This window comes from Propionivibrio pelophilus DSM 12018, assembly GCF_059569095.1.
The window spans coordinates 7371-64538 of sequence record NZ_JCANUT010000002.1 but is presented as its reverse complement, the minus strand read 5'-3'; the positions used below and the strand labels follow the sequence as shown (position 1 = coordinate 64538).

The 57168-nt window shown below is 58.0% G+C and carries 53 protein-coding genes and 1 tRNA gene (1 of these 54 cut by a window edge); 31 read left to right on the top strand and 23 right to left on the bottom strand.

Annotated elements, in window-relative coordinates; all coding sequences use genetic code 11:
* The 3 genes from BO74_RS01665 to BO74_RS01655 all read left to right on the top strand — a co-directional run.
* Positions 1 to 439, top strand: the 3' portion of a protein-coding gene (locus BO74_RS01665; protein WP_496439548.1) for a hypothetical protein. 131 nt of this gene lie to the left of the window's left edge; 439 of the gene's 570 nt are visible here — the last part of the coding sequence; its start codon lies beyond the left edge, outside the window; it ends in the stop codon at positions 437 to 439.
* Positions 440 to 572: 133 nt separating this feature from the next.
* Positions 573 to 1583: a Bug family tripartite tricarboxylate transporter substrate binding protein gene (locus BO74_RS01660; RefSeq protein ID WP_496439547.1), complete on the top strand. Its 1011-nt coding sequence runs from the start codon at positions 573 to 575 to the stop codon at positions 1581 to 1583.
* An 80-nt stretch (positions 1584 to 1663) separates the two neighbouring features.
* A complete protein-coding gene (locus BO74_RS01655) occupies positions 1664 to 3055 on the top strand; it encodes an exonuclease domain-containing protein (RefSeq protein WP_496439545.1) in 1392 nt (463 codons plus the stop codon).
* Between the two features lie 29 nt (positions 3056 to 3084).
* On the opposite strand, the gene BO74_RS01650 is transcribed toward BO74_RS01655, so the two are convergent.
* From BO74_RS01650 to mltG, 6 genes are read right to left on the bottom strand one after another with little or no spacing between them, the layout of a single operon-like run.
* On the bottom strand, positions 3085 to 3747 hold the full coding sequence (locus tag BO74_RS01650) for an ankyrin repeat domain-containing protein (RefSeq protein ID WP_496439544.1): 663 nt from the start codon (positions 3745 to 3747) through the stop codon (positions 3085 to 3087).
* Positions 3748 to 3749: 2 nt separating this feature from the next.
* A complete protein-coding gene (locus tag BO74_RS01645; protein ID WP_496439542.1) occupies positions 3750 to 4526 on the bottom strand; it encodes a TatD family hydrolase in 777 nt (258 codons plus the stop codon).
* A 13-nt stretch (positions 4527 to 4539) separates the two neighbouring features.
* Positions 4540 to 4911 carry a PilZ domain-containing protein gene (locus BO74_RS01640; protein WP_496439541.1) on the bottom strand — a complete coding sequence of 124 codons (372 nt, stop codon included), beginning with the start codon at positions 4909 to 4911 and terminating at the stop codon, positions 4540 to 4542.
* Positions 4911 to 5960 (bottom strand): DNA polymerase III subunit delta', encoded by a 1050-nt coding sequence (holB, locus tag BO74_RS01635; RefSeq protein WP_496439539.1) that lies wholly within the window; start codon positions 5958 to 5960, stop codon positions 4911 to 4913. The genes BO74_RS01640 and holB overlap by 1 nt, the downstream gene beginning before the upstream one ends.
* Positions 5957 to 6580: a dTMP kinase gene (gene tmk, locus BO74_RS01630; protein WP_496439752.1), complete on the bottom strand. Its 624-nt coding sequence runs from the start codon at positions 6578 to 6580 to the stop codon at positions 5957 to 5959. The genes holB and tmk overlap by 4 nt, the downstream gene beginning before the upstream one ends.
* Before the next feature lie 23 nt (positions 6581 to 6603).
* A complete protein-coding gene (gene mltG / locus BO74_RS01625; RefSeq protein WP_496439538.1) occupies positions 6604 to 7602 on the bottom strand; it encodes an endolytic transglycosylase MltG in 999 nt (332 codons plus the stop codon).
* 172 nt (positions 7603 to 7774) lie between these two features.
* On the opposite strand from mltG, the gene ygfZ reads away from it, so the two are divergent.
* Positions 7775 to 8812: a CAF17-like 4Fe-4S cluster assembly/insertion protein YgfZ gene (gene ygfZ, locus BO74_RS01620; protein ID WP_496439536.1), complete on the top strand. Its 1038-nt coding sequence runs from the start codon at positions 7775 to 7777 to the stop codon at positions 8810 to 8812.
* 9 nt (positions 8813 to 8821) lie between these two features.
* Here the strand turns inward: ygfZ and BO74_RS01615 are convergent, their stop codons facing one another.
* The 8 genes from BO74_RS01615 to BO74_RS01580 form a co-directional block, all read right to left on the bottom strand.
* Positions 8822 to 9298: a L,D-transpeptidase family protein gene (locus tag BO74_RS01615; RefSeq protein WP_496439535.1), complete on the bottom strand. Its 477-nt coding sequence runs from the start codon at positions 9296 to 9298 to the stop codon at positions 8822 to 8824.
* Entirely contained in the window at positions 9295 to 9762 is a 468-nt protein-coding gene (tadA, locus tag BO74_RS01610) for a tRNA adenosine(34) deaminase TadA (protein WP_305075549.1), read from the bottom strand. The genes BO74_RS01615 and tadA overlap by 4 nt, the downstream gene beginning before the upstream one ends.
* A gap of 68 nt (positions 9763 to 9830) precedes the next feature.
* On the bottom strand, positions 9831 to 10736 hold the full coding sequence (gene truB, locus BO74_RS01605) for a tRNA pseudouridine(55) synthase TruB (RefSeq protein ID WP_496439750.1): 906 nt from the start codon (positions 10734 to 10736) through the stop codon (positions 9831 to 9833).
* Positions 10737 to 10740: 4 nt separating this feature from the next.
* Positions 10741 to 11136 (bottom strand): 30S ribosome-binding factor RbfA, encoded by a 396-nt coding sequence (gene rbfA, locus BO74_RS01600; RefSeq protein WP_496439534.1) that lies wholly within the window; start codon positions 11134 to 11136, stop codon positions 10741 to 10743.
* An 11-nt stretch (positions 11137 to 11147) separates the two neighbouring features.
* On the bottom strand, positions 11148 to 14054 hold the full coding sequence (gene infB, locus BO74_RS01595; RefSeq protein ID WP_496439532.1) for a translation initiation factor IF-2: 2907 nt from the start codon (positions 14052 to 14054) through the stop codon (positions 11148 to 11150).
* Positions 14055 to 14087: 33 nt separating this feature from the next.
* Entirely contained in the window at positions 14088 to 15560 is a 1473-nt protein-coding gene (gene nusA, locus BO74_RS01590) for a transcription termination factor NusA (protein WP_496439530.1), read from the bottom strand.
* 33 nt (positions 15561 to 15593) lie between these two features.
* Complete coding sequence (gene rimP / locus BO74_RS01585) at positions 15594 to 16034, bottom strand: ribosome maturation factor RimP (RefSeq protein ID WP_496439749.1); 441 nt, start codon at positions 16032 to 16034, stop codon at positions 15594 to 15596.
* A gap of 195 nt (positions 16035 to 16229) precedes the next feature.
* Positions 16230 to 17000: a class II glutamine amidotransferase gene (locus BO74_RS01580; protein ID WP_496439528.1), complete on the bottom strand. Its 771-nt coding sequence runs from the start codon at positions 16998 to 17000 to the stop codon at positions 16230 to 16232.
* A 153-nt stretch (positions 17001 to 17153) separates the two neighbouring features.
* On the opposite strand from BO74_RS01580, the gene BO74_RS01575 reads away from it, so the two are divergent.
* The gene (locus tag BO74_RS01575) at positions 17154 to 17546 is read left to right on the top strand and encodes a response regulator (protein WP_496439526.1); all 393 of its coding nucleotides are present in this window, start codon (positions 17154 to 17156) and stop codon (positions 17544 to 17546) included.
* 5 nt (positions 17547 to 17551) lie between these two features.
* On the opposite strand, the gene gloB is transcribed toward BO74_RS01575, so the two are convergent.
* On the bottom strand, positions 17552 to 18313 hold the full coding sequence (gloB, locus tag BO74_RS01570; RefSeq protein ID WP_496439524.1) for a hydroxyacylglutathione hydrolase: 762 nt from the start codon (positions 18311 to 18313) through the stop codon (positions 17552 to 17554).
* A gap of 27 nt (positions 18314 to 18340) precedes the next feature.
* Between gloB and BO74_RS01565 the strand changes: the two genes are divergently transcribed.
* The 6 genes from BO74_RS01565 (at position 18341) to BO74_RS01540 (ending at position 21940) form a co-directional block, all read left to right on the top strand.
* Positions 18341 to 19066 (top strand): class I SAM-dependent methyltransferase, encoded by a 726-nt coding sequence (locus tag BO74_RS01565; protein ID WP_496439523.1) that lies wholly within the window; start codon positions 18341 to 18343, stop codon positions 19064 to 19066.
* Entirely contained in the window at positions 19056 to 19517 is a 462-nt protein-coding gene (gene rnhA / locus BO74_RS01560; RefSeq protein WP_496439521.1) for a ribonuclease HI, read from the top strand. The genes BO74_RS01565 and rnhA overlap by 11 nt, the downstream gene beginning before the upstream one ends.
* Before the next feature lie 125 nt (positions 19518 to 19642).
* Positions 19643 to 20380, top strand: a complete 738-nt coding sequence (dnaQ, locus tag BO74_RS01555; RefSeq protein WP_496439519.1) for a DNA polymerase III subunit epsilon — start codon at positions 19643 to 19645, stop codon at positions 20378 to 20380.
* A 321-nt stretch (positions 20381 to 20701) separates the two neighbouring features.
* Positions 20702 to 20788: transfer RNA gene (locus tag BO74_RS01550), tRNA-Leu, on the top strand.
* A gap of 37 nt (positions 20789 to 20825) precedes the next feature.
* Positions 20826 to 21716 (top strand): HDOD domain-containing protein, encoded by an 891-nt coding sequence (locus tag BO74_RS01545; RefSeq protein ID WP_496439517.1) that lies wholly within the window; start codon positions 20826 to 20828, stop codon positions 21714 to 21716.
* Positions 21713 to 21940, top strand: a complete 228-nt coding sequence (locus tag BO74_RS01540; protein ID WP_496439515.1) for a hypothetical protein — start codon at positions 21713 to 21715, stop codon at positions 21938 to 21940. Before BO74_RS01545 ends, BO74_RS01540 begins: the two co-directional genes overlap by 4 nt.
* On the opposite strand, the gene BO74_RS01535 is transcribed toward BO74_RS01540, so the two are convergent.
* Complete coding sequence (locus BO74_RS01535) at positions 21941 to 23569, bottom strand: electron transfer flavoprotein-ubiquinone oxidoreductase (RefSeq protein ID WP_496439514.1); 1629 nt, start codon at positions 23567 to 23569, stop codon at positions 21941 to 21943.
* A gap of 185 nt (positions 23570 to 23754) precedes the next feature.
* Here BO74_RS01535 and BO74_RS01530 point away from each other — a divergent pair, with 185 nt between their 5' ends.
* Positions 23755 to 24654, top strand: coding sequence for a recombination-associated protein RdgC (locus BO74_RS01530; protein WP_496439513.1), 900 nt, complete (start codon positions 23755 to 23757; stop codon positions 24652 to 24654).
* A 160-nt stretch (positions 24655 to 24814) separates the two neighbouring features.
* The gene (locus BO74_RS01525; protein WP_496439512.1) at positions 24815 to 25822 is read left to right on the top strand and encodes an NAD-dependent epimerase; all 1008 of its coding nucleotides are present in this window, start codon (positions 24815 to 24817) and stop codon (positions 25820 to 25822) included.
* A 103-nt stretch (positions 25823 to 25925) separates the two neighbouring features.
* On the opposite strand, the gene BO74_RS01520 is transcribed toward BO74_RS01525, so the two are convergent.
* The 4 genes from BO74_RS01520 to BO74_RS01505 form a co-directional block, all read right to left on the bottom strand.
* Complete coding sequence (locus tag BO74_RS01520) at positions 25926 to 26144, bottom strand: hypothetical protein (RefSeq protein WP_496439510.1); 219 nt, start codon at positions 26142 to 26144, stop codon at positions 25926 to 25928.
* Between the two features lie 179 nt (positions 26145 to 26323).
* Positions 26324 to 27307 (bottom strand): hydrolase 1, exosortase A system-associated, encoded by a 984-nt coding sequence (locus BO74_RS01515; protein WP_496439509.1) that lies wholly within the window; start codon positions 27305 to 27307, stop codon positions 26324 to 26326.
* On the bottom strand, positions 27304 to 28119 hold the full coding sequence (locus tag BO74_RS01510) for a hydrolase 2, exosortase A system-associated (protein ID WP_496439507.1): 816 nt from the start codon (positions 28117 to 28119) through the stop codon (positions 27304 to 27306). The genes BO74_RS01515 and BO74_RS01510 overlap by 4 nt, the downstream gene beginning before the upstream one ends.
* An 11-nt stretch (positions 28120 to 28130) precedes the next feature.
* Complete coding sequence (locus BO74_RS01505) at positions 28131 to 28382, bottom strand: acyl carrier protein (protein ID WP_496439505.1); 252 nt, start codon at positions 28380 to 28382, stop codon at positions 28131 to 28133.
* A 637-nt stretch (positions 28383 to 29019) separates the two neighbouring features.
* Between BO74_RS01505 and BO74_RS01500 the strand changes: the two genes are divergently transcribed.
* The 18 genes from BO74_RS01500 (at position 29020) to BO74_RS01415 (ending at position 53518) form a co-directional block, all read left to right on the top strand.
* Entirely contained in the window at positions 29020 to 30558 is a 1539-nt protein-coding gene (locus BO74_RS01500; RefSeq protein ID WP_496439503.1) for a Fic family protein, read from the top strand.
* 157 nt (positions 30559 to 30715) lie between these two features.
* Positions 30716 to 32311 (top strand): acyl-CoA ligase (AMP-forming), exosortase A system-associated, encoded by a 1596-nt coding sequence (locus BO74_RS01495; protein ID WP_496439501.1) that lies wholly within the window; start codon positions 30716 to 30718, stop codon positions 32309 to 32311.
* A 321-nt stretch (positions 32312 to 32632) separates the two neighbouring features.
* The gene (locus BO74_RS01490; RefSeq protein WP_496439500.1) at positions 32633 to 32812 is read left to right on the top strand and encodes a hypothetical protein; all 180 of its coding nucleotides are present in this window, start codon (positions 32633 to 32635) and stop codon (positions 32810 to 32812) included.
* Between the two features lie 145 nt (positions 32813 to 32957).
* Complete coding sequence (locus BO74_RS01485) at positions 32958 to 33239, top strand: type II toxin-antitoxin system TacA family antitoxin (protein ID WP_496439499.1); 282 nt, start codon at positions 32958 to 32960, stop codon at positions 33237 to 33239.
* Positions 33236 to 33760, top strand: a complete 525-nt coding sequence (locus BO74_RS01480; protein ID WP_496439498.1) for a GNAT family N-acetyltransferase — start codon at positions 33236 to 33238, stop codon at positions 33758 to 33760. The genes BO74_RS01485 and BO74_RS01480 overlap by 4 nt, the downstream gene beginning before the upstream one ends.
* A 35-nt stretch (positions 33761 to 33795) precedes the next feature.
* Complete coding sequence (locus BO74_RS01475; protein WP_496439497.1) at positions 33796 to 35031, top strand: pyridoxal-dependent decarboxylase, exosortase A system-associated; 1236 nt, start codon at positions 33796 to 33798, stop codon at positions 35029 to 35031.
* Positions 35032 to 35309: 278 nt separating this feature from the next.
* Positions 35310 to 36686 carry a DegT/DnrJ/EryC1/StrS family aminotransferase gene (locus BO74_RS01470; RefSeq protein ID WP_496439496.1) on the top strand — a complete coding sequence of 459 codons (1377 nt, stop codon included), beginning with the start codon at positions 35310 to 35312 and terminating at the stop codon, positions 36684 to 36686.
* A complete protein-coding gene (locus tag BO74_RS01465; RefSeq protein WP_496439495.1) occupies positions 36686 to 38872 on the top strand; it encodes a GNAT family N-acetyltransferase in 2187 nt (728 codons plus the stop codon). The genes BO74_RS01470 and BO74_RS01465 overlap by 1 nt, the downstream gene beginning before the upstream one ends.
* A gap of 7 nt (positions 38873 to 38879) precedes the next feature.
* Positions 38880 to 40697, top strand: a complete 1818-nt coding sequence (locus BO74_RS01460; RefSeq protein WP_496439493.1) for a hypothetical protein — start codon at positions 38880 to 38882, stop codon at positions 40695 to 40697.
* Positions 40698 to 40707: 10 nt separating this feature from the next.
* Complete coding sequence (locus BO74_RS01455) at positions 40708 to 44028, top strand: VanZ family protein (protein WP_496439491.1); 3321 nt, start codon at positions 40708 to 40710, stop codon at positions 44026 to 44028.
* A 25-nt stretch (positions 44029 to 44053) separates the two neighbouring features.
* Complete coding sequence (locus BO74_RS01450; RefSeq protein ID WP_496439489.1) at positions 44054 to 44749, top strand: tetratricopeptide repeat protein; 696 nt, start codon at positions 44054 to 44056, stop codon at positions 44747 to 44749.
* Positions 44750 to 44799: 50 nt separating this feature from the next.
* Complete coding sequence (locus BO74_RS01445; RefSeq protein WP_496439488.1) at positions 44800 to 45726, top strand: glycosyltransferase; 927 nt, start codon at positions 44800 to 44802, stop codon at positions 45724 to 45726.
* A 48-nt stretch (positions 45727 to 45774) separates the two neighbouring features.
* Positions 45775 to 47283 carry a lipopolysaccharide biosynthesis protein gene (locus BO74_RS01440; RefSeq protein ID WP_496439487.1) on the top strand — a complete coding sequence of 503 codons (1509 nt, stop codon included), beginning with the start codon at positions 45775 to 45777 and terminating at the stop codon, positions 47281 to 47283.
* 153 nt (positions 47284 to 47436) lie between these two features.
* On the top strand, positions 47437 to 48336 hold the full coding sequence (locus BO74_RS01435) for a polysaccharide pyruvyl transferase family protein (RefSeq protein ID WP_496439485.1): 900 nt from the start codon (positions 47437 to 47439) through the stop codon (positions 48334 to 48336).
* Between the two features lie 16 nt (positions 48337 to 48352).
* Positions 48353 to 49534, top strand: coding sequence for a glycosyltransferase family 4 protein (locus tag BO74_RS01430; protein ID WP_496439484.1), 1182 nt, complete (start codon positions 48353 to 48355; stop codon positions 49532 to 49534).
* A gap of 208 nt (positions 49535 to 49742) precedes the next feature.
* On the top strand, positions 49743 to 51452 hold the full coding sequence (locus BO74_RS01425) for an asparagine synthetase B family protein (RefSeq protein WP_496439748.1): 1710 nt from the start codon (positions 49743 to 49745) through the stop codon (positions 51450 to 51452).
* A 198-nt stretch (positions 51453 to 51650) separates the two neighbouring features.
* On the top strand, positions 51651 to 52466 hold the full coding sequence (locus tag BO74_RS01420) for a class I SAM-dependent methyltransferase (RefSeq protein WP_496439482.1): 816 nt from the start codon (positions 51651 to 51653) through the stop codon (positions 52464 to 52466).
* A 38-nt stretch (positions 52467 to 52504) separates the two neighbouring features.
* Positions 52505 to 53518, top strand: coding sequence for an acyltransferase family protein (locus BO74_RS01415; RefSeq protein ID WP_496439480.1), 1014 nt, complete (start codon positions 52505 to 52507; stop codon positions 53516 to 53518).
* 16 nt (positions 53519 to 53534) lie between these two features.
* On the opposite strand, the gene BO74_RS01410 is transcribed toward BO74_RS01415, so the two are convergent.
* The 3 genes from BO74_RS01410 to BO74_RS01400 are packed head-to-tail and all read right to left on the bottom strand — an operon-like array spanning position 53535 to position 56978.
* Positions 53535 to 54530 (bottom strand): polysaccharide deacetylase family protein, encoded by a 996-nt coding sequence (locus tag BO74_RS01410; protein WP_496439478.1) that lies wholly within the window; start codon positions 54528 to 54530, stop codon positions 53535 to 53537.
* Positions 54527 to 55804, bottom strand: coding sequence for a putative O-glycosylation ligase, exosortase A system-associated (locus BO74_RS01405; RefSeq protein WP_496439476.1), 1278 nt, complete (start codon positions 55802 to 55804; stop codon positions 54527 to 54529). The genes BO74_RS01410 and BO74_RS01405 overlap by 4 nt, the downstream gene beginning before the upstream one ends.
* Positions 55797 to 56978, bottom strand: a complete 1182-nt coding sequence (locus BO74_RS01400) for a glycosyltransferase family 4 protein (protein WP_496439475.1) — start codon at positions 56976 to 56978, stop codon at positions 55797 to 55799. Before BO74_RS01400 ends, BO74_RS01405 begins: the two co-directional genes overlap by 8 nt.
* Positions 56979 to 57168: the final 190 nt, after the last annotated feature.

Genomic DNA, 57168 nt, shown 5'->3' with positions numbered 1-57168 from the left:
GAACATGAGCATGCGTTTCCGGCTCTATTCCACCCAGCCGTGGCGTCGTATCCACAGCCGCGCGATGATCGCCTTCGGTGACCTGGCGGAAGCCGAATACGAGGCTGCCAGGAAGGAGAACCGCGAGTACGACATCCGCGTCCCCTGCACCGGACTCGCCAAGCACCTTTTTGGCGAAGGAAGCTCCGAGATTTCAGCCTTGCTGCTGGATGACAACCGGAAAACGTACTACAAAGAACTGGTCAGAGAGGTTCCAGAGGTGTTCCTGAACGGCGTCGCCGAAGCGCGGCAGGATATCGTTCTGGGAGGAATCGACCAGGATATCGACGCCAGCAAGCTCGGACCGGATATCCTGATTGCCAGGGCGATCGAACAGAAGCACTCACGCGCGGAAGCGGCCCGGTACCTGCATGCGCTGATGCTCGGCAAAGTACGATAAAAAGGACAAAAGACGCATTGCCCCAATACAGCAATTCTTCACACCAAGACGATCGGATCGTCGGTGATTGATGATGGCGGCACCCAATCATTGAAATTTTCGTTGATTGGTTTTTTCAACAAAGGAGAGACGCATGAAAATCATCAAGTGGTCAAAACTGGTAATTGCAGCGGGACTCATGGCAGCCGGCGTCGCCGGCGCGGCGGACTATCCTGACCGCCCGATCAACGGCTATATCGCCTGGGGCGCAGGCGGCGGCACCGACACGGTAACCCGCCTGCTTACACCGATCGCCGAAAAGATTCTCAAGCAATCGGTGATTCTGGCCAACCGCACCGGCGCAACCGGCGCCATCTGCGCGCAAGCGGTCGCCACGGCGCCAGCGGATGGCTACACGGTGATGTACCACGCGGAAAATCCGCAGCTGTACCAGGTTCTCGGTCTTTCCAAGTTGAGCTACGACGACTTCGACCCGGTCATTCTCTCGGTTCAGGGCTCGACCGTCATCGTCGTGCCGAAGGACTCGCCGATCAAGAGCTACGAGGACCTGATCAAGGCCGCCAAGGCCGAGCCGGGCAAGCTGTCGATCGGTACCAGTGGTGTCGGCGGACAACCGTGGGTTACCTCGATGCTGCTGAAGAAGGTCGAAGGCGTCTCCTTCAACCCGGTCGCCTTCCAGGGCGACGGCCCGCTGGTCACCGCCCTGCTCGGCAAGCAGCTTGACGTCAGCGGTCTGGCCGTCGGTGCGGCCGTCCAGTACGTCAAGAATGGCGACGTGCGTGCGCTGGCCGTGATGAGCAGCAAGCCGAACCCGGCCATTCCGGAAGTTCCGTACATCACCAAGCTGAACCCGGCGTTCACCGAGTCGATGAAAGCTTCCGGCTTCTTCTACGGCGTGTTCGTGAAGAAGGGAACGCCGCAGCCGATCATCAACAAGCTGACCGAAGCCTACAAGTTCGCGCTCAACGACACCAAGTTCGTCAATTACGCGATCAACAACGGCCTCGATGTCATCGGCCTGACCGGCAAGGAAGCACGCGACTTCATGAACAACTGGCGTGCCCAGATGTCCTGGCTGATCTACGATGCCGGCGCTGGCAAGGAATCGCCGGAGAAATTCGGCATCCCGAAGCCCAAGATGTAATCGCGTAGAATTACGCAATTCCCAATCCGGACGACGGGCGGTGAAAACCGCCCGTCGTTCTTTATAAAGCAACCGAATGCATGCCTGACGTCCCCATCCACGAACCGCTGGTTTTTGTCGATCTGGAAACCACGGGAGCCAACTTTGCCAACGACCGGATCATCGAAGTCGGCCTGATTCAGGTCGATCAGGAAGGCGTGCGTGAGTGGAGCACCCTCGTCGATCCGGGACGGCCTGTCTCCCCGTTCATCACGGGGCTGACCGGCATCGACACGGCGATGGTCGAAGGCGCGCCAACCTTCGAGCAGTTGGCACCCGAGTTGCTGGAGAAGCTGCGCGGTCGACTCTTCATCGCCCACAATGCCCGTTTCGACTACGGCTTCCTCAAACACGAATTCCGGCGCCTCGGCATCGCGTTTCGCGCGACGAGCCTGTGCACGGTCAAACTCTCGCGCAAACTCTTCCCGGGACATCACCGGCACAGCCTGGACACGCTGGTCGAGCGTTACGGCATTGCCACCGGCGACCGCCATCGCGCCCTCGCCGACGCCCGCGTGCTCTGGGACCTCTGGCAGCACTGGCACGCGTTGTTGCCCGCGGAAACGATCCGGAACGCCGTCGAACTGATCACAGGCCGTCCCGAGCTCCCGCCACAGCTCGATCCGGCGCTGCTCGACGACCTCCCCGAGGCGCCCGGCGCCTACGCCCTGTTTGGCAAGGATGGCGAACTGCTGCTCGCCAAACGTGCCGCGAACATCCGCCAGCAGGTCTTTGTGCACTTCGCTCCGGCCAAGCGCGATACGGCGCTCGTGCGCGACACCTGGCGTATCGAATGGCGCGAAGCCGCCGGAGAATTCGGGGCTAGGCTGAAGGAACTTGCGTTGACCTCCGAACGGCGGGATCAAACCGAGCTCTGCTCCTGGCGGCTGATCGATCATGGCGAGCAAGGATTCCACCCCGAACTGGTTTTTGCACGTGACCTTGATTTTGCCCATGCAGACAGCCTTTTCGGTCTTTACCACTCACGTCGAGAAGCCGTGCACGCGCTACGCAAACTTGCCGAGGCGCATCGCCTGTGCCACACGCAATTGGGGCTCGGCAACGGCAAGCAGGGCGAAGCCTGCGTTGCCTACAAGCAGAAGGCCTGTCGAGGTGCCTGCATCGGCAAGGAACCGCTCTCCCTGCACAGTGGCCGCCTGATGGCTGCATTGGCGAAACACCGCGTGCATCCCTGGCCCTATTCCGGCCCGATATCGCTGATCGAGCGCGACGAATTCGGGATGCGCGAAGATCATCACATCATCGACGCCTGGTGCCACCTCGGCACGGCTCAAGATGAGATGACCCTTCGGGCAATTCTCGAAAACCGTGAGGGCTCGAGCACACTGTTCGATCCGGATGTCTACCGGATCGTACGCAAGGCGCTGCTTGAGGGAAAACTCCGGACCCAGCTTCTTCTGGAAGGGACTTAAGCGCCCCTATCGCCCCCTATCGCCAATACCTACTTCGACAACTCGATCGTCACCGACTTGCCCGAACGCCCACCGGCCTGACGAAGAACAGCCTCGATATCGGTATTCCCGCCCTTCAATGCCCAGTCGACAGCTGTTTCGTCGTGCTCGTTGATGATCGTCGGATCTGCGCCCTGTTTGAGCAGCGCCTTGACGGTATCGGCATGGCCGAAACGCGCGGCGAAAAACAGGGCTGTCGAACCGTTCTCTGTTCTTCCGTCCACTTCCGCGCCGCGGCTGATCAAATAGTCCACAATCTTCGTGTGCCCGTTGTACGCGGCATAGGACAGCGGCGGCCAGCCAAAGAAATTGATCTCCGCCCCGGCCTCCACCAACCGCCGGACGAATTGCTCAAGCCCGTGATACGCCGCGATGCTCAACGCTGTTTCCCCGTTGCTGTTTCGCGTATTGAGCCGCGCCCGATGCTGCAAAAGGAAATCGAACAGTTGAGGCATATCCCGCTTGACGGCCTGGATCAGCAGCGTGTCACCCTGCTTGTCCACGGTGTTTACGTCGATTCCCCGTTTGATCAGATTGATGGCCGCATCCGGATCATGGCGAATCATCGCTTCTTCCAGATCGTTGAGTGCCCCGGCAGCAACGGCGAACGGAAGCAGGATGGCAAACAGGCCGGTAAAAATTCGCTTTTTCATGGTCACTTCAGTGGTTGAGCCGCCTGGAACAGGCGAAAGAAATTGTCCGTCGTCGCCTTGGCGATCGTCTCGTAGGAGACCTCGCGCAACGTGGCGATCTCTTCAGCGACCTTTCTGACATAGGCAGGCTGATTGACTTTTCCGCGGTAGGGAACAGGCGCCAGGTAAGGCGCGTCGGTCTCGACGAGCAGTCGGTCGAGCGGAACACGGCGCGCGACATCTTTGACCAGCTGCGCATTCTTGAACGTCACGATGCCCGATATCGAGATATAGAAACCGAGACCCAGGGCCGCTTGCGCGACGTCCCAGGTTTCTGTGAAGCAGTGCAGAACGCCACCTGCATCGTCCGCTTTTTCCTCGGTCAGCACGCGCAGCGTATCCGCGGTCGCTTCGCGATTATGGACGACCAGCGGTTTGCCGGCGGCACGCGCCGCGCGGATATGCGTCCGGAACCGCTCGCGCTGCCACTCGGGCGCATCCTTGTGCCAGTAGTAGTCGAGACCGGTCTCGCCGATGCCGATCACCCTCGGATGCTCGGCAAGCTTCACCAGGTCGTCAACCGAAGGCTCTTGCACCCCCGTATTTTCGGGATGCACGCCCACGGTGGCGAAAACCTGCGGACAGGCTTCGGCCATCGAAAGAATCCGCGGGAAGTCCTCCAGCGTCACACCGATGCAGACCGCGCAGCCGACATCGGCCTGCTGCATCGAATCGAGGATCTGGTTCAGATTTCCCGCCAGTTCGGGCAAATCAACGTGGCAGTGAGAGTCAACAAGCATTGATCGTATCTGGCTACATGGTATGAGTCGGCCGACTCGACTGCATCACGCCGCCCAGAAGACCTTCGATCTTGCGCTTGGCCTCGATACCGCTCTCGTCGTTCTTGAAGTGCACACCGATCCCCTGCGCCTTGCTGTTCTGTGCCCCCGGCGGAGTCATCCAGACAACGGTTCCCGCGATGGGCAGCTTCGTCGGATCATCCATCAAGGCAAGCAGCATGAAGACCTCGTCGCCGACGTTATAGCAGCGGGTCGTCGGAATGAAGATGCCGCCGTTGCGCAAAAACGGCATATAGGCGGCGTAAAGCGCCGATTTCGAGTTGATGTTCAGCGACAGGACGCTCGGGCGTGGCGCAACGGGTCTGGATTCTGGGGCTTCGGCCATTAATTGCTGTCTCGGTCAGGACGGAACAACGCCGCGTAATTCAGAAAAAAATCCTCGAAAAACAGTCGGCTATTCACGGGTTGCTCGCAATGCTGGCGGTATTGTAGCGCTTTACGACTGAATGCCAACAAGCCGGGCAGCGTGGCAAAGCGGCTTGATTCGCGCAAGGCGGATGCTTGTGCCGTGAAATAGCGCGGTACGCCCCCGGCCTTGATGACAAGCAAATCGGCGAGCCACTTCTGGAGCCATTCGACCGCCCGCCTCAACGGCACGGGCCGCTTTTCCGCCTTGATCACCTTGTCGATGGCTGCAGCGGTACTCATGGGATCGAGGTTGCGACCTTTTGCCAGTTCGGCAACGAGCGCATCGACCAGGACGCGCTCCTCCCCGCCACCGAGTTCGACCGCCAACAGCGGCGCCCCGCCGGCCAGGGCCAGCCACCGCTCCGGATCGTCGACTCCGGCATCCGCAACCCATTCCATGGCACGCGCGTGCTCCGGCACCGTAACAGGGACGTGCTGACAACGGCTGCGGATGGTCGGCAACAGACGTTGTTCATCATCGGAAACAAGTAAAAACAAAGTACTTGGCGACGGTTCTTCAAGCGACTTGAGAAGTGAGTTCGCTGTCGAGCGATTCATCGCCTCCGCCGGGCAGATAAGGACGACACGGACCCCGTGACGATGGGTGCCGACGTGCAGGAATTCGTCGAGTCCGCGAATCTGATCAATGGTGATCTGCTGACTCGGCTTTTTCTTCGCAGTCGCCCCTGTACTGGAAGCCGTCTCCTCGCCGTCATCCATTGCTTCGGGCTGAACCAGCCGGAAATCCGGGTGATTACCCTGCTTCAGCCAGCCACAGGCCAGGCAGGAACCGCACGCAGCCAGGGTGGGAGACGGGTTCTCGCAAAGCAGTGATTCCGCGAAGGTGCGGGCCAGGGCAGACTTGCCAATTCCACGTGACCCGGTGAGCAAAAGCGCGTGCGGCAAATGAGCCCGCCGCGCCCCGAGTTGCTTCCAGACGCTTTCATGAAGATAAATTATGTTCATAAACAGCGATCTACGACGTAATATTCAACTTCTTTCTTGATTGATTCTATCGGCTGTCCGGCATTGATTACGACGATCCGCGAAGGCGCCGACGCCGCCCGCTCCAGATACGCCTGGCGGACGCGCACATGGAAATCGACGAGTTCCTTTTCAAACTTGTCGAGATCGCGCCCATCCTTGGCAAGACGTTCGCTCGCGACATCGGGAGGAAGATCGAACAAGAACGTGAGTTCGGGTTGCAAATGGCCATGCACCCATTGCTCGAGCGCTAGAAACTTGGTCTTGTCCAGGCCCCTGCCGCCACCCTGATACGCGTAGGTCGCATCGCTGAAGCGGTCACATACGACCCACGCCCCGCGCGCCAGTGCCGGCTCGATCACCTGCGCGAGGTGTTCGCGCCGTGCAGCGAACATCAACAGCGCCTCGGTTTCAAGATGCATCGGTTCGTGCAGCAACAGTTCGCGCAATTTTTCTCCAAGAGAGGTGCCACCCGGTTCACGCGTCGCCACAACCTCAAACCCTTTTTGCCGCAACAGTTCAACGACCGTAGCAATATGCGTGCTCTTCCCGGCGCCGTCTATGCCCTCGAAGGTGATGAATTTTCCGCGCGAGCTCGTCATGTTTTGAGGCAAGTAATCTCTCCTTATCGCGATTTGCGCTGAAAGCGGTTCACGGCGTTGTTGTGTTCGTCGAGCGTTTTCGAAAAATGACTGCTGCCGTCGCCGCGCGCCACGAAATAAAGTGCCGAACTTTCGGCAGGATGCAGTACGGCCTTGATGGAAGCCAATCCCGGCATGGCAATCGGTGTCGGTGGAAGGCCGGCGCGGGTATAGGTGTTGTAAGGGGTGTCGGCGAGCAGATCCCGCTTGCGCAGGTTGCCATCGAAGCCCTGGCCGAGGCCGTAGATGACGCTCGGATCCGTTTGCAGCAGCATGCCGCGCTTCAGGCGGTTGATGAAGACTGCCGCCACCGTGGAGCGATCCTGCTCACGACCGGTCTCCTTCTCCACGATCGATGCAAGAATCAGTGCTTGATAAGGATTGGCGAGAGGAAGTCCTGGCGCCCTTCCCTCCCATTCCTGCGTTATGTGCCGCTGCATCGCGCGATAGGCCCGGGCCAGCACTTCGATATCCCGGGATTTCTTTGCAAACAGATACGTGTCCGGGAAAAACCATCCTTCCGGCGCTACACCGTCCGCGCCGATCCGACGCATGATCTCCATGTCGGTCAGGCCAGTCGAGTCATGCAGCATGTCAGGATGCGCGTCCAGACGCTCGCGCATCTGGCGGAAGGTCCATCCCTCCAGCAAAACGATCTCGGACAACGTCACATCACCGCGCGTCAGTTTCTTCAACAGATCCAGCAGCGATTCGCCCTTGGCGATCTCGTAGCTCCCTGCCTTGATCGACGCATCCACGCGCAACAGCCGCCCCAAGGCGACCAGCACCAGAGGTTCGAACGGAACCCCGGCAGCGGTGATATCCCGTGCCACGGCGCGCATACCGCTTCCCGGCGTAACGCTGAACTCGATTCGCTCGCCACCGAGCGCCAACGGCTTGGTAACCAGCCAATAGAACCCGCCGGCTGCGCAAACCGAAAGCAGCACTACGCCAAGCAACAGGGTTCTGAGCAGTCGAAGCATCGTTGAGAGGAAACCAATGGGGAAACAAGGGAGGGGCAATTCAGCGAGGCGATATAATAGCCGAAGAGCACAGGACTGAACCGACAGCCCCTTTTCCGGGTCGTAATCGCCAGTCCATGAGCAACTTTCATCTCCGGCTCGACGGCATAACACAAAGCACAAAGGAAAAGACATGACTCCCGACTGGCAGGAATACCTCGCTGCAAACGGCGCGCGTTTCGACAACGGGCAGATCGTTGATTTCGGTGACCCGGCCCGGGAACTGTCGGCCGCACGCGAGGCGACGGTACTCTGCCCGCTGACGCATCTCGCCGCTTTCGAGTGCACGGGAAATGATGCCCGGACCTTCCTGCACAACCAACTGACGAGCGACGTCAATCACCTCGGTGCAGACGTCGCCCAGTATGCGGCATGGTGTTCGCCGAAAGGCCGGATGCTGGTCAGTTTCATCCTCAGCCGGAATGCCAACGGTTTTCTCGGCCTGCTTTCCGCGGATCTTCTGGCGTTCACCCTGAAGCGTCTGCAAATGTATGTCCTGCGTTCCAAGGTCAATGTCCTTGATCGTTCGCCGGATTTCCAATGTCTCGGCCTCTCCGGCCCGCACGCCGAAGCCGCCTTGCAACGCGCCGGATTGCCCCTGCCAGCGGGCCCGATGAGCACTGCATCGAGCGCAGAAACTACGGTGATTCGCCTTGACGAGCGGCGCTTCATCATCATCGCCGACAGTGCAACAGCCGCCACTGTTTGGGAGTCGCTGTCAAAAAATGCCGTCCCGGCGGGTGCACCGGCATGGTGCTGGCTCGATATCCAGGCAGGCATCCCCATCATTGCCGAAGCCACGAAAGAAGCCTTCGTGCCGCAGATGGTCAACTTCGACAAGATTGGCGGCGTCAGCTTTCACAAAGGCTGCTATCCCGGGCAGGAAGTCGTCGCCCGTACCCAGTACCTCGGCAAGGTCAAGCGGCATCTCTACCGCTTTCACGCCGAATGCGGCGTTGCCGCCGGTGGGTCGGTTTACCCCGTCGCCGGTTCGACGGAGCAACAGCCTTGCGGAATCATCGCCGGCGTCGCCCCCTCGCCTGACGGCGGTTACGATGGCCTGGCAGTCATTCTGGAAGGAACCATCGAAAATGGCGAGTTGACTACCGACGACCGGAACGGCGGGCGCTGCACGCTCGCCAACGTAGCACTCGTCGAAACGGCTGACTGACTTACCAGATCAATCGATTTCCACCGGGGTGAGAGGCGGGACAAGATCGAACAGTTCGACGATGTCCCGGTTACGCATGCGAACGCAGCCGTGTGACTGCGGCGTCCCGATCGGCTCGCTGTCCGGACAGCCGTGAATGTAGATATACCGCCGCATCGTATCGACTTCGCCGAGCCGGTTCCTGCCGACCTCGCACCCAGATAGCCAGAGAATCCGCGTCAGTATCCAGTCCCGGTCAGGATGCTCTGCCGCAAGATCCCGGCTGTAGATTTCACCCGTCGGGCGGCGCGCCTTGAATACGGTGTTTTCGGGAAATCCGGCACCGATCCTGGCGCGAACCAGATGTTTTCCGCGCGGGGTGCAGAAACTCCCCCGTGCCTCCCCCGCCCCGCGTGCCGCCGTCGATACCGGATAACTCCGCAGTTTTTTTCCTGCTGCATCGAACAGCGTCAAGGTCTGCTCGGCAAGAGAAATCCGGATATTCACCCTTGCCCCGCCTTCTTGGCTCGCCGCGCGGCAAAAAACCCCGACAGGAGTTGCCCGCACTCGTCCGCAAGCACCCCGCCGACAACTTCAGTGTGATGATTCAGACGCTCGACGGCAAACAAGTCGACGACGCTGCCATGTACGCCGGTTTTGGGGTCACGTGCGCCATAAACGACACGGGAAATGCGGGAATGCAGGATGGCGCCTGCGCACATGGCACACGGCTCAAGAGTCACGAAAAGCTCGCAGCCCGGCAGTCGATAGTTTTCCAGTGTCCTTGCTGCATCACGGAGGGCGGCGATTTCCGCGTGTGCCGTCGGGTCGGATTCGCCGATCGGCGCATTGAAACCGCGCCCGACAATCTTGCCATCGAGGACAACGACGGCCCCCACGGGCACCTCGCCGAGGCATTCCGCCGCCCGGGCCAGCGACAGCGCTTCACGCATGAAGAATTCATCAGTCATCGGAAAATTCTACATCACGATATGGCGCCGACACGCGCGAAATGACGCGGTCGACGTTTACGCGGAAGTCAGGCGGACGAAACCAGACGGCTCGGTTGCAGCCGCCCGGCACCATCGGATACAGCGACGCCAAGCAATTGCCCGAGGTGATAGACGCGGCATTTCCCGGCGGGCAAGCCCGGCATGTCGACTGGATTGCCATGAGCGAAACGTGCGGCAGCCGCACTCTCCAGATTCGCTACCGGCAAGCTCTGCAACAGCGAATCCGGCGGCAGCAGATAGCGAGCACGTTCTTCTTCTGGAAGGGTATTCAAGGTTTCCAGCGACACCGCGCAGGCCACGGTCAGATCACCCACGACCACCCGGCGTAACGCGGTCAGATGCGCACCGCAGCGCAACGCCGTGCCGATGTCCTCGGCCAGGGTCCGAATATAGGTTCCCTTGCTGCAAGTCACCCGCAGGCGACAGTAATCCGCCCCACTATCGAGCACCAGGAGTTCGCTGATCGTAACTTCGCGTGCCTCGCGTTCGACCTCGACTCCCTGGCGGGCCAATCGGTAAAGCGGCTGGCCGTCCCGCTTGAGTGCCGAGTACATCGGCGGAACCTGACGGATCTTGCCGCGAAACTGTGGCAGGACGGAATCCAGCTGGTGCCGTTCGATCTGCGCCGGGCAGCGCTCCAGTACCTGACCGTCGGCGTCGCCCGTGTCCGTGGTAATCCCGAAGCAGACGTCGGCTTCATACGTCTTGTCCGCTTCCAGGAGGTCGGCGGAGAACTTGGTCGCCTCGCCGAAACAGAGCGGCAACAACCCGGTGGCCATCGGATCGAGCGTCCCAGTATGTCCGGCCTTAGCCGCCGAAAAAAGCCGACGGGCCATCTGCAAGGCCGTATTCGAAGTCACCCCTTTGGGTTTGTCGAGCAAAAGGACGCCGTCAACGCGGCGCCAGACACGCTTTGGCCGGTCGTTCTGAATCAAGTCAGTTTTCTATGGAATCAGTTGAAGCGTCGGAGGCCTTGGATACGGCAACGGCCTCCTCGATCAGTCGGGAGAGATCAGCGCCTCGCTCAAGAGACTCGTCGAAGACGAAATGCAGTTGCGGCGTCGAATGAATGGTGATGCGCCGTCCAAGTTCACGCCGCAGGAAACCGGCGGCCTTCTGCAGCCCGGTGAGCACGGACGGAAGGTGCTCCCGTCCTGCCATGCTGCTGAAGAAGATCTTGGCGTGGGCATAGTCCGCGGACACCTCGACTCCGGTGATGCTGACCATGCCTACACGTGGATCCTTCAATTCGGTGCGAATCAACTCGGCAAGTTCACGCCGGATCTGCTCGGAAACCCGGTCGCGGCGTGAAAAACCTTTGTTTGCCGTCACGATGCGATTCCTTAGAGTGAACGCGCGACTTCAGTCAGGTCATAGACTTCGAGTTGATCGCCTTCCTCATAGTTGTTGTAGTTCTTCAACGACAGACCGCATTCGAAGCCGGAACGCACTTCCTTGACGTCGTCCTTGAAGCGCTTGAGCGATTCGAGTTCGCCTTCCCAGATGACGACGTTGTCGCGCAGCAGACGCGCACGCGACGAACGCTTGATGACACCTTCGAGCACGTAGCAGCCGGCGATCGTGCCGATCTTCGACGCGCGGAAAACCTGGCGGATCTCGACGAGGCCGGTGATCTCCTCTTTCTTCTCCGGAGCCAGCATGCCGGACAGCGCCGCCTTCACCTCATCGACGGCATCGTAGATGATGTTGTAGTAGCGAATGTCGACACCGAGGTTCTCGGCGGCCTTGCGGGCGCCGGCATCGGCACGGGTATTGAAGCCGATGATGACGGCCTTCGATGCCTGCCCCAGATTGACGTCGGATTCGCTGATTGCGCCAACCGCCGCGTGGATGACATTGACCTTGACCTCGTCGGTCGAGAGCTTCTGCAACGACTGAACGAGTGCTTCCTGCGAGCCCTGGACGTCGGCCTTGATGATCAGGGCCAGTGTCTTGACTTCAGACTCGCCCATCTGGTCGAGGATGTTCTCCAGGTTCGCCGCCTGCTTGGTGGCGAGTTTCACGTCGCGGAACTTGCCTTGACGGAACAAGGCGATTTCACGCGCCTTGCGCTCGTCGGCCAGAACCATGGCGTCCTGTCCCGCCGCGGGTACATCCGAAAGACCGAGGATTTCGACCGGGATCGACGGCCCGGCTTCCTTGATCGTTTTTCCGTTCTCGTCAAGCATCGCACGGATGCGCCCGAACACCTGACCGGTGAGCAGCACATCGCCTTGGCGCAGGGTGCCGGACTGAACCAGCATGGTCGCCACCGGCCCGCGTCCCTTGTCGAGGCGAGCTTCGATGATCAACCCCTTCGCCGGTGTCTCGACCGGCGATTTCAGTTCAAGAACTTCCGCCTGTAACAGCACGTTCTCGAGCAACTCGTCGATGCCGGCCCCGGTTTTGGCCGAGACGCTGATGAACGGCGAATCGCCGCCATACTCCTCTGGAACAACGGATTCCGCGACCAGTTCCTGCTTGACGCGGTCCGGGTTGGCTTCGGGCTTGTCGATCTTGTTGACTGCCACGACGATCGGGACCCCGGCAGCCTTGGCGTGGTGAATCGCTTCACGCGTCTGCGGCATCACGCCGTCGTCCGCTGCAACGACGAGAATGACGATATCGGTGGCTTTCGCACCACGCGCACGCATCGCCGTAAACGCTTCGTGACCCGGAGTATCAAGGAAGGTGACCATACCGCGTGCTGTTTCCACGTGGTACGCACCGATGTGCTGGGTTATGCCGCCGGCCTCGCCCGACGCAACGCGGGTGCGGCGGATGTAGTCGAGTAGCGAAGTCTTGCCGTGGTCGACGTGGCCCATGACGGTAACAACGGGCGCGCGCGGCAGTTGCGGCGCGTCCTTGTGTTCGTTGTCATCCAGGAAGGCATCCGGATCGTCGAGTTTGGCTGCAAAGGCCCGATGCCCCATCTCCTCGACGACGATCATCGCCGTTTCCTGATCGAGCACCTGGTTGATGGTGACCATCGAGCCCATCTTCATCAGCGTCTTGATAACTTCGATTCCCTTCACGGCCATCTTGTGGGCCAGATCGCTGACCGAGATCGTTTCGGGCACCTGAACATCATGAATGACAGCTTCGGTCGGTGCCTGGAAGGCGTGAGCCTGATCCGCGTCGGCATTGCGGTTGTTGCGCTTGCCGTGCTTGCCGTCGCGCCATTCACTGCCCGACGTAGCTCCGCGCGTCTTGAGACCACGCTTGCCGCCTTCCTCGCTCTTCCACGTCCCCTTCTTGTCGCCGCCTTTTTTCTCCGCGGCACCCGGCTTGGCATCGGTCTTGCGAGCGCCCCGATCAGCCTTTTCGCCTTTCTCCTCGGGTTTTCCGCTGGCGGTTTTCGCCGCCGCTACTTTTGCAGCTTCAGCGGCACGCGCAACAACCGCCTTTTCTTCGGCTTCTTTCTTCAGTCGGACAAGTTCCGCCGCGCGCTGCTGCTTCTCAAGGAACTCGGCCTCCTGGCGTGCACGCAACTCAGCGAAACGTTTCTCTTCTTCCGCGCGGAGACGTTGCTGCTCCTCGCCGATGATCGAGGCCCGCGTGATTACTTTCTTCGGCTGTGCCTTGGCAGCAGCCGGCTGCTCGGATTGTGCCTTGCCGGCCTTCTCCTTGCTCTTCGGAGCATGTTTTACCCTGGCTTCGACAGGTGCAACGGGCTCAGGTGCCGGTGTCGTGGCGGGAGGCGCTTCAACCGGTTGTGCAACCGCTTCAGCCACGATCGGTTCCTCTGCAGGCTCCACCTTCTCAGGCTCGGCAACGGCTTCGGCGACCGGCTCCGCAACTGGTTCGACAGCAGCCTCGAGCTGCGGCGCCGCCTCGACCTTCTCCTCGACGACAGGCGCCTCCACCTTCTCTTCGATAACAGGAGACGGTTCTGAAGGCGCCGGAGCGGCGGCTTTCGCTGCCGCCAGCATCTCGGCGCGAAGCTCGGCCGGGTCGCGTTTGACCAGCACGCGCTTCTTGCGTACTTCAACCTGTACGGTACGTGACTTGCCGTGCGAATCCTGTGCGCGGATCTCGGAGGTTTCCCGGCGCGTCAGGGTTATCTTGGTTTTCGACTCGGCTTCACCGTGGGAGCGACGCAGATATTCGAGCAACTTGGCTTTGTCCTGCTCGGTCAGCAGGTCATCCACCTTGTTTTTGGCCACGCCGGCCATCTGGAGCTGCTCAAGCAGCGCCGCAGCCGGCATTTTGAGATCGGTAGCGAATTGGGCAACGCTTGTTTGCGCCATGTGGATTCCTCTTTTCTGCGTACTCTTTACGGCTTATTCGAACCAGTGCGCGCGCGCCGTGGTAATCAATTGTTTGGCACGATCGGCGTCGACACCGGTCATTTCGATCAACTCGTCGATCGCCAGGTCCGCCAAATCATCGCGCGTCTTTACGCCATGGGTGGCAAGTTTTCCCGCCAGCGGCTTGTCCATGCCCTCGAGATTGAGCATATCCTCCGACACATCGCCGATCTGCTCCTCGGCAACGATCGCTTCGGTCAACAGTACGTTGCGGGCACGTTCGCGCAATTCCTGGACCATTGCCTCGTCGAATGCCTCGATCTCGAGCATTTCATGCAACGGGACATAGGCAACTTCTTCCAGAGTCGAGAAACCTTCGTTGATCAGCACGTTCGCCACGTCTTCGTCCAAGTCGAGCTTTTCCATGAACAACACTCGGATGGCGGCGGATTCGGCTTCAAGCCGGGTTTGTGATTCCTCTTCAGTCATGAGATTGATGGTCCAGCCGGTCAGTTCCGACGCCAGGCGCACGTTCTGACCACCACGACCGATCGCCACGGCCAGGTTGGCCTCGTCGACCACGACATCCATGCTGTGCCTGTCCTCGTCAACCACGACCGAAAGCACTTCGGCCGGCGCCAGTGCACCAACCACGAACTGAGCCGGATCGGCAGACCAGAGCACGATATCCACGCGCTCGCCGGCGAGTTCATTGGTTACGGCGGTAACACGCATCCCTCGCATGCCGACGCAGGTACCGATCGGATCGATCCGCGGGTCATTGGACTTGACCGCAATCTTTGCACGCATGCCGGCGTCGCGCGCAGCCGCCTTGATCTCGAGAAGTCCGTCATCGACTTCCGGCACTTCCATCTCGAACAGCTTGATGATGAATTCAGGCGCGGTGCGCGACAGAATCAACTGCGGCCCGCGGGCCTGGCGATCCACGCGGAGCAGGAAGGCCTTGACGCGATCACCGATTCGCAGGTTTTCGCGAGGGATCATCTGGTCACGCGGCAGCACGGCTTCAACCTTGCCGGCCTCGATAATGGCGTTGCCCCGCTCCATGCGCTTGATGGCGCCCGTAACCAGATGCTCCTTGCGCTCCAGGAAGTCATTGAGGATCTGGTCGCGCTCGGCGTCGCGGATCTTCTGCAGGATCACCTGCTTGGCTGCCTGCGCGCCAATCCGCCCAAAATCGATCGGCTCCAGCGTTTCCTCGAGGAAATCTCCAACCTCCACTTCCGCGTCCTGTTTGCACGCATCGGAGAGCGCAACATGCTGGGCTTCATGAATGAACTCTTCGTCCGGAACGACTTCCCAGCGGCGGAAACTCTCGAAATCACCGGTCTCACGATCAACCACCACGCGCACATCCGCATCATCGTGAATACGCTTCTTGGTCGCCGACGCAAGCGCCAGCTCCAATGCGCCGAAGACGATCTCCTTGGAGACGTTTTTCTCGCGGGCCAGCACGTCGACCAGCAGCAAAATTTCGCGACTCATTGTCTTACAACCCCCTAATCCAGCCTCTAATCGTCAGTCGAACTTTGGAACCAGCCGTGCCTTGTCGATGTTGCCGAACTCGAGCTCAACCTCTCCGGTATCGATCGTCAAATGCACCTTGCCATCCCGCATGCCGTGCAGGATGCCATTGAAATTCCGCCGCCCGCTCATCGGCAGTCGCAGCCGCAGATTGATCTCCGAACCGGCAAACCGCTCGAAATCGGCCTGCTTTTTCAGCACCCGATCGAGTCCCGGCGACGAAATCTCGAGACGGTCGTAATCAACCTCCTCGACCGCCAGCACCCGCGAGAGCTGATTGCTCACCAAGGCGCAGTCATCGACATCGATGCCACCTGCCTTTTCCGGCTTGTCGATAAAGACACGCAGCACAAGTCCGCGCGGACTCTGCTCGACATCGACCACCTCGTAGCCGAGCCCGACAACCGTTTTTTCGATGATCTCGATCAAATCCATAGCCACAAAAGAAAAATGGGCGAAAAGCCCATCCCTGTAATTTGCCCCCGAAGGAGCGAGCGGAAAACCGTTGGATTATAACGATAATCCGGCCCGCCGTAAATGGCGAAGGTAATATTCTGATGGTATTGCCCCCCCTGAACCGCGGTTCAGGCAAGGCAGGACGGCATCCTTCCGGATCGAAATGATTTCTTGCTACTCCCGCTGGCACTCCCCGTTGAAGAACATGGACACCCGACCGACTGGCAGCGGAGTCCAGATCTCGTTGTCGGTCAGCGGCACCGTCGCAATCAGGGCGACCCGATCGTCGGGGGTCGTCACTTCGTTAAAATCCAAGGACAAATCTTCGTCCTTGAGGTGCGCAACCGGAAACGGTGCCTGCCGGATGATGTAATGCAGATCAGTGGCCCGATGGGCAAACAGACAATCGCCATTGGACAGCAGGAAATTGAACGGGCCGTAACCCCTGACTTTTTCTGCGAACCGATCCAGCGCATCGCACAAGACCTCCCGGTCGGGCATCCCGCCTGGAAAAGTACGGCGAAGCGTTTGCAACAAGTGGCAAAAGGCACGCTCACTATCGGTTTGACCGACCGGCAGGAAGCTGCCATCCAATTCCGGGGCGTAATCAAGCAGGTTGCCGTTGTGCGCGAAGATCCAGTACCGCCCCCACAGTTCGCGCATGAACGGATGGGTGTTCTCGAGCCCCGTCGGACCCTGGGTCGCCTTGCGGATATGGGCGATGACGTTGAGCGAGCGGATCGGATAGTGACGCACCAATTCCGCCACCGGGGACCCCCACGAAGGCTGCGGATCGAGAAAGAGCCTCACCCCGGCCCCCTCGAAGAAGGCAATCCCCCAGCCATCGCGATGAATATCGGTGCCGCCGCCCCGCGCCTGAAAGCCGGTAAACGAGAAGCAAATGTCCGTGGGAACATTGCAATTCATACCCAGAAGCTGGCACATGGAAGCCTCGATCAGTCGATACGGAAAGCCATAGTGTAATCACTCACGCCGCATCGCGAATCGCTTTGCGTTATCGCCCGCCGGCCGCTGTCCAGAAGGTTTACAATGCGCGGCATTTCCGCAGAGCACTCCAGTAAGTAAATCCGACAGTCCATGGCTACCCACTCCCCCAAAGTGCTGATCGTCGACGACAACGACCTGATGCGCACCCTGCTTCGCGGCATTCTGCGCAGCGAAAGCTGCCAGGTTGTCGGTGAGGCCAAAAACGGAACGATCGCCCTGGAACTGGTCGACAGGACCTATCCTGACGTGGTGTTTCTCGATGTCATGATGCCGGAAATGGACGGCCTCGAAGTACTCCAGTACATCAAGGAACGCCACGCGCACATCAAGGTCATCATGATTACCGGCAACCCCAGCGTCGAGAACGTGCAGGAATCGATCCAGGGCGGCGCCTCCGGATTCATCGTCAAGCCGTTCAACATGGCACGCGTGCTCGACACGCTGCACAAGGCGCTGCAAGGCACCGAAAAGTCCGCTCAGTAAGGACGCTAAAAGCTGTTTTTCCACGCCCGGAGGGCCGCAAAAACCTCGACGGGCTCATCCGACAACGCCCCCTGTCTTATCGCCGCCGCGCGCACCGCAGGTTCAACGCAACGCAGGAACGGATTGGTTTCCTTTTCGAGCGCAAGCATCGACGGGACTGTCGCTTGCCCACCAGCGCGGCGCATGGAAACGTCAGCGACACGTTCACGCAAGCGCTGATTCTCCGGTTCGACGGCCAACGCGAAACGCAGGTTGGATTCCGTGTATTCATGGGCACAAAAAATCAGCGTTTCGTCCGGCAATGCCGCCAGCCGGGATAGCGAGTCGAACATCTGTACCGGCGTTCCTTCGAAAACACGTCCGCAGCCGCCCGTGAACAAGGTGTCGCCGCAAAAGAGGTGATTCGCTGCCAGATAAGCCAGGTGTCCCGACGTGTGTCCGGGCACCGGAATCACCTCGAAAGCAGTCCCCAACGAGGGGAATTGCACCCGCTCGCCCCCGCTCAAGGGACGGGAAAGGCCTGTGATAGACTCCCCCGCCGGACCGAACACGTCGACACGGGAGTAATCCAGCAGGGCGGCAATTCCGCCTTGATGATCCTGATGATGATGCGTCACGAGGATGGCCTCCAGCGCCAGCTCCTCACGCTCGAGCACTTCCAGGACGGGGCCGGCATCACCGGGGTCGACAACCACCGCCGCTCCACCTTTGCGCAGCAGCCAGATGTAGTTATCCTTGAACGCGGGGATTCGAACGACGTCAAACATGACCCGATTTTGAAAGAACAGCGAGAAATGTCAATAACCGGTATCGATGAGTGGCTTTCGACCCCGCAAGGTCGCTACGTCATCACCTGGGAACAGGACAAGATCGACGCCGTGGTTGACGACCTCTTCGGGTACAACGCCCTGCAGCTCGGCCTGCCCCAGATTCAATTGCTTGCCCACAACCGGATCCCCTTGCGCCAGATTGCCGGCGAGACCGGCAAGGTCGACGTACTGTGCGATTTGCGGGAATTGCCTTTCGCCGCCAACAGCATCGACCTGGTCGTCTTGCCGCATGTTCTCGAATTTCACGACGACCCGCACCAGATCCTGCGGGAGGTCGAACGCATCCTCATCCCCGACGGACAACTGGTCATCACCGGATTCAATCCGTTATCGCTTTGGGGACTGCGGCGCAAACTGCCCAAATGCCCGGACACATTCCCCATGAACGGCAACTACATCTCCGTCCTCCGACTGAAGGATTGGCTGCAGTTGCTCAATTTCGAAGTCGACCGTGGCAATTTCGGTTGCTATGCCCCTCCCTGCCAGAACGAAAAATGGCTCCATCGCTGGCATTTTCTCGAAGCGGCCGGTGATCGCTGGTGGAGCTTCGCAGGGGGCGTTTATATGCTGAGAGCCATCAAGCGCGTCCGCGGAATGCGCCTGATCATGCCCGACTGGAGCCAAAAAAAAGCGCCCGCCAAGGCGCTCACCCCCATCATTCACAAAGAAAGCGAAAAGCGTGGTTTCTGAAGCAAGCATCGACATCTTCACCGACGGCGGCTGCCGCGGCAACCCCGGCCCCGGCGGCTGGGGCGCAATACTCACCGCGGGCGCAGCGGAAAAGGAACTGTGGGGAGGCGAACCCGACACCACCAACAACCGCATGGAACTTACCGCGGTGATCCGCGCGCTCGAAGCCCTCAAGCGTCCAGTCGCAGCCCGGTTGCACACCGATTCGCAATACGTCCAGAAAGGCATCAGCCAATGGATTCATAACTGGAAACGTAATGGCTGGCGCACCGCCGACAAAAAGCCCGTGAAAAACGCCGATCTCTGGCAACAACTCGACAAACTGGTTGCACTGCACAAGATCGAATGGGTCTGGGTCAAGGGCCACGCCGGACACCCCGGCAACGAACGCGCCGACCAGCTCGCCAATCGCGGCATAGACGAACTGCTTTCCACGCAACGCTCCAACTGATACGCAGGAAAACACTGAAATAGTCGTCACCCCGGCGAAGGCCGGGGTCCAGTTCGTTGAATTTTCTGGATTCCGGCCTGCGCCGGAATGACAAATCGTCAAGAAATCATCCCCTAACTAAAGCCATGCGCCAGATTTTTCTCGATACAGAAACCACCGGTCTGGAACACAGGCTCGGACACCGAATCATCGAAGTTGGCTGCGTCGAAATGCGCAACCGACGCCTCACCCATCGACATTTCCATCGCTACACGAACCCGGATCGGGACATCGACGCCGGGGCGCTGGCAGTACACGGCATCAGCCTGGAGTTCCTGCAGGACAAGCCGCGCTTCGCGGAAATCGCCGAGGAATTTCTCGACTTCGTGCGTGGCGCCGAGTTGATCATCCACAACGCACCGTTCGATATCGGCTTCATCAACGCCGAACTGGCGCGGCTCGACATGGCGCCGATCGAAACCGTCTGCCGCGGCGTCATCGATTCCCTCCGCCTCGCCAAAGAACTCCATCCGGGCAAGAAGAACAACCTCGACGTACTGTGCGACCGCTACGGCATCGACAACTCGAAGCGAACGCTGCACGGCGCGCTGCTCGACGCGGAGATTCTCGCTGACGTCTACATCGGAATGACGCGTGGTCAGGAAAGCCTGATCATGGAGACCGACGAAGGTCCGTCGCAACAGCAGGACTTCGCGGGAGGCGAAGCGCAGATAACCGGTCTCGCGCCTGACATCCGCCGTGTATTTCACGTCCTGAAGGCAGACGAGACCGAACAAGCCGAGCACGCGCAACTGCTCGCGGCAATCCAGAAGGAAAGCAAGGGCAAGTGCCTGTGGCTCTCTGACGTTGACGGCGCCACCTGAACCGGATTGCAGAGACCTTTCTCTGCGATGGCACAGTGAACCCGAGCCCCCCCGCCACTTCACGCAAATAGCGCCGCTATTGATTAGGTCCGAAGGAGCATGAACTCGTCACCCCGGCGAAGGCCGGGGTCCAGTCGGCGGCAACTCTCCGATACTGGATACCGGCCTTCGCCGGTATGACGGGAACTTTCTATTTCATCGAGCCGGAGCAATAAGACACGCATCGGGACAGGAGCGCCATGAATCCCGTGTCGCGATTGAGGCATTTTCCCTTTTTTGCCCCCGTGGGGTGATCCGGCTCACGGTATAATCGCCGCCTCTGCCCGGATGGTGAAATTGGTAGACACAAGAGACTTAAAATCTCTCGGCCTTACGGCTGTACCGGTTCGATCCCGGTTCCGGGCACCATATAACTCCAGCATAATCGTCGCTGTATAGGCTTAGAATGCGGTGGCGTCCTTTTTTTGGCGGTAGGCGAGAGGGGAGTCCAGTGGTTGCGAGAGTCTCGTTAGCATTCCGTGAAGCGTTTGCGTCGGCGAAAGTCGGGGAACTTAACTTCCCGACCAGTCTGGATGCCAGTCGGCGTGTGTTAAAGGCTGTCGAAAATCCGGATATCGGATTGGCTACGCTGGCCAAGATTGTCGTCTCCGAGCCGCTGTTGTCGGCCAAGGTCATCCGGCTGGCCAATTCGGTAGCGCTCAATCCGTCCAACCAGATCATCCGCGACGTGCGTCTGGCCGTCGTGCGCGTCGGCATGGATCCGATCAAGGCGCTGGCCATGGTGCTGATCATGAATCAGTTGCGCCAGTCGCAGCGACATAGCGGCACGCGCAACCTGGCCAGCCGCCTTTGGGAACGCAGCATCAACGTTGCCGCGTTGGCGTACGTGATCGCCAAGAAAATGACGACGCTGAGTCCGGACGAGGCGATGTTCGCCGGCATCGTGCACGACCTCGGGCGTTTCTATCTTCTTTCGCAGGCAGTCGATTATCCCGAATTGCTGGAAAACCCCGAGGCGTTGGCCGAAGCGGTCAACGATCTCGCGGATCGCGCCACGCGTCTGGTGCTCGGCGAGTTGAACCTGCCCGCGTCGGTGGTCGAGGCAGTGCTGGCCTCGCGCCAGTATGGCAAGACGATGCCGCCATCGAAGCTGAGCGATGTGCTGTTCATCGCCCGGGCGCTGTCGCCGCGAATCGATCCGTTCAACGAACTCGATCCGCGTGTCCTCTCCGTCAATGCAGCAGAGGCCCTCGGGCTTGACCAGAGCACCGTGGAAGAGGTTATTGCCGCCTCGGGCGACGAGATTTACTCCATCGTCGTCGCCCTCGAATCATGAGCCTGCGCCTGATTGCAGTCGTGTGCGCAACTTTGGCGCTGGTCGGTTGCGGTGTCGAAACAGCCGGAACCGCGGCTGTTGTCGGGAAAATGCAGGCGGACCAGGCCAGCCAGGCAAAGCAGTCACTGGATTCGGTGAAAGCCAGCCTTGAGACCGCCGGGCAACAGTCCGAGGAGCGGCTTCGACAAGCCGAGAGCGCAACGAACGGCGACGCTGCGAAATAGTCAGGTGTCCGCGTAGTTCGGACCTTCGCCCCCCTGTGGTGGCACCCAGTCGATGTTCCGGGATGGATCCTTGATGTCGCAAGCCTTGCAGTGCAGGCAGTTGGCGGCGTTGATCTGCAACCGTGGCTGGCCGTCGGCGTCGGCCAGGATCTCGTAAACCCCCGCCGGGCAGTAGCGCTGCTCGGGCGCGTTGTAATCCGCCAGATTCACCTCGATCGGGATCGCTTCACTTTTGAGGCGAAGATGGCACGGCTGGTTTTCCTCGTGCGCGGTGTTCGACAGATAAACGGATGACGGGCGGTCGAAAGACAGGATGCCGTCGGGCGCCGGATAGTCGATCGGCTGGCTGTCAGCTGCCTTTTCCAGCGCCAGGCAGTCGGCCCGCGGGGGCGATGGCCCCCATGCGGCCTTGCCGCGAAACAGGTGCTGTTCGACAGCGAACAGGGCCCCACCAAGGACGATGCCTTTTTCCAACCACGATTTGAAATTGCGGGCGCGGAACAATTCGTCATACAGCGAGCTGTGACGGAAGGCGAGCGGGTAGGCGGTCAGTTCGTCATGGCCCCTCCCAGCACCCAGCGCAGCAACGCACGCTTCGGCCGCCAGTGTTGCTGAGATGATGGCGCCGTGCGAGCCTTTCGTCCGGGCCGCATTGAGAAAGCCGGCGTCATCACCGATCAGGGCGCCGCCCGGGAAAACGAGCCGCGGCAGCGCGTTCAGCCCGCCGGAGGTGATCGTACGGGCGCCATAGGCGAGCCGCTTTCCGCCCTCCAGATGGCCGCGCAGCGCGGGATGCGTCTTGAAACGCTGGAATTCCTCGAAGGGCGATAGGTACGGGTTGGCATAACCCAGGCCGGTGACGAAGCCGACCGAAACCTGACTATTGGCCTGGTGGTACAGAAAACCGCCGCCGTAGGTTCGTCCGTCGAGCGGCCAGCCCGCAGTGTGGATGACCTGCCCCGGACAATGGCGGTCGGCAGGAACCTCCCACACCTCCTTGACGCCGAGGCCGAACAGTTGTGCGGACGCCGAACTGCGCAGGCCGAAGCGATTTTCGAGCTGCTTGCCGAGGTGACCGCGCGAACCTTCAGCAAACAGGGTGTAGCGTGCATGCAACTCCATCCCCGGCTGGAAGGACGGTCCCGGATCGCCGTTTCGTAAACGCCCGAGGTCTCCGGTAGCAACGCCAGTCACCGCTCCGTCGTCCTTGTAGAGGATTTCGGCGCCGGCGAAGCCCGGATAGATCTCGACACCGAGCGCTTCTGCCGTCTGGCCGAGCCAGCGGCACAGGTTGGACAGGCTGAGGACGAAATTGCCGGTGTGGTGAAAACAGTCGGGCAGCAGCCATGCGGGAAGCTCGAATACGCCGTTCTTGCGGAGGAACAGGAAACGCTCCTCGCTCACCGGAAGTACGCCAGAGGCTTGTTCCCGCCAACCCGGCAGCAAGGTGTCGAGTGCCACCGGATCCATGATCGTTCCGGAAAGGACATGCCCGCCTATTTCCGCACTCTTCTCGATCAGGCAGACGCTGATATCGCTGGCGAGTTGCTTGATCCGTATCGCTGCGGCAAGCCCGGCCGGACCGCCACCAACGATCAGGACGTCGTAGCTCATCGATTCGCGGGACATGGAAGACGACAATTCCTGACGGAACACGAGAAGGGCGAAATCGTAGTGATTAATCGTGAATCGATCAAGAATTGACTGAATTGCACCCCGGCGTGCACTGGGCGATTGCCCAGCTGCGTGCATGGCTGGCCGGAAACTGAAAATCCAGTTGGCCTATAATCCAACCTTTTCTGGATGTAACGGCTATGTGGTTCAAGAACCTCCAGCTTTATCGCCTCCCCCGTAATTGGGAAATGACGGCTGAAGCACTCGAAGAACGGTTGTCAGAAAATCCTCTTCAGCCCTGTGACAGTGCAACACCCTTGAGCGCAGGCTGGATCCCCCCGCGCGCCAACGGGCCGCTGGTGCATTCAGTCAACCGGCAATGGCTGATTGCGCTGGGCGTCGAGCAAAAGCTGCTGCCCTCCTTCGTCGTCAAGCAGCATGTCGCCGAGCGCGCGCAGGAAATCGAGGAAAGCCAGGGGCGGCGCGTCGGGCGCCGGGAACTCCGCGAACTCGCCGAAGCTGTCACCCAGGAACTGCTCCCGCGCGCCTTCACCCGCAAGCGCCGGACGTTCTGCTGGATCGACCCGGTCAATGGCTGGCTGGTCATCGACGCCTCCGCTCCTGCCAAGGCCGACGAAATGATCGAGATCCTGCACAAATCGGTGAATTCCCTGCCGCTAAAGCCGCTCAAGGTTACTCAATCCCCTATGTCAGCGATGACCGGATGGATCGCCGACGGCAACGCCCCGGCAGGCTTCACCATCGACCAGGACATGGAGTTGCGCTCCGCAGAAAACGCGGTTGTCCGCTACGCCAAGCATGCGCTCGACGGCGAGGAAATCCCGGGCCATATCGCCGCGGGCAAGGTCGTCACCCGGCTGGCGATGACCTGGGCGGACAAGATTTCCTTCGTCCTCGACGACAAGCTGCAAGTCAAGCGACTGGCGTTTCTCGACATTCTCAAGGAAGCAACCGACGGGCAGGCCGAAAACGAAGACGAACAATTCGATCTCGATTTCGTGCTGATGACCGGCGAACTGGCACACCTGCTGACCGACCTGGTCGAGGCACTCGGCGGCGAAATGCCCGAGGCAGAATGACCCGTCATTTCCGTGTCCAAATCGTTATGGAAACACTGAAGTATCCGTCACCCCGGCGCAGGCCGGGGTCCAGTTCGTTGAATTTTCTGGATTCCGGCCTCCGCCGGAATGACGAACCCTCAATAAATCAGCACTCCCCTATACTTTTTGAGGTGAATTCATGCTGGTTCTGATTACAGGGGCTGCGGGCTTCATTGGCTCAGCCCTCGCGTTGCGCATTCTGCAACGCGGCGATCGCGTCATAGGCATTGACAACCATAATGACTACTATGACCCCGCGCTCAAGGAGGCCCGCGTCGCGCGCCACCTGAACCATCAAAACTACACCCACCGGCGAATCGATATCGCAGATCGCGACGCCATGCTCGAACTCTTCGAGCACTACAAGCCACAACGCGTCGTTAATCTTGCGGCCCAGGCAGGCGTGCGCTACTCCATCGAAAACCCTTTTGCTTACATAGACAGCAACCTTGTCGGCTTCGGCAACATTCTTGAAGGCTGCCGTCGTACAGGCGTGGAACATCTGGTTTATGCCAGCAGTTCTAGTGTGTACGGCGCGAACACGACGATGCCTTTCTCTGTGCATCACAACGTAGACCACCCCCTGTCGCTCTACGCCGCCACCAAGAAGGCCAACGAACTGATGGCGCATACCTACAGCCATCTCTACGCTCTTCCAACGACCGGCCTGCGATTTTTCACCGTGTATGGACCGTGGGGGCGGCCCGACATGGCTCTTTTCAAATTCACGAAAGCCATGCTGGCTGGTGAAAAAATCCCCGTCTTCAATTATGGCAAGCACCGGCGGGACTTTACCTACATCGACGACATCGTTGAAGGAATCATCCGGGTCCTCGACCACCCCGCCGAACCCAAGTCCGACTGGTCCGGAGCAGCCCCCGACCCCGGAAGCAGCACGGCCCCCTGGCGGGTCTACAACATCGGAAACAGCCAGCCGGTAGAACTGATGGACTATATCGCCGCCCTGGAAAAGGCGATCGGAACGAAAGCGGCTATTGAAATGCTCCCCATGCAACCGGGCGATGTTCCAGATACCTATGCCGACGTTTCGGATCTTGCCGAGCAGTTTGGATACAAGCCGAGTACGCCTGTCGAACAAGGAATTTCCAACTTCGTCGAATGGTATTGCAGCTATTTCAAGAAGTGATTTTTGTCTGGTAAAAAATCGAGCGTCGAATTTGCGCGTGAATAGTGGTTTGCAGTCACGCACGCGATCGGCGAAGAGATGTCCGAGGCGGAATAAAGCCTGATCAGTCGAACAACCCCGGCTGCAGCGGCGCCAGGTTCTCGCGCTTAATGGTGAACCGCACCGCTTTTCCGCTGCGGCCGATGGCCTCGACGACCATACGCCCCGCGCACGCTTCCGCCACCACGCGCACGTTGTAGCCTTTACGCATGCGGCTGGCTCGACCGACATAGGTCGCGAGGATGCCGATTTCAGGAAGCCAGATGCGATTCTTTTTGGCCATGAGTTGGAAACTGTTGGTAACTCCGCGGGATGATAGCGATACGCCAATGGCACGACAAGAAAATCGTGGGTGAAGCGCAACGGAAACACTGAAATAGCGTCACCCCGGCGCAGGCCGGGGTCCAGTTCGTTGAACTTTCTGGATTCCGGCCTGCGCCGGAATGACGAATCTTCAATAAATCAGTAGGCCCCTAACCCAGTACGAAGCCGTTCTAGCCACGCCAAGGTTTCGTTCTCGACGATCGCACGCAATGCTGCTGACGAAAACGTGTGATCGGCGCCGGCAATGTCGCACCGGGTTACGTTCGGCGAAGCCAGCAGCCCTTCCCACGCCTTGTCGGCGCACGCGTAGTCGATGAACTCGCGGGCGGTGTAGTCCTGCCCGCTCAGGATCAACAGCGTCTGCCCGGAATACTGCCGCAGGCCTGTCGCCATCCTGTTCTGAAAAGAGACAGCATTGTCACTGCCTGCTTCCTGACCACCACGCGCTTTGGCAGCGTTACGCAGAAACTCCCGCAAAGAAGAACAGATACCGAGTTTGCCGCTAAGCAACTTCCGCCAGAACTCCGGCTGCATCAGGCGCTGCCCGTAATAGTGCTTGATATGCGTTTGCGCCAGGCTTGCCTCGGAACGCACCCAGGGATTGAGCAACACCGTGCCAGCAACCCGTTCGTCAGGGAAGCGTTGATTAATAGAAGGTTCGTCATTCCGGCGAAGGCCGGAATCCAGAAAATCCGAGGAACTGGACCCCGGCCTCCGCCGGGGTGACGAAGCGATCAGCGTTTCCTTTAGCGTATTCTGCAACGCCAGCAGAATCGCCGACGCCGCATCGCAGAGTCCCCAGAGCACGACCCGCTTGACCTGAGGATAGGCGCACACGAACGCATCGATGGCTCCCTGGATATCGTCGGACACACTCTCGAAATTGCGCATTTGCCCGGTGCTGTCGCCCATACCCCGGTAATCGAAGCGAAACACGGGATAGCCCGCCTCCGCAAGCCGGCGAGACAGCAACAGAAACTGGCGGTGGCTTCCAACGCGATACTGCGGCCCGCCGACAACCACCACGACGCCGCAGTCAAAAGCCTTCTCCGGTAGCGCGGCGATCCCGACCAGCGGCTCGCCGGCGACGGAAAACAGCAATGGCGTCTCGGAATAGTTCACGCCGCTTCCTTCATCGCCGCCAAGGACAGTTCCAGCAAGGCCGGACACTCCTCGATCTCCGTGGTCTGCCAGAACGCCGGGCCACAAACGGTATGCGCACGCACCTGATGCCCGGCCGCCAGCCACTTTTCGACACGCATTGCCGCGGCCGGAGACAGCGTCGCGTCCGGCTTGCCCGAAACCTCAAGCCACGCCACACGTAACGGCCTGGAGGGCAGCGCAAGTTCGGCACTCTCCAACCCGTTCGCCAGCGCAGAACCGAGCAGATACCCGGAAATCTCGACCGGTACGCCTTGGGCCAGCGCCTGGCGCATCTGTTCCATCAGCCCCTTGCCCTCGCCCGCGAGCATCTCGCCGGCGACCTTCAGGCGCAGGAACTGCTGCAGGAATTGTTTTCCGGACACGACCGGCTGCCAGAACAGCAGATTGACGGCGCCATCCAACCGCTTGGCCGCTTCACAGGCAAGCAGGCAACCCGTCCGCAGTCCCCACAACCACATCGGCATACCGGTCTGCTGGCGCAGCCAGTCACACGCCAAGACAACATCGCCGACCCAAGCCTCCCACGACGCGTCGCCGAAGTCGCCGGAACTGTCGCCGCAGCCGAGGAGGTCGATCTGCAGGACGAGATACCCTTCAGCCGCCATGGCTCGTGCCTGCAGCGCCGCCATCCGCCGGGATTTGTTCATCTCCTCGGCGAAGGGATGGACATAAACAACGGCGCCACGTAGCTGCACTCCCGCTTCCGGCCGATGCAGCAGACAAAACCGCTGCCCCAGCGAAGACGGCAGGAAGAACGCCTCGAGCGCCATCGTCAAAAGGGTCAGGCGGCCAGCTTGCCTTGCACGAAATCGACCAGCGTCCCCACCGTCGCAAACGCCGCGCCGTCGATTTCGTCATCCTCGACGAAGAAACCGAAACGCTCCTCCATCGAGGTAATCAGCGCCACCACGGCCATCGAATCGAGTTCGGGAATCGCCCCCAACAGCCCGGTTTCCAGCGTAAAGGATTGGCTGCGCCCCTTGAGACTGAGCACCTCGTCGAGAAGCGCCAAAACCTCGTTTTTGACATCCATGATTTCTCCTAGCCTGCCGCGAGACAGGTAACCGAATAATTTAAGGGCAGTGATTATACCGACACGAATGAGCTATGATGCCGGTATTTTTGCGTGACGACTTCCTCACCCAGAGCAATCGCATGAAGTACCTCTCCCTCCCCTTCAAGGGGAAGGTCGCGCAAGCGACGTTTGCGATTGGACGGGTTGGGGTGGGGATGGGGGACAAACAGCAGTTTGGAAAGCGAAATGGCTGCCAGAGGCCCCCATCCCCCTCCCAGCCCCCCTTGAAGGGCTACCGTATGCACACATCGCAAATGCTCCGTCATCCCGGCGAAGGCCGGGATCCAGTTGGTGCTCCGAAAACCTGGATTCCGGCCTTCGCCGGAATGACGGCGGGATTGTGTGCATGCTTTAGCCCTTGAAGGGGGAGGAGTAAATGCACGTGGCAATCATGCGATCGCCCTGCTTCCTCGCCTCAAGGCGGATCCCGGAGCACATTCCGCGTCACCGCCCCCGTGCGGTAGTAAATTTCGAAAGAAATAGGTCTATTTATAGATAGTTTCACAATCTCCGTAGAAAGTTTTGTATTAGAATTTTTTGCAACAACAGTTGATTTAATAGAACATTCCGTAACTTCTGTAGAGATATTCGAAAAATGACTCCCTTGGGCTATCAAGCCTTGATTGAACACTACGCGCTCAAGGTACCGCCCCTGTCTCAGACATACGTGCTGGCACCGCGAACAGGCGTAGTGAAGCACGTTGTTTCAGCAGATGGCACGGAACGTATTGAGATCCCACGTAATCGTTACGCAGAAAACCAAGGGCTTGTTGCTCAACTGACATTTGCCTTAAAACGGGAAAATCTCAACCTGACGGTACTCGCTGCTCTGTTTGAAATACCGGAGATTGCTCCCGTCCTCCAGAGTTGGCTCAACGACACGCCCACCTCCGCATACGCCAGGCTATCTGCCCATCTAGCCAAGTGGTTAACCGGCGCGACCTTTGAGTTCACCTTGCCGGCAGGAGCACCCCGGGTCCGCGTTCTGGATGCGAACAAGTATGTGACCGGGCCAGGCACAACTGACTCACAGTTTGGAGTGATCAACAACCTCTTGGGCACTCCAGCCTTCTGCCCGATGGTTAGATTGACCGATACGCTGAAGTCCCTGCTCGAAAAAGACCTTCGAGTCCGGGTTTCCGAGGCAATGACTGACTTGGACCCAGAGATGCTCGCACGCGCTATCGACTATCTATATCTCTCTGAAACCCGGTCGACATTTTCCATCGAGAAGGAAACACCCGATGCAGCGCGTGCAGAAAAATTCAGGCGACTCCTTGCATTGGCCGGCGAACCAGGGCAATTAACGGAAGAGCAAGTCTGCAATTGGCAAAACAGCATCATCTCTGAATATTTTGCGGAAGGCTCTTACCGGACCAGACAAAACTGGCTGTCTCGAAGCGGCCGATTACGCAATATCGCGGACTATATCCCCCCCTCTCCCGCGCAGGTCCGACCAATGATGGAGGGCGTTGCCAAGTTGGCACAATTGGGGGCGTCAAATCAGGTGGACCCTGCGATTGCAGGAACGTGCGCTGCATTCGGACTGGTTTATGTCCACCCGTTTCTTGATGGAAACGGGCGACTACACCGTTTCTTGCTGCACCATGTTTTGCGGCAAGCTGGCTACACCCCTGCAGGAGTTGTGCTCCCTTTGTCCGCGCGGATGCTTCGCTCGCTGGATGTATATTCCCGGCTTCTCAAATCCTATTCCCAGCCACGAACAGCGCTGCTCGACTACGTACTGGACGACGATAGCCAAACAATTCTCATCAAGTCCCCTCAACCTTCCTGGCTCTATGCTTCATTCGATGCAACAGCCTCGTGTGAATTCATCCTGTCTTGCATCGAACAATGTGTAGCAGAAGACCTTGCCCATGAAATTCGCTACCTCCAAGGCTACGACCAAGCAAAGGCCAGGCTGGAAGTCTGGCTGGATTTGCCCCAGTCTCGACTGAATCTTCTCATTCAACTTGTCATTCAAGGCCATGGAGAACTATCCCAACGGAAAAGGAAGCTTTTCCCGGAACTGCCCCCAGAACTCATTAGTCGAGCCGAAGCAATCATTGGAGATGAGTTTGAAGCCTACTTCTCCAAAGCGATCAACGCAGAAGCCCCCGAGAACGCGCATTGACGTCCTCGCCAACAGGCACGGAAAGCTTCGTCCAGCCCGGACTGGTTTGCGAAGCAGAAGCTGCCCCACAAAAACCGCGGAACAAATTCACAGCCCGGCGAATCTCTTTTGACTAGAATCATTCCTCGAGCCCGTCACGCAAGGACTACCAATGAGAATGGCTGATTCCTACCTGCTCCCCGACCTCATCGCCAACTCCGCAGCGCGTTTTCCCGACAACACCGCGCTCACCTACGGCAAGGAATCGCTCTCCTACGCGGAACTCCAGAGCACCGTACAAGGATTCGTCAACGGTGTCATCGGCCTCGGCCTGCAACGCGGCGAGCGCATCGCCATCTACCTGGAAAAGCGTTTCGAGACCGTCATCGCCAGCTTTGGCGCGCCGGCCGCCGGCTGCGTCTTCGTCCCGCTCAACCCGTTGCTCAAGCCCGAGCAGGTCGCCTACATCATGCGCGACTGCAACGTGCGGATGCTCGTCACCTCGCCGGAACGCTACGCCCTGCTGACAGAAAGCCTCGCCGCCTGCCACGACCTGCGGCACGTCGTCCTGCTCAACCACGATGCGTCGAAAACCGCCCCGGGCACGCACCCCGTCATCGGCTTGCAGGAACTCCTCGGCATGCCCGAACGGCGCGGCCATCGCGTCATAGACACCGACATGACCGCGATCCTCTACACCTCCGGCAGCACCGGCAAGCCAAAGGGCGTCGTTCTCTCGCACCGCAACATGGTCGCCGGCGGCAAGAGCGTCGCCAGCTACCTCGAAAACACCAGCGACGACACCCTGCTCGCCGCCCTGCCCCTGTCGTTCGACGCCGGCTTCAGCCAGCTGACCACCGCCTTCCACGTCGGCGCCCGTGTCGTCCTGCTCAACTACCTGCTGCCGCGCGACGTCCTCAAGGCGCTGGAACGCGAACGCGTCACCGGCCTGACCGCCGTGCCGCCGCTCTATATCCAGCTGGCCCAGCTCGACTGGCCGGCCGGCATCACCGAACACCTCCGCTACTTCGCCAACACTGGCGGCCGCATGCCGCGCGAAACCTTGGCGGCGCTGCGCGCCCGGATGCCGAAGACCAAGCCCTTCCTGATGTACGGCCTGACCGAAGCCTTCCGCTCGACCTTCCTGCCGCCGAGCGAGGTCGACAAGCGACCGGACTCGATCGGCAAGGCCATCCCCAACGCCGAAATCCTCGTTCTGCGCGAAGACGGCTCGCCCTGCGCCCCCAACGAACCCGGCGAACTCGTCCATCGCGGCGCCTTGGTGGGCATGGGCTACTGGAACGACCCCGAAAAAACCGCCGAACGCTACAAGCCCTTGCCGGCCAACACCCCCGGCCGCGAACCCGGCCTCGTCATCCCCGAACTGGCTGTCTATTCCGGCGACACCGTGCGCATGGACGACGAAGGCTTCCTGTACTTCATCGGCCGCCGCGACGAGATGATGAAAACCTCCGGCTACCGCGTCAGCCCGACCGAAGTCGAGGAAGTCCTCTACGCCACCAAACTGGTCGGCGAATGCGTCGCCTTCGGTGTCGACCACGACACGCTCGGCCAGTCGATCCAGGTCATCGCCACCCCGCCCGACGGCGGCGAACTCGACGTGCAGGCCCTCCTCGCTGAATGCCGCAACCGCATGCCCGCGTACATGGTCCCGCACGGCATCGACGTGCGAAATGGTCCGCTCCCGCGCAACCCGAACGGCAAGATCGACAGAAAGACATTGTCGACCGAATGGGTCGAAAACAAGCGCTAAGCGACCACCATGACGACAAAAACCACCGCCGCCCGGAACACCCCACCCACCTCCCCCCTGACAAGGGGGGATCGAGGGGGGTTAAACAACGGTTGTTTCACTCGACCAGCGCAGCCAACCCGTCCCAGTCGCCCCTTGTCAGACTACCGCATGCACACATCGCAAATGCTCCGTCATCCCGGCGAAGGCCGGGATCCAGTTTGTGCTCCGAAAACCTGGATTCCGGCCTTCGCCGGAATGACGACCGCGTTGTGCACATAGCGTAGCCTTTTCAGGGGAGGAGAGAACCGTCGGAATGCCAACGCCCACAGAAAATTTGCCATGACCACAAAAACCAAAACCAAGAGCCGTATTCTGGAAGCGGTGCACGAGACGGCAAACGACCTCCATCAAATTGGCTTCATCGACAAGCGCAAGATGGCCAAATTTGACGCGTTATGCCTTGTGCCAATTGAGCCCTCGCAAGACATTGAGCAGATGAACAATGAACCCCACTCCTGAGACATCGTCATACCGGCGAAGGCCGGTATCCAGTATCGGAGAACAACCGCCGGGGTGACGAGTTCATACTTGTTCGGGCCCCATCAATAATGTTGGTTGAAATACCCGGCAATTCGCCGTACATTGCAGAAAAGGAGGAAACATCATGCCGACGACCGCCTCAACCGCCCGCCTTGAAGCACGCATAAGCACCGAACTGCACACAATGCTCAAGCGAGCATCCGAACTGCAGGGGCGAACCATGACTGACTTTGTGGTTGCCGCTGTGCAGGATGCTGCACAACGAGCCATTGAACAAGCCGAAGTAATCCGCCTGAGCATTGCTGATCAAGAATGCTTTGCTCAGGCACTGATTGCTCCAGCGCCGCCGGCACCGGCTCTTGAGAGAGCGTTCGCGCGTCACCGCAAGCTCATCAAGGCACAATGAATAGCACGGCACCGTTCCAGGTCGTGCCGCTTGCCAGTGAGCATGACCGCTCGCAATTCAATTGTGGATCCGAGCCGCTGAATGTCTATTTTCACAAGCAGGTAACCCAGGACATTCGACGCCGGGTAACGGCTTGTTTTGTTGCCACCGCACCAGATCGGCGTGTTGCCGGTTATTACACCCTGGCATCGGCGAGTCTGCTGCTTTCCGACCTCCCTGAGCCTGTGCGCAAGAAGCTACCTCGCTATCCACTAATACCTGCCATACGCATGGGGCGCTTGGCCGTTGATCTGCATTTCAGGAATCAGGGCTTAGGCGGCGCATTGCTCGCCAACGCGTTGGCACGAACGCTCAAATCTGAGATTGCCGCCTACGCCTTGATTGTCGATGCAAAAAACGACGAATCCGTTTCCTTCTACCTTCATCACGGCATGACCGCCCTTCCCAATCAGCCAATGTCACTATTCCTGCCACTAGCGACAGCGAAAGACATCCTTGGCCCCCAGAAAAAACCATCCTGACCATTGAGTTGCCGCTTGGAAACCAACACCGCCCCATGACCATCCCCCGTCCCACCCACGCCCCCATGCCCCAGTTCCCCGTCGACAACGGCGAACTCCTGGTCGGCGGCATCCCGCTCACCCGCCTCGCGGCGCGCGTCGGGCAAACGCCCTTCTACGCCTACGACCGGCAACTGCTGAACCAACGCGTCGCAACCTTGCGCTCCACACTGCCGCCAACGGTAAAAATCCACTACGCCATGAAAGCCAACCCGATGCCGGCGCTCGTGGCGCACATGGCATCGCTGGTTGACGGCATCGACGTCGCCTCCGGCGGCGAACTGAAAGTCGCACTCGATGCCGGCGCCGATCCCCGCGAAGTGAGTTTCGCCGGCCCCGGCAAGAGCGAAATTGACCTGCGGCGGGCAGTCGCCGCCGGCATCCTGATCAACATCGAATCGTTCCGCGAAGTCGCCGAACTCGCCTGCATCACCGCCGAAACCGGCTACCCGGCCCGCGTCGCCGTGCGCGTCAATCCCGACTTCGAACTCAAGAGCTCCGGCATGAAGATGGGCGGCGGACCCAAGCAGTTCGGCGTCGATGCCGAGCAGGTTCCCGAATTGCTCCAGGCCATCGGCCGCGCCGGCCTCGCCTTCGAAGGCTTCCATCTCTTCGCCGGCGCGCAGAACCTCAAGGCCGAAGCGATCGTCGAAGCGCAACAAAAGAGCTACGAACTCGCCCGAACGCTGGCCGCACACGCGCCAGCCCCTGTCCTTACCCTCAACCTCGGCGGCGGATTCGGCATCCCCTACTTCCCCGGCGAACAACGGCTGGATCTCGCCCCCATCGCCGACAACCTCGCCACTCTCGCCGAACGGGCAAAAAGCGACTTCCCGCAGGCGGAACTGGTCATCGAACTCGGCCGCTATCTGGTGGGCGAAGCCGGCCTCTACGTGGCACGCATCATCGACAAAAAGGTTTCACGCGGACACGTCTATCTCGTCACCGACGGCGGCCTGCACCACCACCTCTCCGCCTCCGGCAACTTCGGCCAGGTCATCCGCAAGAACTACCCGGCCGCCATCGGCAACCGCATGGCGTCGACCGAAACCGAAACCGCCTCCGTCGTCGGCCCGCTGTGCACCCCGCTCGACCTGCTGGCCGACCGCATGGAACTCGCCAAGGCCGAGGTCGGCGACCTCGTGGTCATCTACCAATCCGGCGCCTACGGCTTCACCGCCAGCCCGCAAGGCTTTCTGAGCCATCCGGCGTGCGTTGAGGTGCTGGTTTAGCGGCCTCACTGATGAATCAAACAAACCTCTCAGGATCCGTCATTCCGGGCTTGACCCGGAATCCAGTGGTGCCTCCATGGATCCCGGCCTTCGCCGGGATGACGCGGCTATCCTCGTGTTTCGGTGTAACTGACTACTAGTGATGAGGCCCGAAGATGCATGAATTCGTCACCCCGGCGAAGGCCGGTGTCCAGTCGACGGTTGCTCTCCGATGCGGGATACCGGCTTTCGCCGGTATGACAGGGACTTTCTGTTTCATCGGACCGGAACACTAGCCCGTGCTGGAAATCGTCCGCTTCGATCCCACCCCCTGCGGCTATCCAAAGCCGCGGATTCCGGTGCTGCCGAAACGGCTGCAACTGACACTATTCGGCGAAGCAACACAGAGGTCTTCGTCATCCCGGCGAAGGCCGGGATCCAGTTCATCACCCTTTCTGGATTCCGGCCTACGCCGGAATGACGATTTCAGAAGCAACAACTTCCGCAGCTTCGCCCGCGGCCGCTACGCGCTCCGCGCGGCCTACGAACTGGCCGGCCTAAAAAGCGGAACCACGCTGCTCGCCCCCTCCTACCACTGCCTGACCATGCTGGACCCGGCCCTCCACCTCGGAGCCGACGTGCAGCTTTATCCTCTGAACCCGGATCTCTCGCCGAACATCGAACAGCTGGACACACTCCTCGGGGAATGCACCTCCCCCGTCAAGGCCTTGGTAGCGACCCACTTTTTCGGCATCCGACAGGATTTTTCAACGCTCGAACAGTGGTGCAATCAGCGCGACATCACGCTGATCGAAGACTGCTCCCATACGCTGTTCACAGAAGACTGTCAGGCGCCAGGAATCGGCCTTTTTGGCAGCCTTGTCACCGCCAGTCCGTACAAGTTCTTCCCTTGTGAAGACGGCGGCCTTCTCCACGTTTCCGATCCATCCTGCTTCAGCACGACCAAAGAAACACCGAAACATTCGTCACCCCGGCGAAGGCCGGGGTCCAGTTCGTTGAATTTTATGGATTCCGGCCTTCGCCGGAATGACAACTCTTCAATGGATCAGCACGTCCCGGATACGGTTGCGCCATCACTATCCGCAGAGCTCCGCGTTATCAAACATACTCTCGAGCATCACGCTGCAGCCCTGACTGACGCACCCGACGACCTTGACCGCCAACTGTCTACGCTGCTGCAGACACCCAACACACGGGCCACAACCGCACGACACCGCTACACGTCCCCGTCATCCTCCTTCTCGCCCAACCTGATCAATCAGTCAGCGTCGCGCATATCGCGCTGGCTGGTGCGCAAGACTGCGCCGGAATCCATCGCTGAAAAACGGCGGGCGAATTACTCCCGCTGGCTCGACGCCACACATAACCTGCCCAACGGCCACCCGCTCTACCCTCAGCTTCCAGACGATTGCGTCCCGTACATGTTTCCCCTGTACATCGACCATCCCGAACCGCATTTCGATCTGCTGAAGCGGCTGGGCTTCCCGGTCTGGCGGTGGGACGAAATGGCCGTTTCAGCCTGCCGCGTAGCAACCGACTACCGGCTGCATCTGCTTCACCTGCCTTGCCACCAGTCGCTTACCGAGGCCCAGATGGATTGGCTCGTCGCAGCAATCCGACAAGTCATGCAAACGCCAGCGGACGGAGAACGCTGATGCCCTGGCAACTGCATCCCGCCAAAACCGCCTTCCCTCGATTCGCCGGGGATTGGGATCGACTAAACGCAGAACTCTACGGCGGACACCCCTATTTCGACAGCCGTTTTGTCGGCGCGCTGCTGGAACATTTCGGCAACGGCAGCGAACAGCTGTGTCTGCACGTCGACCAAGGCACCATCACGGGCGCCCTCATCCTCGAACCGCGACGATGGGGGCGCTGGGCCTCCTTCCGCCCGGCGCAAGCGCAAGTCACCGCGCTCCTGCTTGCCGACGCCCGCCTCCTGAAAACCCTCTTTGGCGTTTTGCCAGGATTCGTCTGGAGCATCGAACTAATCGCGATCGATCCGCGCTTCTCGCCGAACCTGGCCACAGCGGAGATCGACGCCATTGCCTTCGAACAGGCCTACACCATCGGCGTGGCGGCGGAACTGCGATTCGAAGAGTACTGGAACGCCCGGCCGAAGAATCTCAAGGCGAACATTCGGCGTTATTTCAACCGTCTGGAAAAGGAATTCGCGCAACCCACATTGACCCGAGCCTGCGAATTCGATTCGATCAAGGACGGTGTCGCGCGCTTCGGCGCACTCGAATCCGCCGGCTGGAAGGGTGTTGCTGGCACGGCCATCTCGGCCGACAACGCTCAAGGCGCCTTCTACACCGACGTATTGCAACGCTTCGCAGCGACCGGCCAGGCAGCGATCTATCACCTGGAGGTTGACGGAAAGACGGTCGCTTCGCGGCTCATCATCGACTGCCCGGCGATGTCCGTCATCCTCAAGACGACCTACGATGAAGCGTTCGCACGGATCGCCCCGGGTCGAATTCAGCTCTATCGGCTCATCGAAGACCAACTGACGCACCGGCCGCAGCAAACGATCGAGTTCTACACTAACGCCACACGCGATCAGAAGGAATGGGCGACCTTCGGTTGCGCAATCGACAATATCCAGCTATTCAGAAATCCGGCAATCGCCGGAGGATTCATCGTCCTCAAGTCGTTACTCAACAAATTTCGGCAAAGCAGTTCCTCAAAAAACCTTCCGGATGGCCTGACCATCGGCTCACATCCGGACATTGCCGCGCTGCATGAGGCCGGTCTGATCGACAACAGCTTCTCGGCATCGGAGGACATCGACACCACGCCGGTCTGGTTCGACATCCTGCAAAACACGGTTTTTCCCGGCGATGAAGGTGTGCGTTACCACTACGCAACCGATGGCAAGGAAACCACCCTCTTGCCATTGCGCTTCTCGAAAGCCGGCCGGATCAGAACACTCGAATCGCTGGGAAATTTCTACACCGCGCTCTATGCCCCGCTGCAAACCGCGGGCAGCGACAAACACCTTCTCGGCCATCTGCTGGCCTCGACGATCAAGGAGCATGGCGGTGCGCACGTCATGCGATTTGCGCCGCTCGACTGCAACTCATCCGCCTATCAGCAGTTGCTCAACGAACTACGGGCCATCGGCTGGGTCCCGCTCACCTACCACTGTTTCGGCAACTGGTTCCTTGAGGTAAAGAACGGCTGGGAAGGCTATCTGCGCAGCCGCAGCGCCAACCTGCGCAGCACGATCAAGCGGCGAAACAAGGATTTCGCAGCGGCCGGCGGAACGCTGGAGGTCATCTCCGGCTCCGAAAACATCGAGCAAGCCATTGCAGCCTTCCAGGAGGTTTATTCGGCCAGTTGGAAGGTTCCCGAGCCCTACCCCGGCTTTGTCCCCACGCTGATCCGCCGAATGGCGGAAAAAGGCATGTTGCGCCTCGGCATTGCCCGCCTGGGAGACCAGGCCGTGGCGGCACAACTCTGGATCGTCGCCGGCAGGAAAGCCAGCATCTTCAAACTGGCCTACCATGAAAACTACGCCGACTACTCGCCCGGAACCATCCTGACCGCCCACCAGCTGCGCCACGTGATTGAACGTGACGGCGTCACCGAAGTCGATTTCCTCAAGGGAGACGACAAGTACAAAAAAGCCTGGATGAGCAACCGCCGTGAAAGACAGGGAATCATCGCATTCAACCCAACAACTCTGGTTGGGTTCACCATGCTCACCAGAGAGATTCTTGGTCGCGTAACAAAGCCGCTGAGAAGTTCCCGACACTTGGCCAACCTGCGACAGACGAAGCCAGATCATCACAAGGCTGACCGGTTTCAGGCAGGACACATCTCTCAGGAAGGATGACGTACCTATGGCACACGCCCTGTTGCAAGTATCAAGAAATCAAGAAAGCTTCGAACAAGCGCTAACGCGGCTCAACAGCCTCAAGTTGATTTCAGCGAATCCTCATCGGGTTTGCGATTTTGCCTCGCTTGCAATTGCTCCGGCGGAGAACGGTCAGATAGCCTCCATCGAGCATTCCCAAGACAGCAGAAATTGGATCGTCGTACTGGGGACCTGGTTGCCAATACCGGCGCGCCGGGGTGCAGACACACGCTGGTTACTCGACACTTACAAACGAGACGGCGCCATCGCCTTGTCACGCCAGATACAGGGAATCTTCGTCATTATCGTTGGCGACACCGAAAAAGGTTATGTCCAAATCATCACGGACCGCTGTGGAAGCCTGCATTTCTTCCATCGCAAGACGCCGGGGGGTCATGCCGTCTGCACCAGTTCCGCTGCGCTAGCAGCAAACAGCCCGCTCGACCCGATAGCGGTACATGAGTTTGTCGCTACCGGCATCATCTACGAAGACCGAACTCTTTTCAAAGAAGTCAGAAAGGTCCCTCCAGCGACCGTTACCACTATCACCGACGGGGGGAAACTCTCGTTCGAGAACTACTGGAACCCTTCGGAGATTCCCGCGGAGTCGATCAGTTGCGATGACGCTGCCGATGCTGTTCACGCATCCCTGACACGCGTATTAGGCGCACTACCTGAGTCGAATCGCCCCTTGGTCTCAGACCTTACAGGAGGCTACGACTCCCGACTGCTTTTAACAGGGTTGCTCTCGTCGGGAGCCCCTTTCGAGACAACCGTATCGGGGAAAAGCACGCACCCCGACGTAATCGTGGCCGAAAAAATCGCCCAGAAACTAGGCATTCGCCATGGCAACATGACCTCAGAAGAGTCGCTGGAAGGCGACTCTTTCCTCAGTGCCGTTCGAATCACGGATGGGGAATACGATGCATTCGACTACGCTCGAATTCAGCACATCCACCGCTCCCTATCGTCACGCTATGCCATGAGCCTGAACGGCTCGTTTGGCGAGTTAGCACGGGGCTATTGGTGGGAGCTGCTGTGGCCACGCATTGGCAAGTTGGTGCCGCTCGACGTTGCCATGATTGCGCGAAAGCGATTCGCAGCCATTCCCTACGACAAAAGCGTTTTCACCGGAGATGCGGCCATTTCGCTTACCGAGCACATGACCGCGGCACTTGAGCGTGCCGAAAGTCGTGCGCTTGGCCAGCCCAATACCACGCAACTCGACTGGGCCTACTACACGCTGCGGATGCAGCGATGGCAGGGGCGAATCGCTAGCTCGACCAATCAGATATGGCCGTCAATCTCACCGATTGGCTTTCCCGAAGTGCTCGACCCGATACTTGCAGCAAAAGCCAAGGGACGCTTTGGAAGTCTGCTTGCGAGAACGATTTTTGAGAGACACGCGCCTCAACTGGCGTGTATTCCGCTTGAACACGGGTATCCCCCTTGCCGCGTAACGCCGCTGACCATCTGGAAATTCACCCCGCTCGCCAACTACTACGCCAAGAAGGTATTTGAAAGGCTCCTTCGGCCCTTTGCAGCACAATTGACGTCCAATGGATCTGACTCAGCACCCACCCCATCGCTGCGCGAATCCAACGCCAAATTATTTGCCGACTGCTCGATAGATGATTGGCTGGAGAACCCGTTTTTGTTGGAAGCAGGCTTCTTCAATGAAAACCGGTTGCGTGCCGTGATGGATCCGGGGCGCTCTATCGGCGGCAGAGCGCTTGAACAATGGCGGCGATTGCTGACCCTCGAAGCGCTGCTGAGACTCTTGAGTAATCCAGCGCATAGTTGAGTACGCTTAGATGAAAAACCACTCTTCCCGAATTGCAGCGCTATGGGCGGGATACCTGCTTTTCATCATCTACGGCAGCCTCGTCCCGCTTGACATCCGGCCGCTGCCGCTGGAAAAAGCATGGGCGCTTTTCCAGCAAACGCCCATGCTACGGCTTGGAATTGATTCGCGCGCCGACTGGATTGCAAACGGTGTGCTGTACGTGCCCATCGGTTTCCTGACCGCTTGGCTGTTCGGTTCTCCTGCGCTGTCAAAGCGCAGCGATGTGGTCATGACGTTCCGCACAGTCCCTCTGATGCTTGCGGGGCTTTTCTGCATCTCGCTGGCGTTTTCTGTCGAGTTTTCGCAATTGTTCTTCCCTCCTCGCACGGTTTCGCTCAACGACCTGCTTGCCGAAACCATCGGCAGCAGCGTCGGACTGATCGCCGCATCGATGAGTCCGAAATGGGTAGGAAATTTTCTCTGCGCGCACCACCTCGATACCAGAAAGTTCTTCTGGCACGTGGTCGAGGTATTCCTTGTCGCCTACGTAGCGTTCAGTCTCTTCCCATACGACGTGCTCGTCTCGATAAGCGAATTGATGCAGAAAATCAGGGGAAGCAGTTGGGGGTGGTGGCTTGCGGGTGAGTCAGCACTGGGCATCCAAGGGTACTTCAAGCTTGTTGCCGAAGTCGTACTGACACTGCCCTTCGGGGCTTACCTCGGGTATCGGCTGGCAGGCGATCACAAACAATCAATACAACCGCTCGCAATTCGCCATCTCGCGCCAGCCTCGGAATCCATTAGAGCCCCCCTGAATTCCGGCTCTCGCCAGAATACCCCCCCCTCCTTAAACTTGCCCCACACGTCACACATAGCGCTGGCAGCAACTCTGGGGGCGTTGCTGGGTATTGTCTTGGAGTTGGCGCAATTTTTTACTGCAACCGGGGTCAGCCAAGGAGCATCAATCCTCACTCGGCTAACCGGAACCTCTGCAGGATTTATTGTCTGGCAAAAGCGAACCGCCTTCACCCCCGACCACCTGGCCCTCACGATTCGACGGTATGCCCTCCTCTTGTCCGCTTCCTATCTCGGCGTACTGTTTCTCGCCAATGGCTGGTTCTCCTATCGCTGGCGCGGAACGGAGTTCGCTGCATCCCAACTGACCGAACTTAAATTCCTGCCGTTCTACTACCACTACTACACGACTGAAGCACGAGCGCTATTGAGTCTCGCCAGTGTCGTGCTGATGTACCTCCCGATCGGCATCATGACTTGGGCTAACCGAGGCTCGCCAACAGGATCCTTGGGAAAAGCGGCCTTTCTGGCGCTCATTGTCGAATCGGGCAAGTTGTTCCTGCAAGGTACCCACCCTGATCCGACCAACATCATTCTGGCCGGGGCCACCGCGTGGCTGACGGTTGTTGTTACGACACGGCTCACGGAGGCCATGGACCACGGTGAAAGGCCCGCCGAAATACAAATTTCAAAAGGTAATGAGCAGGCAGAGAACCGCATCCCATCTATTCTCTCAATACTCTCGATGGGTGTGGTTCTGGTCTTCTGCGCCTATCAAGCCGCCACGTTCCCGGCTTTTCCAATAGCCCTCACAATCATCCTCACCGCGAGCGCGACGATTGTCTGGAAGTGCCCGGCACGAGCGTTCATTCTCATCCCGCTGGCTCTCCCGGTCCTCGACCTCGCCCCTTGGAGTGGTCGTTTCTATTTTGACGAATTCGACCTCTTGCTCCAGACTTGCCTGGCGGTTGGCTACGCGCGCGTCCCTTCCCCTCGCCGATCGTCGATGCGAGATCCTGCACTGACCATCTGCCTCTCGCTCCTCGCCGCCAGCCTGCTGATCTCGACTGCGATTGCACTTTGGCCATGGCAAGCACCAGGAGAAAATTCATTCACCAACTACTTCAGCCCATACAACGCCCTACGTATCGGCAAGGGCGCGTTATGGGCTTTTCTCTGCATTGGTCTGATGCGCCGATTGCACGCCAGCGGCCACGACACGATTCGCCCGTGGGCACAAGGAATGACGGCCGGACTGGCGCTTACGGTCACGGTCATCATCTGGGAGAGAGCAACCTTCGCCAGTCTATTCGACTTCGCTTCCGACTACCGCGTCACCGGCCCGATCTCGGCAATGCACACCGGTGGCGCCTATATCGAGTGCTTCCTCGCCGTCGCAACGCCATTTCTACTACTCCTGATACTGCGCACCCGAAGCTGGGCAAACCGGCTGATCGGCATCGGGCTTCTTCTGGCCACGACATATGCCTTGATGGTCACCTATTCGCGCGGCGGTTATGCCGCTTTCGCCGTCGGTATCTCCTTGTTCCTTTTCTTGGCGGTTACGGGGCCGCGCCGCCGCGGCTTGCTTGCTGGCGCACTAGCACTTCTTGCAATTTGTGCCGCGTACCCGGTCCTCACCGGGCAGTTCGCGCAACAACGCCTTGCCAACATCAAACAGGATCTGGGTATACGTACCGCACACTGGCGCGACGTACTCGACCTCCGCACACCCGGGTTGATGACATCGCTATTCGGCATGGGACTCGGCCGTTTCCCGGAAACCCGTTATCTGCTTGCTGGTGAATCAGAACGAACGGGCAGTTATACGCTACGCACCGAAAATGGCAACGCATTCCTCCGGCTGACGTCGGGGCGCCCCCTCTACTTCGAGCAGATCGTGCCGGTAGACATGGGACAACGCTATCGTCTGACAATGAATGTGCGCAGCTCGGACGCCGGCACCATTGGCCTGTCTTTGTGCGCGAAATGGCTACTCACTTCGTTCGAATGCCAATGGAGAAACTTCTCAATCCAGGCAACTGGCCGTACTTGGTCACGCGTCGAATTATCAGTTGACTCGCCACATTTTCAACCATCGCCGTGGTACGCACGCAAACCAGTCAAGCTGAGCCTGCAGACCCCTGTCGGGGGTTCACGCCACGTGGATGTTGATAACATTCGGCTGGAGGCTTCAATTGACGAAAACCTGCTGCAGAACGGGGCGTTTGAATCCGGCATGGACAACTGGTTTATCAGCGCCGAAGATCACCTTGCATGGCATACAAAGAGCCTAATCGCTGGAGTACTTTTCGATCTCGGTTGGTTTGGATTTTCGGTGCTAGGGTTGTTCGCGACACTTGTTGCGGTGCGTTCAATAAGCGGCGTACGGCACGGCGGTTTCGCAGAGATGGCAATACTCTCAGCTCTCACGTCTGTTCTAACTATTGGAGTGTTCGACACGCTGATTGATGCCCCGCGGTTCGTATTTCTAGCTGTGCTGCTCGGCGCACTTGGAGAAAGATTCGCTGACAGTACCAGTGATCGTTTGTAGCATCGTGATGTGGAGGAGAAAGATCATGCGCACACACATACTCAAATACTGGCCCGCATCTCGGTCAGTTGCCCCGCTCCTGCTCGGTTTAACCTTCGCGTTAGTAACACCAATCGCCGTGGCAAGGCCTGAAAATGTGAGTGACTCAGAATTACAGTTACTGCCACGCTATTGCCGTGACACTCAATGGTTTCAGGAAAGGTATGCACGACAACGAGATTTCTGGGTCAGCCGCATGGGACCGACTTTTTCCCATATGCACCACTATTGCTGGGGGCTTCTCAACCTGAACCGTGCTCGCAAAGCAGATGTGCAATTAGGTCGAAACACGGCAGGCATTTACAACATATTGAACGATTTCCACTATGTTACAAATCTGGCACCAGCGGATTTTGTTCTACTTCCCGAAATCTATACAAGAATCGGTGAAGTTGAACTATTGGCAAAGAATCCAAGGAAAGCAAATAAAGCTTTTTCTCGGGCTCGTGAACTGAAGCCAGATTATTGGCCAGCCTACTCACACTGGGCTGAGTTTCTAATTAAAGCTCGAAAAAGAACGGAGGCGATGGAGATGGTTAAGAGCGGACTACAACACGCTCCTAAATCAAAAGTTTTGCGGGAGCAGTATCGCCTACTTGGTGGCAATTTGCGAGATATTCCACCAACCCTGAACGGCGCCTCCCCGGATGAGGATTTATCACCCAAGAGAATAGATAACTGACTATTCTTCAATCAGAAAATTCACTCAAAACATCATGTCGGAATTCGAACATGCCTGAAGTGTCCGTCATCATTCCAAGCTACAACAGCGAGAAATTTGTCTCCACTACATTAAATAGCGTACTCAATCAGACCTTCAGGGATATTGAGGTCATTGTCGTAGATGATGGATCAACGGATCGATCTCCCGAAATCGTACGCTCCTATGGATCGCCGGTGCAGCTAATCTCCCAGAGAAACAGTGGTGTAAGTACTGCACGAAATCTCGGAATAGCCCGATCGTCGGGGGAATTCGTTTGTTTTGTAGACAGTGATGACTTCTGGTTTAAAGACAAGATCGCTACGCAAGTCCAGATGTTTAAAACCCATCCGAATGTTGGCGCGGTTTACTCGAATTTCATCAAATGGCAATCTGACGAGAACGATTCTTTCCCGACACCTGAGAGTTTTTCTCTCGAAGGAGCTTTAGACGAAATCGATCAAGAATATTCAGGATGGATTTACCACCTCTTTCTTCTCGATTGCTGGATGCTCACGAGCACATCCATGTTTCGAAAAAAAGTATTCGAAAAATGTGGGGATTTTGATTCAACGCTCCCCTGCGGGGAAGACTGGGATCTGTGGATACGGATTGCCAGAGAATACCCAATGATCAAATTGCAAAGGCCAACGACTCTATATCGCCAGCACAAGCAGCAAACTACGCAAGTAGTTCGCGATATCGACTACCGATCCAGACTATTGACCCAAGTAGCTGAGAAGTGGGGGTTATGCAGTCGCGACGGTCGATGTATCGAACGGCGCCGTTTCCTTGAACAACTAGCCGTATACCATGCAGAGTTCGCAAGAAGTCATCTAAAAAACGGCAAGTTCAACATTGCGGTCAACTCGTATCTCAAAGCCTGGAGAAGCGCCCCATCAAACCTGAAGTATCTTGCCTACATTCCTTTTGCTCTTCTAGGATGGCGCCCAAAATAGCAGGATCAGAATGCTGTTGAAATAGCCAATCGCCGCCACTGGAGTTATATGCAAAAGAAAGCACGCCCCCATTCGAAAACTCTCCGCAGCGCATTTGTCCTAAATTCCGAAAACCTTGGCCAGCGCGTAGTGCATGGCGCGAGCTTCGTTCTCATGGGAATCGCACTTCGAACACTGCTTACTATTGGGTCGATGTCGATACTTGCCCGCCTTCTCACTCCTTCGGATTTTGGCTACATCGCCATGGCAGTTGTAGTAACAGAACTGGCAGGGCTTTTGGGAGGATTCGGATTCACCAACATTTTGATCCAGCAACGTGTCATTACACGACTGCAAATTGACACGGTATTCTGGGCATCGGCGACTGTTGGATTACTTCTCGCATGCGTGGTTTTTTGTCTCTCCTACCCAGCAGCGTGGTTTTACAACGACCCGCTCACAGGGAGGTTGCTTAGAGTAATGTGTATCCCATTCATAATAAATGGATGCACAAATGTACACGAGGCTGTAATCGCACGGCTGTTACGTTTCAAGACCGAGTTCTACATACAAATACTCAACCTAACTGTTCGCGCGTTTTCAGCAATCGCATTCGCGTATCTCGGCTTTGGCGTTTGGAGCCTTGTTGCCGGGCCGTTGGTTGCATCCGTTGCGTCTCTTGCGCTCTACGTAATTGCCGTGCCTTACATCCCTAGGTTTAGATTTCACGTGGCCTATATTTCGTCCACCTGGAGGACGAGTGGAAGCTACTTTAGCAATGGTCTGCTTTACTACATCAGCACTAATTTCGATTTGATATTGATTGGACGAAGTTTGGGAGCCAACTCGCTTGGCTATTACCAAAATGCACGCTCACTTACTGACGAGGTTCGGGCGAGAATTGCGATGCCATTGCAACGTGTTCTTTTTCCTGCTTTTTCAGCTATACAGTCAGAAAGGCAAAGATTGCAGCAGTCCGTCATGCGAAGTGGTCGTCTGTTAGCAGCGGTCATTATTCCGCTAGGCATAGGACTCTCAGCCGTTTCTTCAGAATTAGTTCCCGTCATCTACGGCGACAAGTGGCTAGCGATGACTCCCATATTGAGCCTGTTCGGACTTAGTTCTGCCTATCGCGGGTCGACCGCCATCGCTTTCCCGCTGTTTAACTCACAAAACCGCGTTGGGCTGGCATTTAAATACCACGCCTTCGGAACGACGCTGATGATTCTTGGTGTCGTCCTAACGCTGCCGCACGGAATCGTTGCTGTATCGGTCGCAGTCGCGCTCTCCTCTCTCTACTCGCTGATTACGTTTCGAGTCGGGCTTGGTTTGATCGGCCTTACCACTCGCCACGCCCTCCAAATATTAGGACTACCATCCCTCGCCGCGGCGGTAATGTGGATTGTAATTTCACTGCTACGCCCGATCACTATGCTCAGAATGCCTAACCTCGTTACATTGCTCTTGTTGCACATCGGAATTGGTGCGGTGGTATACACACTCTTACTGCATTGTCTTTCACGCCAATATTTTCGTGATTTTTCTGACGCAGGGAAGAGACTTCTAACGCGGTCATGAGCGGAAAAACACCATCGGACAATAAGCTGATCGTAAGTCTGGCAAGACGCCCTCATTCCTTCTAGAAGTTTCAGAAGTCGCCGGTGTTATGGTTAGATTTTATATATCTAGACAACTCGCACTCCTCGCTGCGGGATAGGGGGAAAAATGCAAATGCACTATTTTTACGACCCTTCCGGAAATTTTGGCGATGATTTGAATCCATGGTTATGGCCTCAGTTGTTTCCAAATCTTTTCGACGAACAACCGGACGAGATCTTCGTCGGGATTGGCACTCTTATTAATCATCGTTTGCCGGCATCGCCCTTCAAACACATTTTTGGTAGCGGATTGGGCTATGGTGCGGCACCGAAAATCGATGGAAGTTATGCGTTCCATACCGTTAGGGGCTACGAAACAGCAAAGGCATTGGCGCTAAACCCACGTTGTGTCATCACCGATCCTGCCGTACTGATTCGTGCAGTCCCCTACCCCCGAGCACCGAAACCCTTGTATCCGTTCGGATTCATGGCGACCGGCCATAGTATTTCCAACTATGATTGGGAGGCTCTCTGCAGTGACGTAAACATTCACTTTATAAGTTGCCACTGGGAAGTGGAAAGAGTTCTTTTCGAAATCAGCCAGTGTGAAACACTGATTACGGAAGCAATGCATGGTGCGATTGTGGCGGACGCCTTGCGAATCCCTTGGATTCCAGTGAATTGTTATGGCTACGTTCTAGACTTCAAGTGGATCGACTGGCTCTCCACAATGAATCTTCCATATCGCCCAAGTCGCATTACGCCGGTTTTTTCACCTCAAAATGGAACAAGCAAAAGAGACTTACTCAAAAGCCAATTCAAGCGCAGTCTAAAATCGCTAGGAATTTGGACCCCAAATTGGTCACCGCCTTTGCCAAAGGCATCTAAACCAGAAATCTGTGAACAAGCACGTGAAGACCTGATAACCATTACAAAGAATGCAACTTTCTTGAGCAGCGATAAGATCACAGAATCACACACGTCACGATATCTGGACCTCGTGGAGCGTTTCACCATCAACCGAAATACCTGAACCATTTTCGCCCCATATGAAAATCGCACTCCTCTGCTCTGGCCTTGGAAATATTTACCGCGGCCATGAAATTTTCGCCCGCGACCTTTTCAATCTTGTCTCCGATTCATTAGACATCACTCTTTTTAAGGGCGGCGGAGAAAACACGACAAAAGAATGGGTTATCGATAACGTTCCGCGCAATTCCGCGTATCTAGACAAAGTCCACGTGGTCGCATCGCCCAAGTGGGAAGCTGCGATGAAGGAGTCCGAACGTCTTTTGGTCGAAGCGGAAACATTCGCCTACGCAGCACTCCGGCCGCTTCTCGAAGGCGAGTTCGATGTAATCCATTGCCTTGAGAGAGATGTGTGCAACATCATCTATCGGCATCGCCATTTGTTCAGGCAAACGCCCAAAATCATCTTTTCCAATGGTGGGGCCATTCCGGCGAAGAATTTGCCGTTGTGTGATTTTGTTCAGGAGCATACGGACTATAACTTGACTCATAGCGCTAGAGACAAGGCATTCATGATCCCTCATGGGGTCGACATCGATCTCTTCAGACCGGATATTGAATCGGCTTTCCGCAAGCAGCACGGAATCCCCGAAGATGCATTCGTGGTGATCAGTGTCGGCATGATCTGTTACTGGCACAAGCGAATGGACTACGTCATCCGTGAAGTCGCCCCGCTGAAGGATGTTTATCTTGTTATAGCAGGACAGGAATGCAGCGACACACCGGAGATTAAAAAGATCGGCGAAGAATTAATGGAAAATCGCGTGATTTTCACGACGCTGAGTCATGATGATCTGCCCAAAGCCTACGCTGCAGCTGATGTATTCGTCCTCGGTTCGCTATTCGAAACTTTCGGAATCGTCTACATCGAAGCCATGGCCATGGAACTACCTGTAATCTGTACCAATCACGTTAATCAGCGCTCTATCGTCAAGGAAGGGATCTTCATTGACATGAGCAAACGCGGAGCGCTTCATGACGCACTCCGCGACGCAGACCCCAAAGAACTTGTAAGACTTGGAAAGCGAGGCAGGAAAATCGTTGAAGAGGGTTACGACCTCAATATTCTGAGGAAGATGTATATCGAGCGCTACACGGCCATAGCGTCTACCGCAGTTTCCTTACCACAGTATTCTCTACAGAGTAGGGTTACGGCTCATCTCCGTAATCTGTTCAGGAAGTTGGTAGGCAGTCCTGATTAGCGCCCCTATCTACCGACAATGTTTGCCATGTGATCACGCCCAATCAAGCCCGAATCCAAGCTAACCGGAAGCTTCTTGGCGTGAGCAAAGCTCAGTCCCATTTCGCACACGGCAAGAACTTGCCACAAGAAAGATCTTTATGACTCCGCATTTTTGTACTGCGTTGACACTCGGGCAATTAAGGACCCCATCCACGGCCCAGGAGCTTATCGAAGCCCTAGACTTCCAGAGCACAAATTCGGCGCGCAACGCTCAAGCAGCATGCACCCTGGCCGGCAACATCAGCTTTGCGGACAACGAAATAGCACTCGCCGCCAAACAATCCGGGCAGGCAGAAGCACTTTTGATGGCTTGGGCCAAGCACGGCACCGATGTCCTGAAGCACATCGGTGGAACTTTTTCCCTGGCCGTTGTCGACGCCGGCACCGGTAGTGTGCTGCTTGCAGTTGACCGCTTCTCGGTTCAGACCCTTTGCTATTGCCTCGATGGCAACACCCTGTCCTTCTCCGACCGCGCTGACTGCGTGGCCGGCCGCGGCGACGAAATCGACCCACAGGCGCTGTTCGACTTCCTCTATTTCCACATGATCCCCGCACCGCGCACCATTTTCAGCAAGGTGCGGCGCCTGCCGGCGGCGCATGCCCTGCTGATCGATGCGAGCGGCGTCAAGGAGTTTCGCCATTGGCCGCTGGAGTTCGACGAGCGGCACCGTGAGCCGTTTTCCGTTGCAAAGGACACCTTCCGTTCACTGATCCGCGAAAGCGTTGCGGAGGAAATTGCCGGGCATACGCAGATTGGCGCCTTCCTCTCCGGCGGCACGGACAGTTCCACAGTCTGCGGGATGCTCGGGCAGATTACCGGCGCCCCAACCCGGGCCTACTCGATCGGATTCGAGGCCGAGGGTTACGACGAGATGGAATACGCACGTATCGCCGCCCGGCATTTCGGCTGCGACCATCACGAATACTATGTCACTCCGGCTGATCTGGCGGCCAGCCTGCCGGCTGTCGCCCGCCACCACGACCAGCCGTTCGGCAATTCATCGGCGCTGCCAGCCTATTACTGCGCGAAGATGGCCAAGAGCGACGGCTGCACCAAGATGCTCGCCGGCGATGGCGGCGACGAACTGTTCGGCGGTAACTCGCGCTACGCGACGCAGCGTTTCTTCGACTACTACCATCGCGTACCCACCGGTCTCCGGCGGATGATCGAGCCGATGTGCGGCGACGACAGTATCCTGCGGCGCATCCCCGGGCTGCGTCAGGCAACGGGCTATGTGCGCCATTCGCACCTGCCGATGCCCGACCGCATGCAAAGCTTCAACCTGATCATGCACCTCGACCCGGCCAAGGTGCTCACCAGCGAACTGCTCGCCCGCATGGATACAGATGAACCCGCGCGGCACATGCGCGGCACCTGGAGCGAATGCAAAGCCCCCAGCCTGATCAACCGGATGCTTGCCTACGATTGGCGCTACACACTCGCCGATTGCGACCTGCCCAAGGTCCGCGGTGCCACCGACATGGCGGGAATCGCCGTCGGCTACCCGCTACTTTCGGACCGAATCACGGATTTCTCCATGCGCCTTTCGCCGGAGTGGAAGCTGAAGGGCTTCAAGCTGCGCTGGTTCTTCAAGGAAGCACTCCGCGGCTACCTTCCCGACGAGATCATTACCAAGAAGAAGAAAGGATTCGGCCTGCCCTTCGGCGTATGGGCCGCGCGCGATCCGGCACTACGCAAACTGGCCAAGGAATCGTTGCAGGGACTCGCCGAACGCCGGATCGTCCGTGAGGATTTTGCTCGTAAACTTATCGCGGAATATTTGCCGGAACACCCCGGGTATTACGGTGAGATGGTCTGGATTCTGATCATCCTCGAACAATGGCTGCAGGCGGAAGCACCGACGTTCAGGATTTGATGAGCGATCATCGTGCAGAAAAAGGAAGAGGTTTACGTCATTCCGGCGAAGGCCGGAATCCATCGGTGCACCACCGGATTCCGGACCAAGCCCGAAATGCCGATCTCCGTTTGCACGTTTCGGCTCTTTGCCGAACCGCGCCCTGGCACGAGTGTCCACGGAACATCAACCGCACGTTTCTGACGAGAGGCCCCCACGATGACTGACGATTCACCCAAAACGACGACCTGGGACCACTCGTCCGACCAGAATTTTGTCGACTACTACGCCCAACAGTCGCTCTCGCCGGAAACCGCGCAGCGCTTCACGCTCGTCCGGGACAAATCGCTTCGACTGCTGACGAAACTCAACGGTGGTGATATCTCCGAACTGAACGTGGCCGATATCGGCTGCGGCGCGGGAATGCAGGCGCAACTATGGGCGGAACGCGGTCACAAGGTGTTCGGGCTGGATGTCAATGCGCCTCTCATCGAGATTGCCCGCCAACGGGCAGGAGACGCGGGGCTTTCCATTCATTACGATATTGGTTCTGCTACCGAGCTCCCCTACCCCGATGCGTCGATGGACGTCGCGCTTCTGCCGGAACTGCTTGAACACGTCGCCGATTGGCAAGGCTGCCTCAATGAGGCGATCCGCATCCTCAAACCGGGCGGATTGCTTTACCTGAGTACGACGAACTGGCTCTGCCCCGTTCAGCAGGAGTTCAATCTGCCGCTTTACAGCTGGTATCCCGGATTCATCAAACGACACTACGAGCGCTTGGCCGTCACGACACGACCGGAGATTGCCAGTTACTGCAAGTACCCTGCGGTCAACTGGTTTTCGTTCTATTCGCTCGCTGCCTACCTCCGCACACATGGATTCCGTTCTCTGGATCGCTTCGACATGATCGAAAACGAGGGAAGAGGCGTGCTCATCCGTCTAGTACTTTCTATCGTCAGGGCTCTTCCACCGTTTCGTTTTCTCGGGCAGGTACTAACGCCTGGTTCCATTGTTTTTGCGATCAAAAATTGATCGGCCAATATCGTAGCCCTGATCAAGAGAATTCTTTCATGTTGAGTGAAGACATAAGTAGACGATTCTGGACCACCCGGTTCGTGATGATCATAGGGATCGTTATTTTGCACTTACCTCCTTACGTACCACTGAGTGAGGTTGGGAATTCGGCTTTTTCGCTCCTGAAGGCTTTTTTCTCTCACGGACTGTTCAGGGCAACAGTACCGGTTCTGACCGTTATTTCAGGGTACTTGGTATTCAAAAGCAATTTACAACTGCGCCCCCTTGTACTCATCAAGAAAAAGACCAAATCCATCTTGGTGCCGCTTGTGCTCTGGAATTTTCCAATAGCAATCATAGTTTTTTTCCTACAGAAGTATCAGATACTGGGGCATCAATTCTCTGCTCAACTGTATCCCCCCGAACCGTTGGAGTGGTTAAACGCCTTGATCGGTGTAACTGTCGATCCCGTCAATTACCCGCTTAATTTCCTGAGGGATTTATTCGTTATCTCAGTTCTATCCCCCGTTCTTTGGCAGTTTTTGAAAAGAACTCCCTATCTCGGACTGATGATTGTCCTGATCATCTGGCATTTCAACCTGGATGGCGACTTGATTCTGCGAACCAGTATGCTGGTGAATTTCTACATCGGGGGGTTGGCCTCAGTGCGCCACTGGGACTTAACTGCACTCGATAAACATGCGAACTGGTGTCTCTTTTTGCTGGCGGGTACTTGTATCGCAATCGTCGTGTTGCGGATCGAGAACAGAGAGCTATTCAGGCTCGTATCGCCGTTCCTGGTTTGGCCTTGCTTGAATTTGCTTGTGGGGAGCCGAATTGGGGACTGGCTGTATGAGCATGCAAGATCCAGCTTTTTTATCTTTCTTTCTCACAGCGTCGTACTGTTTGCGCTCTGGGCAATTTTTAAGAAGACGCCGGTGTCTGAATTGTATTTCGTATATTGGCTACTAACTCCCCCCATTACGGTACTTTCCCTAATATTCATGCATCGAAAATTCCGGGAATGGGCTCCACGTATGTCACTTGTTTTTCTTGGTGGGAGAGAGTGAAAAGGCTTGATCGCGCTCACACAGCCACATCAAACCTGACATTCGTCTGATTCAATGCCAGACGTCCCCCCCATACCGGGATTGACCTTCCCCAAGGCAAAAAGCGCGGCAATTGAAGCAAATCGTCCCCTGCCCGCCCAACACCGGGCGCAGTACTCACCGCACCCCGGAACCCAAGCTTTCTGACTATTTCAACGTGACTCGCGTCGTAGTCCTGACCCGGCTTGCCGTTCGGATAGGCGAAGACGTTGACGGACGCATCGATGATGGACTCAAGCTTACGACGGCCATCGTTGATTTCGCGCTCGGCCTCAGTTGCCGTAATCGAACTCAGAATTGGGTGGTTGACGGTATGCGCACCAATTTCCATCCCGGCGCGGCGCATTGATCGCACCAGATTGGACGACATCATGAGGTCGTCTGGCAGACTGGAAACCCCGCACCAACGTTGCAGATCATGCACGGCATTCATCCTCTCGATCAATGGCAGGTACTTTATCCGTGGCAAGAGGGCATCAATGCAACGTCGGCGATCCGCTGTCGTAAGTAACGGCAATCGGCCCAATCCATGAGCGTCCAGGTCGATTGATTCTTTGGCACTGGCGCGCAGGCACTCAATCACCGAATCATTCCACATTCGGCCACCGTCTAGAAACCCCGAGGAGACGAAGAACGTTGCCCGCAAACCAAACCGCTCAAGGATGGGTAATGCCACCTCTGCGTTATCCGCATAGCCGTCGTCGAACGTGATGACCAGAGAACGTGGGGGCAAGGTGTCGTTGGCCAGATGATCGACAGCTTCGCCCAACGTCATGACCCGATAGGTCGCCGCAACGAAGCGCATCAGCGCCTCGAATCGTCGCGCGTCAGGTTCGAAGGGAAACAACGGGTCAGCGGTCACATGCACGCGGTGATAGATAAGAATGGACAGGCGTGACGAAACGACTGTGCCGAAACAGCCGAGCGCTTTGCGCATCAGCAGCGAAGTCAGTTTTTCGCTTGGCGACATCATGCGGCTTTCCCAGATGCCAAACTCGTCATTCTCTCCCGCACGGTCGCATCAACGAGGATGACGAAAGAAAGGATGTAGTACGGCAAATCGAAGTGCGCTAGCGAGAGGAACGCCCCACCAACGGCAAAACCGGCCAGACTGACCTGCGCCATGCGCATCAGAAGCGGAACCCATGTGCCGAGCTCCGAATCGTCACGGGTCAGAAGGGCCAACTTCCCTGCTCTCGACCATGACAGAAAGAAGAGAGACAGATAGAGAATAATCCCCGGAAAACCGTGCTCACCTAGAACTTCGAAATAGATGCTGTGCGCTACCGGACTACCCACTTCCACACCAGGCGGAGCATATAACGCGAATATCAAAGGATTATCTGTGTGAAAGCCGGCGCCAACGAGTGGCCGGTGCAAGGCAAGGTTCCAGAGAGTCTGCCAGGTCTTTATGCGAGTCATGGCAGAAGCATCTTGCTCATAAGTCTGAATTGTCTCCATGCGGGACATCCAACGATCTGGCATGGACACAATTGCCGTAGACAGCACCGCCACAAGCAGTATGCTCATCAAAAATGGCCGTTTCCCCTTGATTGCCAGCATGAACGCCATGGTAACCAGTGCCAAAAAGGCACCTCGAGAATGGCTACCCAAAATTGAGAAACAGATCGCCACACCAGCGAAAACCAATCCCCAGCGCAAGATCCGACGCGAAGTGACCTGGTAAAGGTAGTACACAAAGGGGACAAGAACGACAAGAGCCAACGCCAAACCGTTGTTATCCTGAATCATGCTGTCGGGTGGGCCGTAAACGCGACCACCTCCGCCGCCACTAAGCACAGTCCAGACCCCACCCTTTACGCCGTAAAACCCGATTGATGCGGTGACAATCCAAACCAGCTTCTCAATCTGCTCACGCCCACGAATAAGCATAAGCGTCACCATAATCATCAAGTGAATTTTGCTGACGAAAATCCACTTATCGAAAACGACCTCCGGCGTATTCATCGCGAACAGGCTTGTGACGGTCATCCAAAACCAAAAGGAGAGATAGACGACGGTTATCGGTGTCACCGGAAACGGCTTTTTTTCCTTGGAAAACAGGAAGCCGACCAGCGTCGACAGGGCCACCGTGTAGGCAAAGGGGAAATTGCGGGCGAATCCCCAGGTCGCACGGTGCGGGTTCATCAGCGACAGCCAGGCCCAGGCGTAAGCTCCGTATCGCGGCGTACGCAGAATCAACGGAATCAGGCCAACGATGATGGCGGTAAGCAGGAGGTCACGCATCGATCACTTCCCTGAAGAGTTTGAGCTGCGCCGCTGTGGTGGCGTCCCAGCCGAAGCCCTCGGCGTATTTCCGCACCGCGGCCCTGGGTGGGTAGTCGTCGAGCAGATCGCGGCAGGCACCGACGAGCGCCTGTGGCGTCCGCGCCGCCATCAACCGCCCGGCTTCGCGCCGCTGGATCACCTCCGGGGTTCCCCAAATATCGGTGGCTACCGCCGGCGTTCCGCAGGCCATCGCTTCCAGCAGCACGTTGGCCCAGCCTTCGCGGCTGGAACAGAGTACCAGCGCATCTGCGGCGCTGTACCACCACTTGAGTTGGTCATTGGGAACCTGCCCAGCGAACTGCAACCGGGCAGCCACGCCGCATTCCTTGGCTAGATTTCCGAGCCGTTCCCGTTCCGGGCCGCTGCCGGCGATCACCAGCAGGACGTCTTCCGGCAGTTGCTTCAGCGCTTCGATCGCGATGTGATGTCCCTTGCGCTCGATCAGCAGACCGACGGAGAGCAGGATGCGCCGGTCGACGGGCAAGCCGAGATGCTGACGCGCCTCGATCCGGTCGACCGGTTGGAAGCGTTCCAGATCGACACCGTTGCGCATTACGTGCAGGCGTTGGCGATCGGCGCCGAGTTCGGCAAGGGAATCCATCAGTGCGGCGCATACGCCGATCGACGCGGAGGCATGTGCAGCGGTATCCAGAATCAGTCGGCGCGGGTAGGCGAATTGGGGAATCTGCGAAAGGTCCGTGCCGCGCGCCGTCACGACGAAGGGCTTTCCCAGCCACTTGGCGAGGAATCCGGCCGCGACGCCGTCGGGATAGTAGTAATGCGCGTCGATCAGATCGAAATCGAAGCCGTCGCGCATGAGCTTCTTGATCGTCGGCAAAGCGCCTCGGGCAAGTGTGTGCGGGGCGATATTCATGCCGATCTTCGGCGGAAGGAAATAGCGGGGATGGTGCACGTCGACACCGTTCCGTTGTTCGAAACGCGGGGTGGCGGCGAAGCGTCCGTACTCGCCCCAACGCTCAGCGGAGAACGGAAACCACGGCACCGGCGCCACGACCTTTGTCTCCACTTCCCCTGTTTTCAGAAGTTCGCGCAGGCGCGTCTCCACGAAAATGCCGTGGATCGGCCTCGCGGAGCTGGGGTAGAGGGTGGAGAAGAGGAGTGTCTTGATCATTGCGCGTGTACCTGCTTGAGCGGCGAAGGGGCGCGAAGGTTTGGTTTGGGGGCGACATTCCGGCATACGCCGGAATCAAGGAAAGGCGTTTGAGGCATCCCACTGGGTCCCGGCCTTCGCCGGGACGACGAGCGAGAAACTGCGTCATTCCGGCGCAGGCCGGAATCCAGGAACGGCGTTTGAGGCATCC

What these genes read in the sequence shown, in the direction of transcription:
- BO74_RS01660 (WP_496439547.1), top strand. Translation starts at nt 573, where the DNA reads ATGAAAATCATCAAGTGGTCAAAACTGGTAATTGCAGCGGGACTCATG.
- BO74_RS01655 (WP_496439545.1), top strand. Translation starts at nt 1,664, where the DNA reads ATGCCTGACGTCCCCATCCACGAACCGCTGGTTTTTGTCGATCTGGAA.
- BO74_RS01650 (WP_496439544.1), bottom strand. Translation starts at nt 3,747, where the DNA reads ATGAAAAAGCGAATTTTTACCGGCCTGTTTGCCATCCTGCTTCCGTTC.
- BO74_RS01645 (WP_496439542.1), bottom strand. Translation starts at nt 4,526, where the DNA reads ATGCTTGTTGACTCTCACTGCCACGTTGATTTGCCCGAACTGGCGGGA.
- BO74_RS01640 (WP_496439541.1), bottom strand. Translation starts at nt 4,911, where the DNA reads ATGGCCGAAGCCCCAGAATCCAGACCCGTTGCGCCACGCCCGAGCGTC.
- holB (WP_496439539.1), bottom strand. Translation starts at nt 5,960, where the DNA reads ATGAACATAATTTATCTTCATGAAAGCGTCTGGAAGCAACTCGGGGCG.
- tmk (WP_496439752.1), bottom strand. Translation starts at nt 6,580, where the DNA reads ATGACGAGCTCGCGCGGAAAATTCATCACCTTCGAGGGCATAGACGGC.
- mltG (WP_496439538.1), bottom strand. Translation starts at nt 7,602, where the DNA reads ATGCTTCGACTGCTCAGAACCCTGTTGCTTGGCGTAGTGCTGCTTTCG.
- ygfZ (WP_496439536.1), top strand. Translation starts at nt 7,775, where the DNA reads ATGACTCCCGACTGGCAGGAATACCTCGCTGCAAACGGCGCGCGTTTC.
- tadA (WP_305075549.1), bottom strand. Translation starts at nt 9,762, where the DNA reads ATGACTGATGAATTCTTCATGCGTGAAGCGCTGTCGCTGGCCCGGGCG.
- infB (WP_496439532.1), bottom strand. Translation starts at nt 14,054, where the DNA reads ATGGCGCAAACAAGCGTTGCCCAATTCGCTACCGATCTCAAAATGCCG.
- nusA (WP_496439530.1), bottom strand. Translation starts at nt 15,560, where the DNA reads ATGAGTCGCGAAATTTTGCTGCTGGTCGACGTGCTGGCCCGCGAGAAA.
- rimP (WP_496439749.1), bottom strand. Translation starts at nt 16,034, where the DNA reads ATGGATTTGATCGAGATCATCGAAAAAACGGTTGTCGGGCTCGGCTAC.
- BO74_RS01580 (WP_496439528.1), bottom strand. Translation starts at nt 17,000, where the DNA reads ATGTGCCAGCTTCTGGGTATGAATTGCAATGTTCCCACGGACATTTGC.
- BO74_RS01575 (WP_496439526.1), top strand. Translation starts at nt 17,154, where the DNA reads ATGGCTACCCACTCCCCCAAAGTGCTGATCGTCGACGACAACGACCTG.
- gloB (WP_496439524.1), bottom strand. Translation starts at nt 18,313, where the DNA reads ATGTTTGACGTCGTTCGAATCCCCGCGTTCAAGGATAACTACATCTGG.
- BO74_RS01565 (WP_496439523.1), top strand. Translation starts at nt 18,341, where the DNA reads ATGTCAATAACCGGTATCGATGAGTGGCTTTCGACCCCGCAAGGTCGC.
- dnaQ (WP_496439519.1), top strand. Translation starts at nt 19,643, where the DNA reads ATGCGCCAGATTTTTCTCGATACAGAAACCACCGGTCTGGAACACAGG.
- BO74_RS01545 (WP_496439517.1), top strand. Translation starts at nt 20,826, where the DNA reads ATGCGGTGGCGTCCTTTTTTTGGCGGTAGGCGAGAGGGGAGTCCAGTG.
- BO74_RS01540 (WP_496439515.1), top strand. Translation starts at nt 21,713, where the DNA reads ATGAGCCTGCGCCTGATTGCAGTCGTGTGCGCAACTTTGGCGCTGGTC.
- BO74_RS01535 (WP_496439514.1), bottom strand. Translation starts at nt 23,569, where the DNA reads ATGTCCCGCGAATCGATGAGCTACGACGTCCTGATCGTTGGTGGCGGT.
- BO74_RS01530 (WP_496439513.1), top strand. Translation starts at nt 23,755, where the DNA reads ATGTGGTTCAAGAACCTCCAGCTTTATCGCCTCCCCCGTAATTGGGAA.
- BO74_RS01525 (WP_496439512.1), top strand. Translation starts at nt 24,815, where the DNA reads ATGCTGGTTCTGATTACAGGGGCTGCGGGCTTCATTGGCTCAGCCCTC.
- BO74_RS01520 (WP_496439510.1), bottom strand. Translation starts at nt 26,144, where the DNA reads ATGGCCAAAAAGAATCGCATCTGGCTTCCTGAAATCGGCATCCTCGCG.
- BO74_RS01510 (WP_496439507.1), bottom strand. Translation starts at nt 28,119, where the DNA reads ATGGCGCTCGAGGCGTTCTTCCTGCCGTCTTCGCTGGGGCAGCGGTTT.
- BO74_RS01505 (WP_496439505.1), bottom strand. Translation starts at nt 28,382, where the DNA reads ATGGATGTCAAAAACGAGGTTTTGGCGCTTCTCGACGAGGTGCTCAGT.
- BO74_RS01500 (WP_496439503.1), top strand. Translation starts at nt 29,020, where the DNA reads ATGACTCCCTTGGGCTATCAAGCCTTGATTGAACACTACGCGCTCAAG.
- BO74_RS01495 (WP_496439501.1), top strand. Translation starts at nt 30,716, where the DNA reads ATGGCTGATTCCTACCTGCTCCCCGACCTCATCGCCAACTCCGCAGCG.
- BO74_RS01490 (WP_496439500.1), top strand. Translation starts at nt 32,633, where the DNA reads ATGACCACAAAAACCAAAACCAAGAGCCGTATTCTGGAAGCGGTGCAC.
- BO74_RS01485 (WP_496439499.1), top strand. Translation starts at nt 32,958, where the DNA reads ATGCCGACGACCGCCTCAACCGCCCGCCTTGAAGCACGCATAAGCACC.
- BO74_RS01480 (WP_496439498.1), top strand. Translation starts at nt 33,236, where the DNA reads ATGAATAGCACGGCACCGTTCCAGGTCGTGCCGCTTGCCAGTGAGCAT.
- BO74_RS01475 (WP_496439497.1), top strand. Translation starts at nt 33,796, where the DNA reads ATGACCATCCCCCGTCCCACCCACGCCCCCATGCCCCAGTTCCCCGTC.
- BO74_RS01465 (WP_496439495.1), top strand. Translation starts at nt 36,686, where the DNA reads ATGCCCTGGCAACTGCATCCCGCCAAAACCGCCTTCCCTCGATTCGCC.
- BO74_RS01460 (WP_496439493.1), top strand. Translation starts at nt 38,880, where the DNA reads ATGGCACACGCCCTGTTGCAAGTATCAAGAAATCAAGAAAGCTTCGAA.
- BO74_RS01455 (WP_496439491.1), top strand. Translation starts at nt 40,708, where the DNA reads ATGAAAAACCACTCTTCCCGAATTGCAGCGCTATGGGCGGGATACCTG.
- BO74_RS01450 (WP_496439489.1), top strand. Translation starts at nt 44,054, where the DNA reads ATGCGCACACACATACTCAAATACTGGCCCGCATCTCGGTCAGTTGCC.
- BO74_RS01445 (WP_496439488.1), top strand. Translation starts at nt 44,800, where the DNA reads ATGCCTGAAGTGTCCGTCATCATTCCAAGCTACAACAGCGAGAAATTT.
- BO74_RS01440 (WP_496439487.1), top strand. Translation starts at nt 45,775, where the DNA reads ATGCAAAAGAAAGCACGCCCCCATTCGAAAACTCTCCGCAGCGCATTT.
- BO74_RS01435 (WP_496439485.1), top strand. Translation starts at nt 47,437, where the DNA reads ATGCACTATTTTTACGACCCTTCCGGAAATTTTGGCGATGATTTGAAT.
- BO74_RS01430 (WP_496439484.1), top strand. Translation starts at nt 48,353, where the DNA reads ATGAAAATCGCACTCCTCTGCTCTGGCCTTGGAAATATTTACCGCGGC.
- BO74_RS01420 (WP_496439482.1), top strand. Translation starts at nt 51,651, where the DNA reads ATGACTGACGATTCACCCAAAACGACGACCTGGGACCACTCGTCCGAC.
- BO74_RS01415 (WP_496439480.1), top strand. Translation starts at nt 52,505, where the DNA reads ATGTTGAGTGAAGACATAAGTAGACGATTCTGGACCACCCGGTTCGTG.
- BO74_RS01410 (WP_496439478.1), bottom strand. Translation starts at nt 54,530, where the DNA reads ATGATGTCGCCAAGCGAAAAACTGACTTCGCTGCTGATGCGCAAAGCG.
- BO74_RS01405 (WP_496439476.1), bottom strand. Translation starts at nt 55,804, where the DNA reads ATGCGTGACCTCCTGCTTACCGCCATCATCGTTGGCCTGATTCCGTTG.
- BO74_RS01400 (WP_496439475.1), bottom strand. Translation starts at nt 56,978, where the DNA reads ATGATCAAGACACTCCTCTTCTCCACCCTCTACCCCAGCTCCGCGAGG.